Here is a 57,098-nt window from a genome sequence, read left to right as displayed (position 1 = left end):
GAGCGGAAGCACGAAGACCGCGATCACCAGGAAACCCACGTAGAGAAGCAGCGCGAAGAACCGCTGCCAGACGGGGTTTCGCGCGTCGGCCTGGCCGTGCGCTTCCACGATGGAATCGACGAACGTCGAGATCGCCGACGACCCGGCCCACAACGAGAGCAGAAAGCCCACGGACACGATCTCTCCGCTGCCCTGAGCGAGGACGTCCTTGACCGTCGGCGCGATGATCTGGTCCACGACGCTGCCGCTGAACAGGGTGTTGCTGAACGTGATGATCTTGGACTCGATGATCTCGACGGTGTTGGGTCCGAACCATCCGCCGACGAGTCCCAGACTGCCCAGCACACCGAGCAGCAGCGGCGGCAGTGACAGCGTCTGCCAGAACGCGGCCGTTGCAGCCTTGCTGAAGATCGAATCGTCCCACGCTTTGCTCAGAGTGCGCACAGTCACTTTCCACACCGCGTGTAGCGGTTTTCTCGCCGACAATCGTTCCGGTGGTGGAGTTCCGCCTGCAGACTCGCTCATGGTTCCTCCAGCATTCCTGACGAAAGGCGTCTTCGCCTAACAGCCGACTCGCCGTGTCGCATCCGACTCGCCGTGTCGCATCCGACTCGCCCCAGCGATGCGGGATCGGTCGGTGCGGAGCGATAGGCTCCTCGGCGGACACTGCAGGGCTACCGAGAGCGCGAGGAATTTACATCGATGCCAGGAACCGGCGGCCAGTGAGCGCTGACATGTTCGATCCGACACCACCATCGACCGAGCAGCCTGCCGCTCCCACGAGCGGGGGAGCACCGCTGCGCGCGTGGCAGCGACGGGCGCTGACGAAGTATCTCGTCGCCTCGCCCAAGGACTTTCTCGCGGTCGCAACGCCCGGCGCAGGCAAGACGACGTTCGCCCTTCGGGTGGCTGCCGAACTGCTGGCCCATCGCACCGTCGATCAGGTCACCGTCGTCGCGCCCACCGAGCACCTCAAGCACCAGTGGGCGGAGTCGGCGGCCAGGGTCGGCATCGCATTGGACTCGCGCTTCTCGAACTCGACCGGGCAGACCTCGAGCGACTATCACGGCGTGGTCGTGACGTACGCGCAGATCGCATCGCACCCGTTCAAGCATCGGGTGCGCACCGAATCGCGTAAGACTCTCGTGATTCTCGACGAGATTCACCACGGCGGCGACGCGAAGAGCTGGGGTGAAGGCATTCGCGAAGCGTTCGGAGACGCCACGCGACGGCTCGCACTGACCGGTACGCCGTTCCGCAGCGACGACAGTCCCATTCCGTTCGTCAACTACGAACCGGATCAGGACGGCCTGATGCGGTCCAAGGCCGATCACGCGTACGGCTACTCCGATGCTCTTGCGGACGGCGTCGTCCGCCCGGTCGTGTTTCTCGCGTACTCCGGAGAGGCGCGCTGGCGGGACAGTGCCGGTGAGGAGTACGCCGCCCGGCTCGGTGAGCCGCTCAATGCCGAACAGACCGCGAGGGCATGGCGCACCGCACTGGATCCGCAGGGCGACTGGATGCCGGCCGTGCTGTTGGCGGCGAACACGCGTCTCGCGCAACTGCGGGCAGGAGGCATGCCCGATGCAGGCGGTCTGGTGATCGCGACCGATCAGACGGTGGCGCGGGCCTACGCGAAGCTGATCGAGGTGATCACGGGGGAGACACCGGCGATCGTGCTGTCCGACGACCCCACGTCCTCGGCTCGCATCGCCGAGTTCGGCAAGAGCGATCAGCGTTGGATGGTCGCGGTTCGCATGGTGTCCGAGGGCGTCGACGTTCCGCGACTGGCCGTCGGTGTCTACGCGACGAGCGCGTCGACCCCGCTGTATTTCGCGCAGGCCATCGGCCGCTTCGTGCGGTCTCGGCGCAAGGGGGAGACCGCGAGCGTCTTTCTGCCGTCGGTACCGGTGCTGTTGGATCTCGCGTCGCAGCTCGAGGCGCAGCGCGATCACATTCTCGGAAAACCGCACCGGGAGAAAGACGGTTTCGACGACGAGCTGTTGGCCGACGCCAACAAGCAGAAGGACGAACTGGGCGAGGAAGAGAAGGCGTACACCTCGCTGGGTGCGGATGCGGAACTGGATCAGGTGATCTACGACGGCTCCTCGTTCGGTACCGCGACGTTCTCGGGCAGCGACGAGGAAGCCGACTATCTCGGTCTGCCCGGCTTGCTCGACGCGAAGCAGATGCGCGACCTGTTGCGTCAGCGTCAGCAAGAGCAGATCGACAAGCCCGCTGCGGGCCCTGCGGTGCCGGCTCCTGCCGTCGTCAACGACAGGGCCACCAGTGCGGGCCAGTTGGCCGGCCTGCGGCGTGAATTGAACAGTTTGGTCGCGGTGTACCACCACCGCACCGGGAAGCCGCACGGGGTGATTCACGGCGATCTGCGTCGTATCTGCGGCGGCCCGCCGACGGCGATGGCGTCGGCCGATCAGTTGGGCGAGCGAATCGCGCAGTTGCGGAAGATGTAGGGCCACGGGCGGAACCGGGCACGAAAAAGACGGACGGTTTGATGACCGTCCGTCTTCTTCGTGTTCGTCGATCGTGGCGAACCTGTTTCCCCCGACACAAAAGGTGGGTTACACCGTGGAGTCCGATTCGGTCATCACCGTTGCGTTCACTTCACGCAAACGGGCTTCGTGCTCGGTGGCGTGGTGACCGCAGAAGAGAAGTTCTCCACCGGTCGAGAGCACGACACGCGCGCGAGCCCCTGCACCGCACCGGTCGCACCGGTCCGCTGCTGTCAATTGTGGGCTGGTCAATGTTCCGGGCATGACTCCTCCGTACTGGCTTGCGGGTTGTCCCGTTCGCCTGGGGCCGGTCCGCCGCGTCGGTATGGCGCGGTTCGTTCACTCTGTCAGACGTATGGCGGTCACGCGTTGTTCCCGAGCGCGTTTCTTTGTGTTGTCACTAACACGAAACATGTCCCACGAGCAGGAACATCTCCCAGAGTGTTCGCTGAGAGCTGATACCGGTTCACGCGAGCCACGGCAGTAGGGTCGCCGATGTGTCTTCGACTTCCACTTCGCTCTCCGGCGCATCGAAGCTCGGTATTCCATCCCTGTTCGTCATCGGCGCGGTGTGTATGTACGTCGGCGCGGCGATCGGGGTGTTCCTGTTCGACGTCGTCGATCCGGCAGCGGTGGCGTGGCTGCGCGGCTTCGGTGCGGCGCTGGTTCTGGTGCTCTGGCGACGGCCGTGGCGGCGCAGGGCGGGCACCGGCGGTGCGTGGACCGTGCGTCGGGCGATCACGGCCGCCGCGTTCGGCGGTGCGACGATCGGCATGAACGCAATGTTCTACGAGGCGATCGCCCGGCTTCCCCTCGGCGCGGCGGTGGCCATCGAGTTTCTCGGGCCGATCGCGGTCGCTGCTGCCGGGTCGAGAAGGCCTGCCGATGTGTGCGCGTTGCTCCTGGTGGTGGCCGGTGTCGGGGCCATCGCTTCCGCGCAGTTCGAGGGCGGTGAGGTGGGGCTGGTCGGGATCGCGTTCGCGCTGGGCTCGGCGGCCCTGTGGGCTGCCTACATCGTGCTGGGCAAATCTGTTGCCGACGCAGGCCAGGGACTCGACGACATGGCTGCAGGGTTCGGAATCGCGTCCGTACTCCTGGCCGTGCCGTTGTTCGGACCGTTCGCGGCCGCGCACTCGAATGCGTTGGGAGACTGGCGGATCTGGGTTCTCGGATTGGGCGTCGGGCTGCTGTCGAGTGTGGTTCCCTACGTTCTCGATCAGTACGTCCTGGTGCGAGTGGGCCGGGCGCGCTTCGCATTGTTGCTGGCGCTGCTTCCGGCGACGGCGACGGTGGTCGGTGCCGTGGTGCTGACCCAGATTCCGACGGCTCTCGAGGCTCTGGGAATCGTGGCTGTCATCGCTGCCGTCGTCGTCGGTGGCCTGCCGGCCCGCAGAGATCGTGGCGTTGCCGACATTCCACCGCCCTGAGCCGCACTCGACACTGCAGAATGGAACGGTGACCAGCAAGCAGGACGACCTCGTTCACATCTGCACGGCAGGGGAGTGGCTCGCGATGCGCGGTCGGGCCGAATACACCCCGGACTCGTACGATTCCGTCGGGTTCGTGCACCTGTCCACACCCGAACAAGTGCACCTGCCGGCGAATCGGCTCTTCTCCGGGCGCACGGATCTGGTTCTGCTGCGCATAGATACAGCTCGTCTGACGGCACCCGTTCGGTGGGAACCGGGGGTACCGACAGATCCGGAGTCGATGGTTTTCCCGCACCTGTACGGACCGCTACCGATCGCGGCCGTGACCGCGGTCGTCGACTATCGGCCGGGGCCGGACGGAACGTTCGGGGTGCCGCAGGTGTGACGGCATCCACGCCGCAAAAGAACAACGACCGCTGATCACTGTGATCGGCGGTCGTTGTTCGAGATGGAGCGAACGAATCAGTCCAGGTAGTCGCGCAGTACCTGAGAACGCGACGGATGACGCAGCTTGGACATGGTCTTGGACTCGATCTGACGAATCCGCTCGCGGGTCACTCCGTAGACCTGGCCGATCTCGTCGAGCGTGCGGGGCTGTCCGTCGGTGAGACCGAAGCGCAGGCGTACCACCCCTGCTTCGCGCTCGGACAGAGTCTCGAGGACCGACTGCAACTGATCCTGCAGCAGGGTGAACGACACGGCATCCACGGCCACGACGGCCTCGGAGTCCTCGATGAAGTCACCGAGCTGGCTGTCGCCCTCGTCGCCGATGGTCTGGTCGAGGGAGATGGGCTCACGCGCGTACTGCTGGATCTCCAGCACCTTCTCCGGCGTGATGTCCATTTCCTTGGCGAGCTCCTCCGGGGTGGGCTCGCGGCCCAGATCTTGGAGGAGCTCACGCTGGATGCGTCCGAGCTTGTTGATGACCTCGACCATGTGCACCGGGATGCGGATGGTGCGGGCCTGATCGGCCATGGCCCGGGTGATCGCCTGCCGGATCCACCACGTGGCGTAGGTGGAGAACTTGTAGCCCTTGGTGTAGTCGAACTTCTCGACCGCGCGGATCAGACCCAGGTTGCCTTCCTGGATGAGGTCCAGGAAGGCCATGCCGCGACCGGTGTAGCGCTTGGCCAGCGAGACGACGAGTCGAAGGTTCGCCTCGAGGAGGTGGTTCTTGGCGCGGTTGCCGTCACGGCAGATCCACGTCATGTCGCGACGCTGCGCAACGGGAAGCTTCTCGCCCTTCTCCGCGGACTCTCGCATCTTCTCGACCGCGAACAGGCCTGCCTCGATGCGCTTGGCCAGCTCGACTTCCTCTTCGGCGTTGAGGAGTGCGACCTTGCCGATCTGCTTGAGGTAGGCACGCACGGAGTCGGCGGACGCGGTGAGCTCGGCGTCCTTGCGGGCCTGACGCAGCGCCTCGGATTCCTCTTCGTCCCAGACGAAGTCGCCGGACGCCTTGTCCTCGGCAGTCGGCTCGGCGGTGGCGTCTTCCTCGGTGTCGTCACCGGCGGCGACCACCTCGACGACATCGTTGGCGGCAGCGGCGAGGTCGCCCTCGGAGATGTCGATGTCCTCGATCCCGGGAGTGCTCTCGTCGGCGTCGTCGGAAGCCGGAGCAGCTGCTGTCTTCTTCGCTGCGGCCTTCTTCGCCGGGGCCTTCTTGGCTGCGGCACGCTTGGCCGGTGCCTTCTTTGCCGGTGCCTTCGCAGCGGGTGCCTTGACAGCAGGTGCAGGTGTCGCAGACTCGGTTTCGGAATCTACGGTCTGACGGATATCGGTGGCTGCCACGTACGCCCTTTCGTGACGAAGTCGTGCGGCGTCACGCCAGAGTTGTTTCCGGCGGAGAGGTCTTCGGATTCGGCCGGCTGCGTACCGGCACACACCATTGTAACGACCTCTCAGGAGTTTGTTACCGACCCTCGCCCTACGCAGGTGGCAACCCGCGTGTCAGTCCAGCGATCCGGCGGACGTACCGGTCTCGGCGGACGGTACGGCGGAGTCCGCTGCGAGTGCGGCACCGACGATCCCGGCAGTGTTCAGCAGGGTTGCCGGAACCACGGGTGTGCGATTGGTCAGGTGCGGAATCCACTTCTCGCTCTTGCGGCTGATGCCGCCGCCGGCGATGAAAAGATCCGGCCACAGCAGCGCCTCGAACGTCTCGAGAACCTTCGAGACCTCCTTGGCCCACTCCTTGTAGGACAGGCCCTGGTTCTCCTTCACCGACGACGCCGCACGATGCTCGGCCTCCCTGCCGTCGATCTCCATGTGGCCGAATTCGGTGTTGGGAAGCAGAACGCCGTTGTGCAGCACGGCCGAACCGATCCCGGTGCCGAACGTCAACAGCACGACGACGCCGTCCCTGCCCTTGCCGCCGCCGTACTTGTCCTCGGCCACTCCGGCTGCATCCGCGTCGTTGAGCACGGTGACGTTCTCGGTGCCGATGGCTTTCGCGAACAGCGCGCGGGCGTCGGTGTCGATCCAGGACTTGTCGATGTTGGCGGCCGAGCGAGCGACACCGTTGGTCACCACTGCAGGCAGGGTGACGCCCACCGGGCCGGTCCACTCGAAGTGCGCGACGATCTCGGCCACGGTGCGCGCGACGGCATCGGGGGTCGACGGTTGCGGCGTCTCGATCTTGTAGCGGTCGCCGACGAGCTCACCGGTGCTCAAGTCCACGATTCCGCCCTTGATGCCGCTGCCGCCGACGTCGACGCCGAACCCGTGGCGCGCCGCCGCAGCGGTGGTGTTGTCCGAACCTGCCTGTGTCATGTGGATGCCGCTCCTGGCGTGATCGAATCCGTGTGATGCCGTCGGTTCCGAACAATAGTGTGTTTCGGCGTTCGTGGGACGGTGACGTCACCGGCGGTCGCTGCGGTGGTGCTCGAACGTCGGTGTGTGTTGCGATGTACGTGTGCCGAAACCAGACCGATCGCAGACCGACACCGCCAGTACACAATTGCCGGAAGAGCAGGTGGCAGCAGAGGGATCGAACACCCGCGAGGTGGACGTGCTGCGCGAGGTCGCCGTACGGGTCGCGACGCGAGCCGCCGAGCACGTCAGGCGACGCCGCCCGGAGGTCTTCGGCGGCGAACCGATCGAAGGTGACGGCGCGGTGCAGTCGAAGAGCACGCCGACCGATCCGGTGACGATCGTGGACACCGAAACCGAGAGCGTCCTCCGCGAGCTGCTGGCGCGGCTTCGGCCGCAGGATGCCATTCTCGGTGAGGAGGAAGGCAGCGAGAACGACTCGCTCGACGGCGTGCGGTGGGTGCTCGACCCGATCGACGGAACCGTGAATTTCATGTACGGAATTCCGGCGTACGCGGTGTCGGTCGCGGTTCAGATCGACGGTGTCAGTGTTGCGGGGGCCGTGGTCGACGTCGCCCGCGAGCTCGTCTACTCGGCCGCTCTTGGGCGCGGGGCGACGGTGGAGCGAGCCGACGGTACCCAGGAGCAGCTGCACTGTTCGGGTGTCACCGATGTGTCGATGACGTTGTTGGCCACCGGATTCGGCTACGGATCCGGTCGTCGCGCGGTGCAGGGCGCGATCATTTCCGAACTGCTGCCTCAGGTGCGTGACATCCGCCGGATCGGTTCGGCTGCGCTCGATCTGTGCATGGTCGCGTCCGGAGTTGTCGACGCACACTTCGAGCACGGGCTCAGTCCGTGGGATTGGGCGGCGGGTGGGCTGATCGCAGCCGAGGCTGGCGCGACGGTCAGGCTGCCTGCTGCCGACAGCACCAGCGCTCAGGGTGCGGTGACGGTGGCCGCTGCCCCAGGGGTCTCGAACGCCTTCCTGGCGGTACTGCGCAGCGCGGGTGCACTCGATCCGATACCCGGCTGACGCGCCGCCGGTCGGTCAGCAGCGCGATTCGCGTGCTGCCGAGAGCAGATCGGCGTCGAGTGGCGCAGGGGCGGCACCGGGTGCGGTACCGGCGAGCGTGCGCAACACTTCCTCGGCGTCGTCGTTGGGCTGGATCTCGCTGAAGTAGGTACCGAGAGCCAGATCGACCGAGTCGTCGGCGCGGGCATCCTGAATCAGTTCGGCGCACGGCGCGACCAGTGACACGGCACTGGCCGCCGCCAGGCCGGCCGGGCCGAACCGAATCTGGCCCTGGCACTGCATGTTCTGATCGACGTAGACCGGATCGTTGCCGACCTGGACGTCCGGTGCGCTGGCGAAACCGTAATCGATGAGCTGGGCGGCGACGAGAGCTGCCTGTCCGCGCTCACCGTTCGCGTTGAAGACGCGCACTTTCGATGCGGACAGGGCCGCAGGCTCGACGTCGAGCAGTGTCGTCGGGTCCACTTCTTCGCCGAGAGGTGCCGGCTGCGTCCCGTCCGTCGCGGCGGTGGTGGTGGGCACGTTGCATTCGGCCGTTGCGGAGGCGGCTTCGGAGGTGGTGAACACCTTGACCCACACGAGCACTCCGAGCAGGGCCAGCACGGCGAAGACCGCGATCATCGGAAACGCGCGGCGTCGACGGAACGGACGACCTCGACCGTCGACCGAATGGCCTTCGGTGATCAGAGAAACCACGGTGATCTTCGCCTTTCCGTCGGCAGTTGCCGAGACCGGTCCACAGAGTCGGTTCACACCGACGCGGTGCCTACTGTAGATGCCCGCGGTCGGTGGGGGCGGCACACTCGGCCGGCACCTACTCCGATCCCGTGCGCGACGCCCGATTCGGAGCCTGAAACCGGGGGCGAGAAGTGTTCTGCGATGCAAGGAATGAAGCCGCCCATCCCGGTGTTGTTGCGGCGTGCAGCCAGGTGAAGGACCAGTCGGCGATTCGGTTTCTGCTTTGCGACCGGCTTCGGCTATTGTCTGGCGGCCGCGGTGCTTCAAGAATCGGACACCGGTGCACGATCGATCAGGTGAGCGAGGTCTCGATCGGGTTTCAACCGGCGAGTTCTGGGAACTACCCGGTGTAGTTTCGGGCACCGCGCGACGACGAACGGTTTGAACAGATACGAACATCGGTGGGAGCGAGCAAGCGCCCTCTTCACAGCCGACGGCCACAAGCCGACCACATCGGCAGCTTTCACCACACACACGCACGAAGATGAGGGGTACGAAGACAATGGCAACCGACTACGACGCACCGAGAAGAACAGAATCCGACGATGTGTCGGAGGACTCGCTGGAAGAACTGAAGGCCCGACGCAACGAGGCTCAGTCCGCCGTGGTGGACGTGGACGAATCCGACACCGCGGAGTCGTTCGAGCTTCCGGGTGCAGATCTGTCCGGCGAGGAGCTGTCGGTTCGGGTCGTTCCCAAGCAGGCCGACGAGTTCACCTGCTCGAGCTGCTTCCTGGTCCATCACCGCAGCCGGCTGGCCAGCGACGCCAACGGTGTACTGATGTGCCGCGACTGCGCGGCGTGACCTTTTCCACACAGACCTGATCCAGCGGGTCAGGTCTGTGTCGACGGTTCCGACCGTCGATCGACGGGTGAATCAGCGCGCTTCGACGCCGTGCGCGGTCAGGACTGCCAGCAGCTCTTCGGGGCGCTTGGTACTGACTAGCCAGTAGGGCGTCGGATCGTCCGGGTCGTCGAGGACCACGATCACCATCTGCTTCACCCAGGTGCGGTGCTGCACGAAGGCCAGTGGATCGAGTTGCCTTCCCAGCGCCGCACTTTTTGCTGTCGCGGGAACGATCGCGGCCTTCGATGCCACATCGAGTGGCAGATGAGCAGACCCGACGCGTAACTCGGTGCCGGTCGCTCCGGTGCCCACCTCGACGCGCAGCCTGCTGAAGGCGAACAACGCCCACGCGATCAGTGGGAGCAACACGACATAGGGCAGCCAGGCCCTGATGCCCGGCGCACCCATGTGGATCTCCGCAGCCAGCAAGACCGCCACGGCCGCACCCGCCGCCCACCACCAGATCGGCACCCAGAGTCGCTCCGAGTACAGCACGGAGTTCGCGGGTGCTGAGGAACCCGTGTGGGGAGTGGAGTCGCCGGACTCCGACGCGTGTTCGGCCTGTCGATCTGCAGTCACGAGTCCCAGGGTAGTCGCCACACCGAGACGGAAGCCGGCCAGCGTAGTCTCGTACGACGTGAGCGACGAAGTCACCGAGTCCGGCAGCGAACCATCCGTCGATCGACCCACCATCCCGTGCCTGCCTTCCGATCCGGTGTCCGAGGTCCTGGTACGCCGACTCGATCCCGAGCTTCCAGTGCCGACGCGTGCGCACGACGGTGATGCGGGCGTGGATCTGCGAATCACGGCTCCGGTGACCATCGCACCGGGCGAACGCGTCCTGGTGGGGACCGGAATCGCGATCGCTCTCCCGTTGGGAACCGTCGGGCTGGTGCATCCGCGATCGGGGTTGGCGGCGAAGTCGGGCCTGTCGGTGGTCAACACCCCGGGCACCATCGATGCCGGCTACCGCGGGGAGATCAAGGTCTGTCTGATCAACCACGACCTGCACACTCCGATCGAACTCGAGCGCGGCGACCGCGTCGCCCAACTGATCGTGCAGCGAGTCGAGTTGGTGACGTTCGTCGAGGTGGACGAGTTGGACGACACCGTTCGAGGGGCCGGTGGTCACGGTTCGACCGGCGGCCATGCGAGTCTGAAGCAGTGAGTTCCGCCACGACGTTCACCGGTGGCAGGCACAGTGGAAGCAACCGAGAAGAAGAGAGCTGAACATGTTCGGACGGCGTAAGAAGAACGACGCCGGCAGTGCCTCCGCGCCCGGTGCGGAGCCATTCGTCGACAGCGTCGAAGACGAAGACGACGGTGTCGAGGCCGCGGACACGACCGCAGACGGGCCCCAGGATCTCGAGGACCTCGACGACGATCGCGAGACCGTCGCCAAGACGCGACTCGACCTCGGCTCGGTGCTGATTCCGCTGCCGGAGGGCGGTCAACTCCAGGTCGAGATGTCGCAGGCCGGTAGCCCGCAGGCAGTGCACATCGTGACGCAGTTCGGGCGCATCACCATCGCTGCCTACGCGGCACCCAAATCGCCCGGTCAGTGGCGCGAAGTGGCAGCCGATCTGGCGTCGTCTCTGCGCAACGACAAGGCCGAGACGACAGTCGAGACGGGTCCGTGGGGACGCGAACTCCTCGGTGTCACGGCCAACGCCGACCTGCGCTTCATCGGAGTCGACGGCTATCGCTGGATGGTCCGCTGCGTGCTGGCGGGTCCGTCGGGTGCGGTGGGCGAGGGCCAACCGCTCGTGCGGCTGGCGCACACGATCCTTCGGCAGACCGTGGTGGATCGGGGTACCGAGCCGCATCCCGTTCGGACCCCGTTGCCGGTGGTGTTGCCGCAGGTACTGGCCGAGCAACTTGCTGCAGCCGCGCAGCAGCAGGCGGCAGCTCAGCAGAACGCTGCGCAACAGGCCGCGCAGCCCCAGGCCGCGGTACCCACCGCAGAACCTGTTGTGCCGCAGCAGGATTCGACGCCGCAGCCGACCGCCGCCGAGCGTGACCGCGCGCCGCGTCGGGGCGCGTCGGGATCGGCGATTCAGCAGCTGGGCGGCTGAGCCTGCGGACCGTCGAGACCGTCGACCGCCGCTCGGCCGAGGCATCCCGGGTCGCGTCCGATGTCGTCCAGGGTCACGGTACGCAGCGCGCAGTTCGGTAGCGCCCGCGCCCACTGTCGAGCCACCTCGATCGGATGGACCGCGTCGTCCACTGCTCCCACGACGACGGCAGGCAGCTCCAGCCGAGCGAGCTCGTGGAGTTCGGGGCTGCGGTGCCGAGCCGCCTCGTCCAGCGCGTCCGGAAGCGCGGGCCACTGGGCAGCCCATGACCTCCGCAGCGTGCGCGCGAGCCACGGCGGGCTCGACGCGGCCATTGCCGCGGTGACGGTGTCGAGCCCCTGTTCACGCAGGGATCGAGCGGTGAACTCCGCGCTCAGGGCCGCGGGGGAGCCGGCCGGGTCTCCGGTCCACGCCGGGAGCGCGAGTGCAACAGCCGCAGTGTTCGATGCGTTGGCCGCGGCCCAGCGAACCGCTACCGCGGCCCCGAGGGATATCCCCGCGATCACGACGCGTCCGTGTCGGTGCGCGGCGTCGTCGAGGGCGGTCAGGTAGCTCTCGACCACCGCGGCCGGGTCGGGTTCGACCGCGATGGTGGTCAATCCCACACTCTCGAATGCGGCCGAGAACGCGTCGGCGGCGAACCGGGCATCGGACCCCGTTCCCGGTAGAACGATCGCATTGCGGGTGTCGAATCGGCTGTGCACGACACGATTGTGCACGCCTTCCGACACCTCCGTAGCGGCGGTTGGTCAGCGTGACACTTGGGGTCTACAGTGGCGAAGTACCCACCCTGACGAGGGAACGACCCCCACCGCTGGAGCGCACAATGGCACCCGCTGCCGCAGGATACTTTCGCCGCCTGACGCGGAAGTTGACAGAGGACATCGATCAACTCGATGCCGAGGAGATGGCCGAAACCTCCGAAGCCTCCGGGGCTCGGCGAGCGTGCGACTGCTTGCGAGGCGAGGAAGTGACCATGCTCGGTCGGTTGCGCAGCGTCGAAGCCTGTTCGAAGGCGGCCAATGCGAACATCGAAGCCGAGTTCTTCGACGGCACCGACACGGTGACGCTGCTCTGGATCGGGCGCCGCAAGATCGCCGGTATCGAACCCGGCAAGACTCTGCTCGTGCGCGGACGTGTCGGCGAACGCGACGGACGCAAGATCGTCTACAACCCCTATTACGAACTGCGCGACGACAGCTGATCGTCGCCGGTATGGCACTCTCGTTGTCGTGACCAACAGTGACGATTCCGTGCCGCCCACGCCGACATCGAACACGCCGGAACTCACAACCGACGCGTCGAACACGGACCGCGTCGAGAAGGTGGCTCCCACCGTCCTCGAACAGCTCGGCGGTCTGAGCGGGCTCGTCTACTCCACCTTGCCCGTCGTCGTCTTCGTTCCTGTGAACAGCTACGTCAACCTGTCGGTCGCCCTCTGGTCCGCTCTGGGAGTTGCCGCCGCGGTGTTGGTGTGGCGGTTGGTTCGTCGCAGCCCCATTCAACCCGCCATCTCGGGATTCTTCGGAGTCGGGATCTGCGCGTTCATCGCATACCGGACGGGAGATGCCAAGGGCTACTTCCTGTTCGGCATCTACACTTCGCTCGCCTACGGTGCGGCTTTCGTGTTGTCGGTGCTCGCGCGCTGGCCGTTGGTCGGCATCATCTGGGGATACCTCAACGGCAAGGGAACGTCGTGGCGTGGCCACCGGCCGGCTGTGCGCTACTACGACGTGGCCACCATCGCCTGGGCATCGGTGTTCGGCGCTCGATACATCGTTCAGTCGCAGCTCTACGACTCCGACCAGACGGGCTGGCTCGCCGTTGCCCGCATCGGCATGGGCTGGCCGCTGACAGGGGTGGCGCTGTTGGTCACGCTCTGGGCCGTGCGTGCTGCCGATCGCGCGCTCGACGCTGCGTCGAGCGCGGACCGCAGTCGGGATCGGCTGTCGTCAGATCAGGCCGACAGCGGAGCGTAGTTCGTTCTCCACCTCTTTGGCCGCGACGAACAGCAGCTCGTCGCCGCCCTCGAGCGGATCGTCGTGCTGTGGAACGATCACTCGACCGCCGCGCAGAATCGTCACCAACGCTGCGTCCCTGGGCAATTGGAGCTTGCGGACCGGCTTGCCGGCCAGGGGGGTGTTCTCCGGCAGCGTGATCTCGACGAGGTTCGCCTGACCCTTGCGGAACGTCATCAGGTGGACGAGGTCGCCTACCGACACGGCTTCCTCGACCAGGGACGCGAGCATTCGCGGCGTCGAGACTGCGACGTCGACGCCCCAGGCGGCATCGAACAGCCATTCGTTGCGTGGATCGTTGACCCGGGCCACCACGCGATTGACGCCGAACTCGGTCTTGGCCAGCAGGCTGAGCACCAGGTTCGCCTTGTCGTCACCGGTGGCAGCGATCACCACGTCGTAATTCTCGAGGTGGGCGGCTTCGAGCAGACTCAACTCGCACGCGTCGGCCAGCACCCATTCCGCTTCCGGGATGGCGGCCTGATCGACGTGGTCGAGTTTGCGTTCGAGGAGCATCACATCGTGTTCGCTGCGGATCAACTCGCGTGCTATGGATCGGCCGACTGCGCCGGCTCCGGCGATAGCGACTTTCATGGCTTCCCGTTCGGGTCGATGGGGGAGGTGGGGAATGTGCGCGCGTGCATCAGTCGTCCGAGGGCGGCGGATTGCCCGCCAGTGCAATGGCTTCGGCGACGGTTCCCGAGACAGCGGCGACGTACACCTCGTCACCGGCTTGGATCACGGTTCGTTTGTCCGGTAGCAGTCCGCTGCCGAAACGGATGACGAACGCGGCCCGCGAGTTGGTGGCTTCCTCGAGTACCGAGAGCTTCTTGCCGATCCAGGCGTCGTGGAAGTCGAGCAGGACGACGGCGACGCTGCCCGACGGATCGCGCCACTTGGTGGTGGGGTCGTCGCGCAGCAGGTTGTGCAGAAAACGATCGGTGGCCCAGGGGACGGTGGCGACGGTCGGGATGCCGAGGCGTTCGTAGACGGCGGCGCGCTTGGCGTCGTAGATCCTCGCGACCACTTTGTCGACGCCGAACGTCTCTCGTGCGACGCGGGCGGAGATGATGTTGGAGTTGTCGCCGGACGACACGGCCGCGAAGGCCTCGGCCTTCTCGATTCCCGCGCTCACCAACACATCTCGGTCGAACCCCATGCCGACGACGCGATGGCCGGCGAAGTCGGGGTCCAGACGCAGAAAGGCTGTTTCGTCGCGGTCGATGATCGCTACCTCGTGTCCGATGCGTTCGAGCGCCCCGGCCAGCGATGCGCCGACGCGGCCACATCCCATCACAACTACGTACAACGCCCAGCTCCGTCCCGATCTCGATGGTCGACCACTGCCGACCGACACTGCCATGACCGGCAGGCGTGCACCAACGTATCGGGGGATCGGCCACCGTACGGATCGAGGGTGCGCTCCGACGCAGTTTCGGGCGCGTGGTTGAGACGACCGTAGGAGGACGGCCTACGCTTCTGTGCGTGTCCAAGGTCTCGACTGCCGCCAAGCGGCTAGTGCTCGGTAAGCCGTTCCGCAGCGACAAGCTCGGTCATACGTTGCTTCCCAAGCGGATCGCGTTGCCGGTGTTCGCCTCGGACGCCATGTCGTCGGTTGCGTATGCACCCGAGGAGATCTTTCTGGTGCTGTCTGTCGCGGGCATCTCGGCAGTCGCGTTCACCCCGTGGATCGGTCTCGCCGTCTGCGTGGTGATGGCCGTCGTCGTGGCCAGCTACCGACAGAACGTGCATGCCTATCCCTCCGGTGGTGGCGACTACGAGGTCGCGACCACCAACCTTGGCCCCGCAGCCGGATTGACGGTCGGCAGCGCACTGCTGGTCGACTACGTGTTGACCGTGGCCGTGTCCATCTCGGCGGCCGCGTCGAACATCGGGTCTGCGGTGCCGTTCGTGGCCCAGCACAAGGTGCTGTTCGCTGTCGTGGCCATCGTCCTGGTCACCTCCGTCAATCTTCGTGGCATCCGGGAGTCCGGAACTGCGTTCGCCATCCCGACGTACGCCTTCATGGGTGGCATGGTCCTGATGCTGGGGTGGGGCTTGTTCCGGGTCTACGTTCTCGGCGACGACATCCATGCCGAATCGGCAGCCTTCGATCTGCGGGCCGAGGATTCGCACCTGTACGGCATCGCGTTCGCATTCCTCATCGCGCGAGCGTTCTCGTCCGGTTGTGCGGCACTGACCGGGGTGGAGGCGATCAGCAACGGGGTACCGGCATTCGAGAAGCCGAAGTCGCGCAATGCCGCGACGACGCTGCTGCTGCTCGGAGTCATCGGGATCACACTGCTGATGGGCATCATCCTGCTCGCGCAGAAGATCGGCATCAAATACGCGATGGATCCCGAATACCAACTCGTCGGAGCGCCGGAGGGCTACCAACAGAAGACGCTCATCGCTCAGTTGGCGGAGGCGGTCTTCAGCGGATTCCCCATCGGGTTCTTCTTCATCACCACCGTCACGGCCCTCATCCTCGTTCTTGCGGCCAACACTGCGTTCAACGGATTCCCGGTGCTCGGTTCGGTGCTGGCACAGGATCGGTATCTGCCGCGCCAGCTGCACACTCGCGGTGACCGCTTGGCCTTCAGCAACGGCATCCTCTTTCTGTCCGGTGCCGCGATCGCCTTCGTCGTCGTGTTCGGCGCCGAGGTCACCAAACTCATTCAGCTCTACATCGTCGGTGTGTTCGTCTCGTTTACCCTCAGTCAGACCGGCATGGTTCGGCACTGGACGCGGCTGTTGGCCACCGAGACCGATCCCGAGCAACGCCGGCGCATGCAGCGCTCGCGGGTGGTCAACGGGGTCGGTCTCGGCATGACCGGAACGGTGCTGGTCATCGTGTTGATCACCAAGTTCGCCGCCGGTGCGTGGATCGCGATCGTGGCGATGGTGGCGATCTTCGTCCTGATGCGCATGATCAGAAAGCACTACGACACCGTGGCCCGTGAACTCGAGAACGAGGAATGGGACGGAGTGCTGCCCAGCCGGACGCACTCGATCGTGTTGGTCTCGAAGCTGCACATGCCGACCCTGCGCGCGTTGGCGTACGCCAGGGCGACCAGGCCCGACACACTCGAGGCGGTGACCGTCAACGTCGACGAAGCCGACACGCGCGCGCTGGTCAGGGAGTGGGAGGCGAGTGACGTCACGGTGCCGCTCAAGGTCGTCGAGTCGCCGTACCGAGAGGTCACCAAACCGGTTCTCGATTACGTCAAGCGAGTTCGCCGCGATTCGCCTCGGGACGTCGTCACGGTCTTCATTCCCGAGTACGTGGTCGGTCACTGGTGGGAGCAGGTTCTGCACAATCAGAGCGCGCTGCGACTGAAATCCCGACTGCTGTTCCAGCCTGGCGTGATGGTCACCAGCGTGCCGTGGCAGCTTCGGTCGTCCGAGAAGGCCAAGCGTGAGGTGCTCGGCAATGCGCCCGGTGCGTCGCGTCGCGGCTACGAGCCTCCGGCCGGCAAGTGAGCGAGAGTTGGTTCGGGCTCCTGCTCGAGGTCGAATTGGGCGCGCCAGGGCACGGCGGGTTCTGTGTGGCCCGCCACGACGGCCGGGTGATGTTCGTGCGTCACGGATTGCCCGGTGAACGGGTCCTGGCCAAGGTGACCGAGGACCGGGGCGGATCGTTCTGTCGCGCCGATGCCGTGGAGATTCTGTCTGCCTCTCCGGACCGGGTGGACGCGCGCTGTCCCATCTCCGGACCCGGCGGCTCGGGCTGTTGCGATTACTCCCACGCGAGTGCCGATGCCGGACGGCGACTGAAGTCCTTCGTCGTCGCCGAACAACTTCGCCGCGTCGCCGGAATCGAGCGTGAGGTGCACGTCGAGGAACTACCGGGGTCCGGCGACGGCACCGGGTGGCGAACCCGTGTGCGACTCGCCGTCGATTCCGGCGGACGGCCCGGCTATCACCGCTATCGCAGTAGCTCGATCGTCACCGAACTGACGTGTCCGCAAATGGATTCCGCGGCCTTCGAGGGTCTGGCGGATCAGCAATGGCGGCCGGGTGCCGAGCTGCAGGTGGTGCTCGACGGGGAAGGTGAGCGGCACGTGGTGGAGATCGCGCCCGCGCAGCTCTCGCCCACCGGACGCCGATCGCCGGGGCGTCGTGGCGCGGCCGCGCGTCGGGCTGCGTCGTCGCGGTCCCGGCCGGAGAAGGCCGTGATCGGATCGGGTCGGGTCACCGAACAAGTCTCGAACAGGGCGTGGACCCTCGACGCCACCGGATTCTGGCAGGCCCACCGCGGCGCGCCGCAGGTGTACACCGATGTGGTGGGCGACTGGGCGGACGCCACAGCCGGTGACGGTGCGTGGGATCTGTACGGCGGTGTCGGTGTGTTCGCCGCCGCGCTGGCCGATCGGGTGGGTCCGAGCGGCCGAGTCACCAGCGTCGAATTCTCCCGTCGCGCCGCCGAGGACGGCCGTTCGGCGCTGCAGGATCTACCGCAGGTCTCGTTCGTGCCGGGTCGGGTCGAGCGGTCGTTCGAGACGTTGACCGAGCCGGTAGCGGTTGCGGTGCTCGATCCACCTCGGGCGGGTGCCGGACGGGACGTGATCGACGCCCTCGCCGTCAGGTCTCCGCGTTCGGTGGTGCACATCGGATGTGATCCGGCCTCGTTCGCACGGGATGTGAGCTTGTATCGAGCTGCGGGATACGAACTGGTCGACATGCGCGCGTTCGACGCCTTTCCTTCGACCAGCCACGTCGAATGCATCGGCCGTTTCGTTCGTCGGTGAGGGCGGCGACCGATCAGGTCCGGTACGCAACTTCGGCGACTGGGGCGAAGGTGTGCGTGGGAACGGTCACGATGCGCTGGGCGCCGCATGTGCACCCCTGATATCCGACGAGTCCCTCGCTCGTGTCGTGGGTGGAGTGGGTGGTCCAGGTGTGTGTGGTGTGTTCGGTGTGCATGCGTCCATCGTGATGTAATGGTCTTGTGCACATCAACCCTTACGGCGAATATGCGGTGAAACTCGGTATCGACCTGCTCAATTCACCGCCCACGTCGGCAACCGAACTGGGCAACCGCTGCGTCGACGCCGGCCTCGTACCGGACTGGACAGCAACCGACGCCGATCTTCTCGACACCCTCGAGTTCCTGCGTGACTGGGCCCGTGTGGTGGATGCAACCACCGAGAACGACCGGGCCGACGAGCTCAATACGCTGTTGGCACAGGCGTCGGCGTACCCGCGGCTGACCAACCATGCCGACGACGGCTGGCACATGCACTATCGCGATCCCAACATCGGACTCGGCGGCGTCATCAGGGCCTTGGTCAGCGTCGGCACAGCGTTGCATCTGACCGGACGCGGAATGTCTCGCCTCGATCGCTGCGCCGCCGCCGACTGCACGCTCGCGTTCGCCGACACCTCGAGGACAGGCAGGCAACGCTACTGCGGAACGGTGTGCTCCAATCGCGACGCGGTCCGCAGGCATCGAGCACGCGCAGCCTCGTGATCGAGGCGATGCGCACCGTGTGCGCTAGGACTTTCGGTTGTACAAGCGCATCGTGATGGGCCCGAACACCGCCAGCAACACCGCGCACAGCATCAGCGTCACCCCCAGCCGACCGGTGTCCACATCGCCCTGCATCAGTCCGCGCAGTGACGTGACGAGGAAGCTGACCGGGTTGACGTCGACGAATGCGCGCAGCCAACCGGGCATCGTGCTGGGGTCGACGAAGATGTTGCTCGCGAAGGTGAGCGGAAACAGGATGAACATCGACACGCCCATCACCGCGGCCTCGGTGCGCACGATCATCGCGATCATGGTCCAGATCCAGGACAGGCAGAACGAGAACACCAGCAGCAGGGCGATGGACGCCACGACGCCGAGGACACCACCTTGCGGCCTGAAGCCGAGGACCAACCCGAGGATCAGCACGATCACCGACGCCAGCGTGTAGCGAACGACGTCACCGAGAAGTGCACCGACCACGGGCGACGGACGCCAGATGGGCAGCGAACGGAATCGATCGAACACGCCCTTCTCGATGTCCTTGTTCATGGTCACGCCGGTGTACATCGTGATCATCACCACGGTCTGCACGAGGATGCCGGGGAGCAGGAACTGGATGTACGCCTCGGTCGACCCGGCCAGCGCGCCACCGAACAGGTAGGTGAAGAGCAACGTGAACATGATGGGAAAGGCCGTCACGTCGAACAATTGCTCGGGTACGTGCTTGATCTTGAGCAGCGCACGCCACCCGAAGCTCAACGACGTCGACAACGACGACGGACGCGGCGGACGAGGCCCGGCGGCACCGAGCACGTCGATGATGGTCGACGCCTGTGGCGTCGACTGCTGAGCTTCGGTCGTCATGACGCAACCTCCCGGTCGGATTCGACCGTGGTGCCGGCCTGATAGGTCGTTCCTGCAGGCTCCACTCCCGCCCCTCGGGTCGTTCCTGCAGGCTCCACTCCCGCCCCATGCCCGGTGAGGGCGAGAAACACCTCGTCCAAGCTCGGTTGCCCCAGCGTGAACGACGCGATGGGAATGCCTGCAGTGTCGAGTGCAGGCAGCACGGGCGCGGCCTGTGCCGGATTGTCCAACCGTGCGGTCACGGTGAACGGATCCGGGTCCTCGGTGACGTTGTCGCCGAGCAGATCTCGCAGGATCCGTGCAGCGGCCGTTCGCTGGGACGTTTCGAGAACTCGCAGGTGCAGTGAATTCGATCCCACCGATGCCTTCAGCTCGCCCGTCGTCCCTTCGGCGATGACCTTGCCTCGATCGATGACTGCGACACGCCCGGCCAGTTGATCGGCCTCGTCCAGATACTGTGTCGTCAGTAACACCGTCGTTCCGCCTGCGACCAACGCACGGACGATCTCCCACACGTGGTTTCGGCTGCGAGGGTCGAGTCCCGTGGTGGGCTCGTCGAGGAAGATCAGTTCGGGAGTGACGATGATGCTGGCGGCGATGTCGATGCGACGGCGCATGCCGCCGGAGTAGGTCTTGACCTGCCGCGGTCCGGCATCGGCGATGTCGAACGCCGTCAGCAACTGCTCGGCTCGTGATCGGACGGCAGGCCGTGAGTAGCCGAGCAGTCGAGCGAGCAGCACCAGATTCTCCGTACCGGTGAGATCCTCGTCCAGGGAAGCGAATTGTCCTGTCAGAGCTACCTTCTGCCGTACGGCCTCCGGTTCGTTCGCGACGTCGTGGCCCAGGACCCGGGCGTTGCCTCCGTCGATCGGAAGCAGGGTGGCCAGCATCCGGATGGTCGTCGTCTTGCCTGCGCCGTTGGGCCCGAGCACGCCGTAGACACCACCGGACGGGATGGACAGGTCGACTCCGTCGACAGCGATGTTCGTGCCGAAACGTTTGACCAGACCGTGTGTCTCGATCGCCGCCATGTCTCTCGTTCCCTCCGGTGGGCCGGTCGCCCGATTCCCCGCGATTGTCCGATTCTCCACCAAGGATGAAGCGCGGTCCACAACTCCGCAAACGAATTTCGGTTCCGAACCATCCTCCGGTCGGTTTGTTCCGAATATGTACTGCGGCGGGAAAACGCGGAGGTTTCGATATGAGAGCGATATGACCACTAGTGTCGTGATCGATGAACTCGATCATGAACCCGTCTGTTGGGACGACCTTCCGATGAGCGCGCCGTTGTCGGATGCGTCCGGATCGTCGGATGCCGGCCGTGACCGGCCGACGTCCGATGCCTCGGAGAACTACGCGGCAGAGGATGCGGTGTGCGCTGTTCCCAGTCCACAGCTCAAGAACCTGCGTGCCGACGAAACGGATCGTCTCCGTCGGTTGATGGCGTCGGTCGCACAGGGCGATCGGGCGGCGTTCGCCGAGTTGTACGACGCGACGTCGTCGCGGGTGTACGGCATGGTGCTGCGGGTGCTTCGCGACCCGGGGTACAGCGAGGAGACCGCACAGGAGGTCTTCCTTCAGATCTGGCGTGCGGCACCGAACTACGACCCGAACCAGGGCAGTCCACTGGCCTGGATCATGACGCTGGCGCACCGTCGCGCCGTCGATCGCGTTCGGAGCGAGCAGTCGGGTACCGACCGTGAGGCCGCGTACGGCGCAGTCAGTCACACACCGGAGCACGACGAGGTACTCGAGACGGTGACGCAGCGGCTCGAATCCGAGGCCGTGGTTGCCTGTCTCGATACTTTGACCGATACGCAGAGCGAGTCGGTCCGAATGGCTTATTACAGCGGTTACACCTATCGCGAAGTTGCGGAGCGGCTCGGGGTCGCGGTTCCTACCATCAAGTCGCGCATACGAGACGGATTGATCAAATTGAAGACATGCCTGGGGGTGATCCCGCAATGAACGAATCGTCACGACAACGACTGCTCGACGACGCGGTGGTCTATGCCCTGCACGCGACCACCGAAGCCGAACGACGCGACATCGAGACCGAACGGCTGCGCGTCGACGAGACCGCACGCGCCCAGTTCGACGTCCTCGTGGGCGAGATCCACGAGACGCTGGCCTTGGCAGCGGCGGCCGACGCCGCTCCTGCACCCGAGCGCCTCCGGCAACGGGTGCTCGATCAGGTCGCCGTCAGCGATCAGGAGCCCACGGTCCACAAGCTGCCACCGAACGTCACGCCACTGCACCGGCATCGGCGGGAACGCTCGAAGGCCTGGCGGTACTCGATGGTCTCGGCTGCGGCCGCGGTGGTCGTCGCCGTCGGCGGCGTAGTGGTGGTCAGCCAGACCATGGGCAACGATGCGCAGCCGACTCAGGCGGATCAGATCGTGGCCGCGCCCGATTCACGACAGGTGACGGCGGAGTTCCCCGGTGGCGGCTCGGCGACCGTGGCGTACTCGCTGTCCCAGAACGCGGTAGTCGTCGATCTCGACGGAGTCCCGCAGCCACCACCCGGCCGCGTCTACCAAATGTGGTTCGTGGACGGTTCACCTCGCTCTGCCGGCGTGGTGACCGAGGATCAGCTCACCTCCGAGGACGGCACGGTGGTCGACGGTCTCGGGTCGTCGACGAACTTCGCGTTCTCGCTCGAACCCGCGGGCGGGTCTGCGCAGCCCACCGAGGTGCTCACGATGCTGACGCTGGGTGCCTGAGAACAGCACACGCACAGTCGCCTCGGGCGGTTCTACGTTCGGTCAGAGGCCGATGTCGAACCGCCCGAGCGTTCTGATCACCGCTGCCATCTGGCCGTAGGCTCCGGTGGCGAGATTTTCCAGCAGCGCCAACTTGACCTCCGGTGCGTCGCGTGTGAGAGCCCGGAAGTGCGCCGCCGACACCACCACGAGATCGACCGGTGTGTCGGCGACCATGTCGAGCAGGAACGGTACCGACATCAGCAGAGGCATCTCACCGAAGCTCATCCCGGGGGAGAGTGTGGTGATGCGGTGCTTGCCACCGTCGGCGGCGACGGCCGTGGACGTCACCTCACCACGCAGCATCAGGAACAGGCCCGCAGCCGCATCTCCCTGGCGAACGATCACATCTCCGCGCGCGTAGTGCCGCTTCTCCAGATACGGAGTCACCGCGTCGAACTGCGCGGCGGACAGCCCGGCCAGCAACGGATGCTCGGCCGTGGTGACCACGGTCGGTTGTCGCACACCCGCGCAATGACGATCGAGCAATAGATTCTCGGCCCACTGGATGGCCGCACCCAGGCTCGAGTAGGTTCGGCCCGCGGGGTCCGCCGGGTCGAGACTCGACGTCGTGTGACCCATGATCGCCCTGGGATCCACCAGACCCACCACACAGCCGTGCTCCGCGAGATCCTGACGTAGATCCTCGAACATCGTCCGGGCGATGTCACTGACCTCGTCGACGCCGCGCACATCGATGACGAGGGCATCGAGTTCCCGATCGAGGTCGCCGATCTCACGGACGGCAGTCTCGGCACCGGAGAACAGTAGATCCCCGTGCAGTTCGTACACGCGGGCGCGATCGCCCACGGCAGCCAAGGTGGCCTGTTCCACGTCCGATCGCCGTTTGCGTGAGGGTGCCTCGGTGACCACGTATCGGCGCCGGATCGAGGATTTCGCCGCTCGGGTGACGTGCAGGAAGTGCAGTTCGAGTCGTGTCGAGAGTTCTCGGCAGGCGGCGACTCCACGCACGCTGTTCCCGTGCGAGTCGAGCCGCGGGGAGTAGACGGCGATGCCCATCTGCCCCGGAAGTACCGCCAGGATCCCGCCTCCCACCCCACTCTTGGCCGGCAGGCCGACCCTCGCGACCCAGTCGCCTGCGCCGTCGTACATCCCACACGTGGTCATGACCGACAGCACTCGTTCGACCAGTGCAGGTGCCAATGCGCGTTCACGCGTGCGTGGATTGACGCCGTTGTTGGCCATCGTTGCCGCCATCATGGCGAGGTCCGCGGCGGTGACGTCGATCGAGCACTGGCGGAAGTACAGATCGACAGCGGCGTCGGGATCGTGGTCGATGATGTCGAACGAACGGAGCATGTACCCGATTGCGCGGTTGCGATTGCCGGTGCGGGCCTCCGACCGGTAGACGGCGTCGTTGAACGTCAGAGACCGTCCCGCATACCGCGAGTACGAGGCTCGAATGCGCTCGAATCGATCCTCGGCACTTCGCCCGACGATCAGCGACGCCGACGTGATGGCACCTGCGTTGATCATCGGGTTGCGTGGTCGCTCGGTGACGGGGTCGAGACTGATCTCGTTGAACGGTTCACCGGACGGCTCGACGTCGATCTTGCGCGCCACGGCGTCCAGGCCCCGGTCGGCCAACGCCAACGCGTAGGTGAACGGCTTGGAGATCGATTGGATCGTGAAGGGGAGTCGAGTGTCGCCGACCTCGTAGACGTAACCGTCCGTGGTCGTCAGCGCGATACCGAACCCGTCCGGCGCGACGGCAGCGAGCTCGGGAATGTAGTCCGCCACCTGCCCGGACGTATCGTCGCGGCACAGTTCGTGAACTCGGCGCAGGATGGCATCGACCACGTTGCTCATAGGCCACACTGTATGTGTGATGTCCGTTTCGTCACTGCCCAGGTTAGGGGCGGCTGACCCAGGGCATCTCCACGTTCGACGGTACTGTCGGCGTCACGATGCTGGGCGGAGCAGCAGTGCTCGATAACTCCGTAGACTTAAATTTCCATTGTGTTTTCCGGCCGGAGGGAGCGATCTCGTTGGGTGTCCTAGCTCGAATTCAGACGCCCGAGGACTTGCGCGACCTCGGCAGTGCGGAGCTGGCCGAACTGGCCCGCGAGATCCGTGCGTTCCTCGTCGAGAAGGTGTCCGCTACCGGCGGCCACCTCGGTCCCAATCTCGGCGTGGTGGAACTGACAGTGGCGATTCATCGCATCTTCGACTCCCCGCGCGATCCCGTCATCTTCGACACCGGTCATCAGGCATACGTGCACAAGATGCTGACCGGGCGCACCGGTCTGTTCGACACGCTCCGTAAGCAGGGCGGCCTGTCGGGCTACCCGTCACGGGTCGAGAGCGAACACGACTGGGTCGAGTCCTCGCACGCGTCGGCCTCTCTCTCCTACGCCGACGGCCTGGCCAAAGCGTTCGCTCTGAAGGGCGAGACCGACCGGCACGTCGTCGCCGTGGTCGGCGACGGTGCGCTCACCGGCGGAATGTGTTGGGAGGCCCTCAACAACATCGCCGCAGGCCGCGACCGATCCCTGGTGATCGTCGTCAACGACAACGGTCGCTCCTATGCCCCGACCATCGGGGGCCTGGCCGATCATCTGGCGGCTCTACGGCTCCAGCCCGGGTACGAGAAGGTGCTGGACAACGGTCGTCGTATCGTTCGTCGCATTCCGATCGTCGGGCCCACGGCCTACGCGATGTTGCACGGCATGAAGGCCGGGGTGAAGGACGCCATCAGCCCGCAGGTGATGTTCACCGATCTCGGTATCAAATACCTGGGGCCTGTCGACGGCCACGACCAGCACGCGATGGAATCGGCATTGCGCCGAGCCAAGGCATACGGCGGTCCGGTCATCGTCCACGCGGTGACGCGCAAAGGCATGGGCTACGTTCACGCCGAGAACGACGTCGCAGACCAGATGCACGCCACCGGGATCATCGATCCGTTGACCGGACTGGCGCGATCCAAGTCGGCACCGGACTGGACCTCGGTGTTCTCGGCGGCATTGATCGAGCAGGGTGAGCAGAACGAGGACGTCGTGGCGATCACCGCAGCGATGGCCGCGCCCACCGGTCTCGCCGCGTTCGGAGTGCGGTTCCCCGACCGATTGTTCGACGTCGGAATCGCCGAGCAGCACGCGATGACGTCGGCTGCCGGGCTGGCGCTGGGCGGCATGCATCCGGTGGTCGCGATCTACTCCACCTTCCTCAATCGAGCGTTCGACCAGCTGCTGATGGACGTGGCGCTGCTCGGACTGCCGGTCACCGTGGTACTGGACCGCGCCGGTGTCACCGGGGCCGACGGTGCCAGCCACAACGGCATGTGGGACATGTCTCTGCTCGGCATCGTCCCCGGCATGAAGGTGGCGGCACCGCGCGATGCCGAGACTCTGCGAGAAGAGTTGGCCGAGGCGATCGCCACGTCCGACGGACCCACTGCCCTGCGCTTTCCGAAGGGCGCAGTGACCGAGACCGTACCGGCAGTACGCAGACTGGACGGAATCGTCGACGTACTGAGCGAGCCGTCGGGTGCCACGGGCGATGTGCTGATCGTGGCCGTCGGAGTGTTCGGTCCGCTGGCCGTGCACGCCGCGGACAAACTCCGACAGGACGGCATCTCGGCGGCCGTCGTCGACCCCAGATGGGTGCTGCCCATCCCGCAGGCGCTGCTGAAATTGGCGGAGGACTACCGGATGGTGGTCACCCTCGAAGACAGTGGCCTGCACGGTGGTATCGGTTCGACTCTGTCCGCGGCTCTTCGCGCGGCAGGTGTCGACACCCCGTGTCGCGATCTCGGTGTGCCACAACGATTCCTGGACCATGCATCGCGCGAGCAGCTTCACCACGAACTCGGTCTCAACTGCGAGGACGTCGTGCAGCGGGTTTCGCACTGGGTCAAGAGCCTCTGACGCCGGCTTCTCGCCGGACGTCGACGCCGTAGAACGCGCGGCGTCCGGTCACCGCGCGGCGTCCGGTCACCGCGCCCGCGACTGCCATCGGTACCGTCATCACGAGTCAGAAGAGCACCGACGGTTCCCACCGTTGCGTTGCCGAGTGACGATAATTTTCTTTGCGAATATGTGACCTGTGTGACTGGTGTGTCGTTGCTGGACAAACCGGGACGACTGGCATGTTTTGTCCATGACCCTCGTCTTCGACGGTAGAACCGACGTCTCGGACAGCCGAATCGATCCGGCTCTCGGCGACGGTGACTCCGACTGGGCTGCCGTCGAACCCGTGGATTGCACTCCTGCTCTGGATTCCCGGAACGACGGGGTGGAGCGACGGCATTCGCGGTGGTTCGTGGCGATGTCGGCAGTGATCGGTGTGGTGGCATTCGCTGCTCACGATCGTTTGCTGTCGTTCGACTCGTTGTACGGATTGTTCGGCAACGGTGTCGACGCTCTCGTCTACCGGCACGGCGGCGCAACCGTGCTCAGTGGCGAAGGGCTGTACTCGTTCTCGTTGTTCGGCACGCTGCCGTTCACGTATCCGCCGTTCGCCGCGGTGCTGTTCGCGCCTCTGGGCTTGCTGTCCGATACCGCCACCGGATTGCTGGTGAACATATCCAACGTCGTGTTGCTCTACGGAGTGGTCCATCTCAGCTGGCGTCGACTCGGTTACGAGAACAGCACGCGGACCAAGGTGGTGAGTGTGGCTCTTGCAGTGGGCTGCTCGTGGCTCGAGCCGGTGCGCATGTCGCTGTGGTTGGGCCAGATCAATCTGCTGTTGCTCGCCTTGGTGCTGTGGGATCTCGGTCGGCCCGAGGGCAGTAGGTTCCGAGGGTTCGGTGTCGGAATTGCGGCCGGTCTGAAGCTGACCCCGGGCCTGTTCGTCGTCATGTCGATCGTGCAGAAGCAGTGGCGAACGGCATGGACCGCGGCCGTCACCGGTCTTGTCACGGTGCTGATCGGGTTCGTGGTCGTGTTTTCCGACGCTTGGCGCTATTGGACCTCCGCGATCCTCGCCTCGGACCGAGTGGGGTCGACCACGTCTCCCGCGAATCAGTCGGTTCGGGGGATGGTGGCGCGGGCGTGGGGAACCGAGCATCCGCCTGTGTTCGTGTGGTTGCCGGTGGCGGTGGTTGTCCTTGCCGCAGGCATGTGGGTGTCGTATCGAGCTCACCGGGCGGGTAGAACACTGCTGGCGATGACGCTGTGCGGTATCACGGCCCCGATGGTCTCGCCGTTCTCCTGGGGCCATCACTGGGTGTGGTGCGTTCCGCTGCTGGTGATCGGACTCGACGCGTGTTCGCGGTCGAGCACACGACACCGCATCCTCCGCGTTCTCGGAGTACTCGCCGCCACAGCGCCTTTCGTGGCCTGGTATCGCACTCAGGGCGATGTGGTGGTGATCGGCACGTTCATGCAGTCCGTATCGCCGATTCTCGACGGAGGACTGCGGAACGCGTATTGCGTTGTCTACGTGATCGTTCTGACGGTAGCGGCGACAGGATTGCGCAAGGACTCGACGATCCGTTACAACCCGGCGGCCAATTCTTCGATCTGAACGCGATCTATCAGATGGGCCAGGGCGAAGGGGTCGTGTGCGAACATCCGCTCCACACTTGCTTTGTCGGTGCCTTCGACGATCATCGTGGCACCACTGTGATCGGCGAGCGGGCTCGACGATCGGAGGATCTTGCGGCGCTCGAGTTCTCGCAACCAGGCGCGGTGATCGGTGCGGTGATCGTCACGGCCCGAGGAGGTCTCGGGGGTGTACGCGTATTCGACGACGAACATCGGCATGTCAGGTCTCCATGTCCTCGAGCTCCATTCCTTTGGTTTCCTTGATCTTGTACTTGACGAAGAAGAAGGACACGATCGCGAAGAACGCAAAGAACGAATAGATGAATCCGAGTCCGATGGTGTCGGACAACGGCGGAAACGCGAGTGTGATGGCGAAGTTGGCAATCCAGTTCGCGGCAGTACTGATACCGAGTGCGACTGCTCGCATTCGGTTGGGGAACATCTCTCCTAGCATCACCCACATGATCGGGCCCCAGGTTGCGGCGAAGAACACGACGAAAAGGTTGGCACCGACGAGAGCCACAGGGCCCCAGGGCGACGGCAATTCGAGTTGGTCCCCGCTACCCACTGCCTGGCTGAACGAGACGGCCGCGAGTACGAGGCCGACGAACATTCCGATCGAGCCGATCATGAGCAGATTTCGTCGGCCGAATCGGTCGACGAACAAGATGGCGACGAATGTCATCGTGACATTGATGACCGAAGTGATGACCGACGTGACGAACGATTGATTCTCGCTGAAGCCGACGGACTTCCACAGAGTCGTCGAATAGTAAAAGATCGCGTTGATTCCGACGAACTGCTGCAGGATCGCCATGGTGATACCGACCCAGACGATCGGGTGCAGCCCGAACTTCGGTCCACGGATATCGGCGAAGGATGATTTCGATTCCCGACGCAAGGTCAGTCGGATCTGTTTCACCCTCTCGTTCGGGTTCACCTCCCCGGTGATGTCTCCCAGAATGCGGGCCGCTTCCTCGTCGAGATGTTTTCCGACGAGGTATCGGGGCGACTCGGGAATCAGCGTGGCGAGAAAGCCGTAGACGAGTGCCGGTGCGACGCCGACGAGGAACATCCATCGCCAGGCCTCGAGTCCGAACCACAGGTCGTTCGACGGCCCACCTGCCGCGTTCTGCAGCACCGCGTCCGACAGCAGAGCAGCGAAGATTCCGATGGTGATGGCCAGCTGCTGCAGCGAGGCCAATCCACCTCGATAGCGGGCCGGGGCGATCTCCGAGATGTATGCGGGCGCGATCACCGATGCGATGCCGATGCCGAGGCCGCCGAGTACACGCCAGAGCATGAGATCCGGGACGCTGAACGCGAATCCGGATCCCACCGACGAGATGGTGAACAGTGCGGAACCGAGCAGCATCACCTTCTTTCGGCCCCAGCTGTCGGCGAGTCGGCCGGCGAACCAGGCACCGACCGCGCAACCGAGAAGTGCGATGGCCACCGCGAAGCCGGTGACGAACGACGACAGTGCGAAGTTCTCCTGGATGGAGTCCACCGCGCCGTTGACGACGGACGAATCGAACCCGAACAGGAAGCCGCCGACAGCGGCGGCAATCGTGACTCCGATGACTTTGGCAGTGTGCCGATCGGTGGATTGCGTCATCACGTGACCCAGCTTTCGAGGTGAACCAGCATCCTTGGTGGTCGATCGCCATCATCGTCCTCGCACCGACGGAATGGGAGCGAAATCGACTCGATATTCGTGGCTTACAGGAATCGGCTCACCGAAAAAGGTGAATTGTCCGATATTCCGTCTGTCGAACTCGAAGTTGTGGACGGAAAACTGCCGAAAGTCGTCCACAGCTTCGAGTTCGGCGGCAGATGGCTAGCGCGCCTGGGCGGCCGACCATTGATCGAAGGTCTGGAGACCGTGATCCGACTCGGTCGTGGTGACCAGCGTTCCGTCTCGCATCGCGCGACCGTACGCGCCGGGAATCGGGACCTCGAGCACCAGGCCGCGAGCACCGATGGCCCGTGCGTAGCGCCTAACCATCTCGGCCATGCGTTCCTCACGTGGTCCACCGAGATCGGCGACCCGACCTGCCGGGGACCGCTCCGCGAGGTCGATCAGTCGTTCGGCGACCTCGCGGGCCGCGATCGGTTGCGAGACCATCTTCGGGATGATGCTCACCGGACCGAACGACGCCTGCGCGCGGATCTGGCCGGCGAACTCGTGGAACTGAGTGGCTCGAAGAATTGTCCAGGGCACTGCTCCAGCACGAACGAGGCTCTCCTGCTCCACCTTTCCGGCGTAGTAGCCGTGCGGTGCCTCGTCTATTCCGACGATCGACAGCGCCAGGTGATGGCCGACACAGGCCGCGCTCTCCGCCTCGAGCAGGTTTCGCGTGACGGCGGCGAAGAACGCCGTCGACTCTTTCGCCGAGACCGTCCGCGTCGACGCGACGTCCACGACCGCCTCGACTCCGGACAGGGCGTCGGACAGTCCTGCCCCGGTGACGAGATCCACACCCGCAGATCGCGACAGAACGACCACGTCGTGGCCGCGTTCACGCGCAACCTCGACCACGTGCACTCCGACTGTTCCGGTTCCCCCGGCTACGGCTAGCTTCATCGCGTATCCACCTGTTTCTCGAGAGTTGATCGGACCGCGTGTGGCGGGCCTCTACTCTCTGACGACACAGCCGCGACGAATGTATGGCGTGCATCAGACCCAACGCCGGAGTTTGTCCGGATTGAGCACGATCCAGACGCTCGAGACCACGTCGTCGGCGACGTCGAACCCGATGACGCCGAACACCGCGCTGCCGCGCCGCATCACGATGCCCGACAGGCCGTTGACGGGTTCGATGGACCACTCGAGGTCGGTCGATTTGGCGGTGATGCCGCGAACGAACCGAGCGACTCGATCGGATCCGAGGACGGCGTTGCGGGCCGCGGAGACGTGACCGCCTCCGTCGCTGACGAGGGCGACGTCGGGCGCGAGCACCGAGACGAGGGATGCGAGATCTCCGCCCGCCGAGGCCGAGGCGAAAGCCCGCACGAGGCGGTCGTGGTCGATGGGGTCGGCGACGGAGCGGTGACGGGAATGCACGTGAGCTCGTGCGGCAGAGGCGAGTTGGCGGCAGGCGGCCGGTGATCGATCCAGGACGGTGGCGATCTCGTCGAACGGGACGGCGAACGCGTCGTGCAGTACGAAGGCGACTCGCTGCGCCGGACCGAGTGACTCGAGCACGACGAGCAGCGCGAGGGTCACCGAATCTCGTTGCACTACTCGGTCGGCCGGGTCCATCGTGGTCGCGTCGCGGGAATCGACGCCGGGGACAGGTTCCGGCAACCACTGACCGACGTAGTTCTCGCGTCGAGCGCGAGCGGAACTCAGTACGTCGAGGCAGATGCGGCCTACCACTCGGGTGAGCCACGCCGCTGGGACGTCGATGGCGTCGCGTTCGGCGTCGGTGAGTCGGTACCAGCGAACGAGAGCCTCGGAGGCGGCGTCTTCGGCGTCGCTGTAGGAACCCAGCATGCGGTAGCCGATTCCGATCAACCGACTGCGTTCGCTGTTCATCGGATCAGACCTTATCTCGACACGAAAAAGCCGAGTTCGAGGTTGTGGACGAAAATGCGGAGAAATCCGTCCATAACCTCGAACTCGGCGGGCAGTGCTAGACGCTGGCGACGCCCGGTGCGAGGAAGCGCTGACCGGTGGCGGCCTCGGAAGCCCCACTACGGTCCAGGTACGGAGTGATGCCGCCGTTCCAGAAGCCGAATCCGCCGCCGAGGAGCAGGCAGAGGTCGATGTCCTCGGCTGCAGCCACGACGCCCTCGTCGAGCATGATCTTGATCTCGTCGGCGATCGCGTTGCGGGTGCGCTCGAGCACCTGCTCGGCGGTCGACGGCGAATCGCCCTGCGGCCACAGTGCGGCGACCTCGGGATCGACGACCTGGCCCTCGGGTCCGTAGGTCCACACACCCGGCTTCTTCGCCTCGACGAGAGCGCGGAACCCGGCGGAGTCCTTGAACCGCTCCGGGTATGCCTCGGCCAGGGTTTCGGCGGTGTGCAGAGCGACGGCCGGTCCGACGAGTGCCAGCAACGTCAGCGGACTCATCGGCATGCCGAGTTCGCCCACAGCGCCGTCGGCGACATCGAACGGGGTGCCCTCGTCGATGGCGCTGATGATCTCGTTCGACGCGCGAGTGACGAGACGGTTGAAGACGAATCCGGGGAGATCCGCCGACAGTACGGCCGACTTCTTGAGGGTCTTGGCCGTCGCGAATGCCGTTGCGAGAGTGGCATCGTCGGTCTTCTCACCCTTGACGACCTCGAGCAGTGGCAGGACTGCGACGGGGTTGAAGAAGTGGAAGCCCACCACGCGCTCGGGGTGCTTCAGGTCTGCCGCCATCTTGGTGATCGACAGCGAGGACGTGTTGGTCGCGAGTATCGTGTCGGCAGAGACGAATTCCTCGACTTCGGCGAACACCTTCTTCTTCACGTCCAGGTTCTCGAACACGGCCTCGATGACGAAATCCGTGTTCGCGAACGCGGACTTGTCGATCGAGCCGGACACCAACGCCTTCAACCGATTTGCGGCATCGGGGGACAGGCGCTTCTTGCCGAGCAGCTTGTCGATCTCGCCGTGGACGTAGCCGACGCCCTTGTCGATGCGCTCCTGATCGATGTCGGTGAGGATCACCGGCACCTTCAGCTGCCGAACGAACAGCAGTGCGAGCTGGCTGGCCATCAGGCCGGCACCGACGATTCCGACGCCGGAGATCTTGCGCGCCAGCGATTTGTCGGGTGCACCGGCGGGACGCTTGGCGCGCTTCTGCACCAAGTCGAAGGCATACAGCCCGGCCCGGAGCTCGTCCTTGACCAACAACGTGGACAGGGCCTCGTCCTCGGCCGCGAAGGCCTTGTCGAGTGAAGCAGAGTCGGTGATGTCGGTGCTCTTGGCGAGTTCGAGCAGCTCCACCGCGGCGACGGGGCCGGGGGCGAAGTTGTTGGTCTTGCCCGCGACGATGCCCTTGGCGCGGGCGATGGCGTCGTCCCAGGCCTGCCCGCGGTCGATCTCGGGACGGGCAGGGGTGATTTCGCCCTTGACGACCTGAGCAGCCCACGCGAGGGACTGCTCGAGGAAGTCGGCTCCGCCGAAGAGGGCGTCGGCGATGCCGAGGTCGAGTGCCTGCTGCGGCTTGAGGACGCGGTTCTGGTTCAGTGCGTTCTCGATGACGACGGTGACCGCGTTCGAGGCTCCGATGATGTTGGGCAGCAACTGAGTTCCACCCCATCCCGGTACCAGGCCGAGGAAGGCCTCGGGAAGACCGAGTGCGGCAGCGTTCTCCGCGACGGTCCGATAGTGCGAGTGCAGTCCCACTTCGAGGCCACCACCGAGTGCGGCACCGTTGATGAAGGCGAACGTCGGAACGGTCGACTCGCGCAGGCGTCGGAAGACCTTGTGACCGAGCTGTCCGATCTGCAGCGCCTCGTCCTTGGTCTTGATGTTCGGCACACCGTTGAGGTCGGCACCGACGGCGAAGATGAACGGCTTACCGGTGACGGCGATGGCCACCGGGTTCGCTGCGAATGCCTCGTCGAGGGCGGCGTCGAACTTGGCCAGTCCACCGGGACCGAAGGTCGACGGCTTGGTGTGATCGAAGCCGTTGTCCAAGGTCACCAGGGCGATGGAGCCGTCGAGCCCCGGTACGGAGACAAGCTTCGTGAACGCGTTCGTGACTACCTCGTCGCTGAACGCTGTGGTGATGTCGCTCATGCCTTCGCTCCTGAATAGTCAGCGTGGTTGGGGTTCTCCCAGATGACGGTGCCGCCCATGCCGAGACCGATGCACATGGTCGTCAAGCCGTAGCGGACGTCGGGCTGCTGAGCGAACTGGCGGCTCAGCTGCGTCATCAGGCGAACACCCGAGGATGCGAGGGGGTGGCCACACGCGATGGCGCCGCCCCACTGGTTGACGCGCGGATCGTCGTCGGCGATGCCGTAGTGCTCGAGGAACGCGAGGACCTGGATGGCGAAGGCCTCGTTGATCTCGAACAGGCCGATGTCGTCGATGCTCAATCCGGTTCGGCCGAGCAACTTCTCGGTCGCGGGGACCGGTCCGATGCCCATGACGGCGGGATCGACGCCGGCGAAGCTGAAGCCGACCATGCGCATACCGATGTTCAGGCCGAGTTCGTGCGCGGTGTCCTCGCCGGCGAGGATCGCGGCGGTGGCACCGTCGTTCAGTCCTGCGGCGTTGCCTGCGGTGACGCGACCGGCGGGACGGAACGGCGTCTTGAGCTTGGCGAGGTCTTCGACGGTGGTTCCGGGGCGAGGCGGCTCGTCCTCGGTGGCCAGGCCCCATCCTGCGGCGGACTTGGTGGCGACGGGCACGAGAGTGTCGGCGATGAAGCCGGCCTTCTTGGCCGCGTCGTACTTGTTCTGGCTGGCGACGGCGTACGCGTCGGTGCGGTCCTTGGTGATGCTCGGGAACCGGTCGTGCAGATTCTCGGCGGTGTTGCCCATCACCAGCGCGCTGGGATCGACGAGCTTGTCGGCGAGGAAACGCGGGTTGGGGTCGACGCCCTCACCCATCGGGTGGCGGCCCATGTGCTCGACGCCACCTGCGATCACGACGTCGTACTGGCCGAAGCCGATGCCCGACCCGGTGGTGGTCACCGAGGTCATCGCGCCCGCGCACATGCGGTCGATCGCGAAGCCGGGGACGCTGCGGGGGAGTCCGGCGAGCAGCGCGGACGTACGGCCGATGGTCAGACCCTGGTCACCGGTCTGCGTGGTCGCGGCGATCGCGACCTCGTCGATGCGCTCGGGAGGGAGATTGGGGTTCTTGCGAAGGAGTTCGCGGATTGCCTTGACGACGAGGTCGTCTGCGCGAGTGTCGGCGTACATGCCCTTGGGGCCTGCTTTGCCGAACGGGGTACGGATGCCGTCGACGAAGACAACATTCCTCTGTGAGCTGGTGGACGCGGGTACAGACACGCTTTTCGATCCTCCCGACAGATGCGGACGACTCGCCCGGGTGCCCGGACGCGACCCCTACTGTAGCGGGTATTACCCGTCGGTAACTTGAGAAGGGTGCAGTGCCTTCGTCAGTACCGGCACCACCAGCGTTCGCTGCCAGGGCCGGGCCCCGCCGTCGGCCAGTCGGGCCTCGATCAGCTCGGCAGGGTCGACGTCGGGATCGACCGGACTCTGCCAATCCCACACCAGGCGGCGCAGCAGATCCGGCATCAACAGATTCTCGACCGGCACCGACACCGATTCGCTGAGCTCGGTCATCGCCGCTCGTACGTCGGCTAGTCGCGCTGCTGCATCGGGATCGCGGCGAGCCCACCGATTGACCGGGGGTGGACCGTCGAAAGACGCTGCCATCGAGGGCAGTTCGGATGTCGGGAGCGCCCGCGCACGGGTCAGGGCCGAGGCCCACAATCGGGACGATCTGCGCTGACGGGGACCGCCGAAGACCGGTAGCTGCTCGAGCTCTCGCGCGGATTTCGGGTCCGCCGTTGCGGCCGCCACGATGGCCGAGTCGGGCAACACCCGGCTCGGTGCCACGTCACGCTTGGCCGCCAGTTCGTCTCGTGTGCTCCACAATTCGCGAACGGCAGCAAGAGTGCGGGGAGATTTGATCGCATGGATTCCCGATGTCCGACGCCATCTGTCGGTCTTGGGTTTGGGTGGCCCGAGGGTGAGGATGTGGGCGAATTCCTGTGCGGCCCATTCGGTTTTGCCCTGCTGTTCGAGCTCTTCGGCCATTGCGTCGCGCAGTTCGAGCAGAACCTCGACGTCGAGTGCTGCGTAGTTGAGCCAGGTGTCGGGTAGCGGCCGGGTGGACCAATCGGCCGCTCCGTGGCCTTTCTGCAAGGCCAGTCCGAGGGTGCGTTCGACGATGGCTCCGAGCCCCACTCGATCGAATCCGGCGAGGCGGCCTGCGAGTTCGGTGTCGTAGAGCGTGGCGGGTACCAAGCCGAGTTCGGCGAGTCCCGGCAGGTCCTGATCTGCGGAGTGCAGTACCCACTCGAGCGGGTTGATCACCTCGGCGAGCGGAGCGAGGTCGCCGGTGACCGGGATCGGATCGAGCAGAACCGTGCCTGCGCCGCGGCGGCGGAACTGCAGGAGGTAGGCGCGCTGGGAGTAGCGGAAGCCCGACGCACGTTCGGCGTCGACGGCGAGGGGGCCGTGACCCGATGCGAGAAGCGCGGCAGCCGCGCGCACGGCGTCCGGCGTGTCGACCACGTCGGGTACGCCGTCAGCCGGGGCCAGTAGCGGAACGGCGACAGGCTCGTTTGCCTCGTCGTCCGGCGTGGTCTCGGGAGAACTCTCGGCTGACATGAGATGTGACTCTAAGCCCTGCGGGTGGAAGGACCGCCCACTATGTCCGGCTGGAACTGCGCTGGCCGAGGGTGGTGATGCCCGCGGGCGGCAAACCGGCGGCGTAGGCGAGCACCTCGCAGAACGCCTCGACGTGCGTCGAGAGGTCCTCGGACGTGGCCGTCCACGAGGCGCGTAGTTCGAGCTGGTGGGCCTTGGGTGGCCCGGCGATGTCGCCGTAGCGCACCGAGCTGGTCGAGGTGACCGTACCGCCGAGTGCGTTGAGCGGCTCCGAGCGCGACTCCAGCGCGTCGACCAGCCAACTCCAGCCGACCTCGGGGAGCAGAGGATCGTCGGCGAGGGATTCGTCCACGTCCGCTTGGATGTACGCGACCAATCGGAGGGTGCCGTTCCAGGCCTCGGCACCGTCGGGGTCGTACAGCAGGATCAGGCGGCCGAAGGCGTCGCCGTCGCTCTGTTCGTCGATCCGGTCGGATTCCGGATGCTTGACCTCGGCCCCGATCGCGTAACTGTAGGGGGCGAGACGCTGCGGCGGCCGGATCGGACCGATTTCGATCGCCGGGTGTACCTGAGCCCGATGCATCGCGTCGATGGCGGCGCGGAACGGCGCAGGTTCGGCGGTGGATTGGGGTTCGGTCACGTCACCGGACGTTAGACGCGTCACGTTGCCTGGACGCGGAGGCGCGCCGGGCCGTGATGCAACCGAAGTCGGTGTGTCGCCCTTGGTGGCAGGAGCTTTCCTCGCGCGTGGCAGCATGGAACATGATGAACGCCGAACCGCACGCCACAGCCCCCGCCCGTCGAGAACTCCCGGACGCGCCGTTCCTGGCCGCGATCGCAGGTCGAGCTCCCTCGCGTCGGCCGGTGTGGTTCATGCGCCAGGCCGGTAGATCGCTCCCGGAGTACCGCAAGATTCGCGCCGGCATCGGCATGTTGGACTCGTGCTTCCGACCCGATCTCGTGGCCGAGATTACTCTGCAACCTGTCCGTCGGCACGACGTGGACGCGGCAATTCTCTTCTCGGACATCGTCGTTCCGCTCAAGGCTGCCGGTATCGATCTCGACATCGTCGCAGGCACCGGACCGGTCGTCGCGCAGCCGGTGCGGTCGGCTGCCGATGTGGCCGCACTGCCGATCCTGACTTCGGATCAGGTGGAGCCGGTGGCCGACGCGGTGCGGATCCTCACCCGTGAGCTCGCCGGTACACCGCTCATCGGTTTCGCAGGCGCACCGTTCACCCTCGCGTCGTATCTGGTCGAGGGCGGCCCGAGTCGTAATCACGAGAAGACCAAGGCGCTCATGCGGTCCGATCCGGCGACCTGGCACGCCCTGCTCGACGCACTGGCCACCACGACGATCACCTTCCTGCAGGCTCAGCTCGCCGCAGGCGTCGACGCAGTGCAGGTGTTCGACTCCTGGGCGGGTGCGCTGTCCCTCGCCGACTACCGCGAGTACGTGCTGCCGCACTCGACGCGCGTGTTCGACGCCGTGTCCTCGGCCGGTGTACCCAAGATCCACTTCGGCGTCGGAACCGGCGAACTGCTCGGGGCGATGGGTGAAGCCGGTGCCGACGTCGTCGGTGTCGACTGGCGAATCCCACTCGACGACGCCGTGCATCGCGTAGGCGGCGGCAAGGTGCTGCAGGGAAATCTCGACCCGGCGGTGCTGTTCGCCGGCTGGGATGCGGTCGAGGCAGAGGCTCGACGCATCACCGCCGAGGCGGATCGCGCGCTGGCGGCCGGTGCCCGCGGACATGTGTTCAACCTGGGCCACGGAGTGCTCCCCGACACCGATCCGGAGATTCTGACCCGGGTGGTCTCGCTGGTGCATTCGTTGTGACGGTTCGGCGGTACGCCGTGGTCGGCGGCGGAATCTCCGGCCTCGTCGCGGCGTATCGCCTTCGACAGTCCTGCGGGCCGGGTGCCGAGATCACTGTCGTCGAGGCGTCGTCGCGTCTCGGCGGCACGCTGCGCACCACCGCGGTCGGCGCGGACTCGCTCGACGTCGGTGCGGAGGCTTTCATCGGTCGACGTCCCGAAGTGCCGGCACTGCTGGCCGAGCTCGGTCTGTCGGATCAGCTGGTCTACCCGGCGCCGGTCCGTCCGCTCGTCTATTCCGGCGGTCGAACTCACGCGCTCCCGGTCGGCACTCTGATGGGCATCCCGTCGTCCGCCGATTCGGTACGGGATCTGGTGGACCCCGAGGACCTGCACCTCATCGAGACCGAGACCTCTCGGCCCTTCGCCTGGACCGCGGGTTCGGACGTCGGTGTGGCCGATCTCGTGGGCACCAGGTTCGGCTCCCAGGTGGTCAGCCGTTCGGTCGATCCGCTGCTCGGCGGCGTGTACTCCGGTTCGTCGAGCTCGATCGGCATCCGTGCGGCACTGCCCACGTTGGCTGCCGCGTTGGACGGTGGAGCAGCCAACCTGACCGAGGCAGTGCTGGCAGCGCTGCCCACCCCGTCGCCGGGGCCAGTGTTCGGCGGGCTGCGCGACGGTTACGCGGTGTTGCTCGATGCCCTCGTCGCTGCGACCGATGCCCGGACGGTGGTCGGTGCAGGCGTCGGTGAGATCCGCCGCGAGTCCGGCGGATGGTTCGTCGAAGGAGTCGGACGCGTCGACGGCGTGGTGCTGGCGGTCCCTGCGCCGATTCTCGGCCGGCTCATCGCCGAGGTGGTGCCCGCGGCGTCGCAGGCCGCGCGGAACATCGATCTCGCATCCTCGGTCGTCGTCGCGCTCGCTTTTCCCAAGACGACCGAACTTCCGCAGAATTCGGGAATCCTGGTGGCCACCGACGCGGGCTTGGACGTGAAGGCATTCACCCTGTCGAGCCGCAAGTGGCCGCACCTGGCCGAGCGTGACGCGGTACTGCTGCGGGCCTCGCTCGGCCGCTTCGGTGACACGACGGCGTCGGACCGATCCGACGCGGAGTCGATCCAGATCGCACTCGCGGATCTCGCGACGGTGGCGAACATCGATGCGCAGCCGATCGCTGCGACCGTGCAGCGCTGGCCGGGAGGCCTACCGCAGTACGCGCCGGGGCACCTCGATCGCGTCGCCGCCATCGAGGCAGGAGTCGCCGACTTACCCGGTCTCGAGGTCACCGGTGCCTGGCAGCGCGGTGTGGGGGTGCCCGCGTGTATTGCGTCCGCCACCACCGCTGCCGCCCGTCTGGTCGAAGTGGCACGATAGGGCCATGGCACGCCTCGATTACTCAGCGCTCAACTCGACTCTTCGCTACTTGATGTTCTCGGTCTACAAGGTCACGCCCGGTGTTCTCGGCGAGGATCGGGCCGCGGCCGCCAAGGAAGCGAAGGTGTTCTTCGAAAGTCGTGAAGACAAGGGTGTCGCGGTGCGCGGGGTGTACGACATCGCCGGTATGCGCGCCGACGCCGACTTCATGGTGTGGACGCACGCCGAGCGTATCGAGGACCTCCAGGCGACGTACTCCGATTTCCGTCGCACGACCGCGCTGGGCAAGGCGAGTACTCCGGTGTGGAGCAACACCGCGCTGCATCGCCCCGCCGAATTCAACAAGAGCCATGTCCCGGCCTTCATCGCCGGCGAGGATCCGGGCGCGTACATCTGCGTCTACCCGTTCGTCCGTTCGATCGATTGGTACCTGCTGCCCGACGACGAGCGTCGCACGATGCTCGCCGATCACGGCAAGGCCGCACGCGACTACAAGGACGTGCGGGCGAACACCGTGCCGTCGTTCGCACTCGGCGACTACGAGTGGATCCTGGCCTTCGAAGCTCCCGAACTCGATCGCATCGTGGACCTGATGCGCGACCTGCGGGCCACCGAGGCGAGGCGACACGTGCGCGAGGAGACCCCGTTCTTCACCGGCCCTCGGGTCGAGGTGGACGCGCTCGTCGAATCCCTGCCGTGACGACGACAGGCGCACCCGCGATCGAGGCCGTTCTGTTCGACTTCTCGGGCACGTTGTTCAGGCTCGAGGAGCACCCCTCGTGGTTCGACGGGATCCACGACGCCGACGGCACCCCCGTCGACGGTGCGGGAGCCGCGGAACTGATGCGCCGTATGACGGCACCGGTGGGGGAGACGGTCGAGTTCGACGATGCGACGCGTCATGCGTGGCGAAACCGAGACCTCGATCCGGCCCTGCACCGGCAGGCCTATCTGCATGTGCTCGCGCAGTCCGGTGTCACCGATCCGGCGCACGCACAATCCGTCTACGGTCGCGTGATCGACGCAGATTCTTGGACGCCGTACCCGGATACAGAAGCAGTGCTGAAAAAGCTCGCTGCCGAATCGATTCGGACCGGGGTCCTGAGCAACATCGCATTCGACATCCGTCCCGCGTTCGTCGATCGCGGTCTCGACAGGTTCGTCGACGAATTCGTGCTCTCGTTCGAGGTCGGTCACGTCAAGCCGCAGCCCGAGATCTTCCGGCACGCAGTGACGGCGTTGGGTGTGGACCCCGCGGTGACGCTGATGGTGGGCGACAGTGACGAGGCCGACGGTGCGGCACGAGAGATCGGATGCCACTTCGCTCTCGTCGATCCGGTGCCGACGTCGCAGCGCCCCGATGCACTACTGAAGGCGCTGCGCGAGTTCGGAATTCGATGACCGGGGTGGTTCGATGACTGGCGTGGCCGGCGTCCAGCACATGGGCCACTGGGGAATGTTTCGCGCCGAGTCGGACGGACGTGACGTCACCGCAATCCATCCCCAGGTGACCGACAGCAACCCTTCTCCGGTGTTGGGCAACCTCGTCGGGTCGGTGACCCATCGATCGCGCGTCACCTCCCCGGCGGTGCGCCGGGGCTGGCTCGAGCACGGGCCGGGGCCGACCGACACCCGTGGCAGTGACGAGTTCGTCGACGTCTCGTGGGACGAGCTCACCGATCTGCTGGCAGCCGAATTACGCAGGGTCGTCGACGCATTCGGCAACAAGGCCATCTACGGCGGGTCGTACGGGTGGGCGAGTGCCGGACGCTTCCATCACGCGCAGAGTCAGGTGCATCGCTTTCTCAACTGCATCGGCGGTTACACGCGATCGGTCCACAGCTACTCACTGGGAGCGACCGGGGTCATCATGCCGCACGTCCTCGGTGCGCATTGGAAGATGTTCTCGCGCTCCACCTCCTGGAACGTGATCGCCGCCCACACCGAGTTGTTGGTGGCGTTCGGCGGAGTTCCGGTGAAGAACACCGGCATCAATCACGGCGGTACGTCGGATCATCCGACCGTCGATTCGCTCGACGCGATGCGCGCCCGCGGTGGGCAGATCGTCACCGTGAGTCCGCTCCGCAACGACATGAACGGCGACGCGCGCTGGATCGCCCCGCGGCCCGGTACCGACGTGGCGATGATGCTGGCTCTGGCTCACGTGCTCGCCGACGAAAAGCTGCACGACACAAAGTTTCTGGAGAAGTACTGCCAGGGCTACCCCGAGTTCGAGCGATATCTGCTCGGCATCACGGACGGAATTCCCAAGACACCGCAGTGGGCGTCGGCGATCTGCGGCGTCGAGGCCGCCCTGATCGCGGAACTTGCCCGGGAGATGGCGTCGAAACGCACGATGGTGACGGTCACCTGGTCACTGCAGAGGACGCGACACGGTGAGCAGGCCCCGTGGATGGGCGTGACACTCGCGGCGATGCTGGGCCGGATCGGCGTTCCGGGTGGGGGATTCGGGCACGGCTACGGGTCGATGAACGAGCCGGGTCTGGCACCGGTTCCGTATCCGTTGCCGACCTTGCCGCAGGGTGTCAATCCCGTTCCCGACCTGATTCCGGTCGCCGCGGTCTCGGACATGCTGCTGAATCCCGGTGCCGAATTCGACTACGACGGTAGGCGATTGACCTATCCCGATATCAAGATCGTCTATTGGGCCGGCGGAAATCCGTTCCACCACCACCAGGATCTGGGGCGGCTGCGTCGCGCTCTCGGTAGGCCCGACACCGTCGTTGTGCACGACCCGTATTGGACACCGATGGCCAAGCACGCCGACGTCGTCGTCCCGTCGACGACGTCGTTGGAACGATCGGATCTGAGCTGCACACGCAACGATCCCTTGCTCGTCGCGATGGAGCCGGCCGCCCCGCGGTACGCGGACTCCCGCGACGACTACGACACGTTCGCGGAGTTGGCTACGAAACTCGGTGTGGGGCAACAGTTCACCGAGGGGCGTAGCTCGCAACAGTGGCTCGAGCATCTGTACGAGCAGTGGCGCGGATATCTGCGCGCCGGGGGCGTCGATACTCCGGAGTACGACAATTTCCGTCGCGAGGGTTCGTTTCGGATGAAGACCGAGGACGATCTGACGTTCTTCGAGGATTTTCGACGCGACCCGGTGGGCAACGCGCTGCGCACCCCCAGTGGAAAGATCGAGATCTTCTCGGCGACCGTGGCGGGGTTCGACTACGAGGACTGCCGTGGGCATCCGATGTGGTTCGAGCCGCAGGAATGGCTCGGTGGACCCCGGGCGCAGCAGTTCCCGTTGCATCTGATCGCCAACCAGCCGCGCACCAGGCTGCACAGTCAGCTCGATCACGGTGCGGTGAGCCGTAACTCGAAGATCGAGGGTAGAGAGCCGATAAGAATGCACTCGTCGGCGGCCGGGTCCAGGGGAGTGTCGGACGGCGACGTCGTACGGGTGTTCAACGACCGTGGCTCGTGCTTGGCCGGTGTGGTTGTCGACGACGCGATGCTGAAATCGGTCGTGCAGTTGTCCACCGGGGCCTGGTACGACCCACTGGATCCGGCAGATCCCGATTCGATGTGCGTACACGGCAGCGTGAACGTGCTCACCGCGGACGAGGGCTCGTCGGCGCTCGCGCGCGGCTGCACCGGCCAGCACGTACTGGTGGAGATCGAACGCTACGACGAGCCGTTGCCGCCGATCACCGCGTTCGATCCACCTGCTCGGTCCGAGGTCAGAACACGACCCGAGAGATGATCTCGGCGACCAGCGCCGGCTTGTCCTCGCCCTCGATCTGCAACGTTCCTGCCGTCACCATCTGTAGCGCCCCGCCCGATACCTCTTCGACGGAGACAAGGGTGGTCTGCAGGCGCACGTGAGCACCCACCTTCACCGGGTTGATGAAGCGAACCTTGTTGGAGCCGTAGTTGATTCCGAGCTTGGTGTTCTCGATGGTGTAGATCTGCCAGTTGAGCATCGATACCAGGGACAGGCTCAGAAATCCGTGGGCGATGGGTGCGCCGAACGGGCTCTCCTTCTTCGCCCGCTCGACGTCGACGTGGATCCACTGGTGATCGCCCGTGGCGTCGGCGAAGGTGTTGACCCGTTCCTGGGTGATCTGCAGCCAGTCACTGGTGCCGAGGTCTTCCCCGACGGCTGCTTTGATCTGCTCTGGTGAGGTGAAAGTGCGCATACTCACAGTATGCACCGTCGTAGTATGACGCTCGAAGGTGAGCGAGCGCGGCGCGCGATGTTCGGCTTCGTTGTCGGTCTGCTGAATTCAGGCCGTACAGCGCGTCGCGAAGGGAAAAGCGGCAATCAGATTGTCCTGGATTTCCGTCAGATTCGGGACCGGTCGATACTCGCTCCGAAGCTGCGCGATCTTGTCGTGATCGCGCGCGAGGTCCGACGAATGCTGAACCGCTTCTCGGCCGAAAACTGAGTAGTAGTCGTCGAATTTGTATCCGTTGCCGCCGATATCCTGCGTCAGCTCTATCCACGCATTGGGGATGCCGAAGGAGTCAGCGACGATCAAGCCGTGCAGACTCGTCGACATCACGAAGTCACATGCGGTGATGTCGGCGATGACCTTGGCCGGCTTTCGGGACGGGTCGATCAACGACACGTTCTTTTCTCGCGCAAGCGCAAGCACTACGGGATCCTTCTTGTGCACCCAGTGGTAGACGAGACCGATTCGTCCAGGTACCCGCGGGGAGCGTGAATAGACCCTGTTCGCCAACAGCCCGGGGTCCCCGACCGCGACCTTGCGCTCGGACTTGATGCGATTCGATGACAGATGCCCGCGCACAGCGTAGAAGTCGAAGTCGGGGCAGCTGAAGTCTTTTTCGTGGGCAGTCTCGCTGAGCATGAATCCCGAACCCCAGACCTTGAGATCCTTCCGCGCCTGCATGAGCTGGACCATTTCGAGAGTGGAACCTGCTCCGATCATGTCGCTTCGCTTCGCACGACGCCAGGAACATTTCTGCCCGAACAGTGATTTCACCAGTTCGGGCGTCAATTCGTCGCCGAAATTGGGTCTGACGCCGGTGAGTTTTACCTGACGCCACCAGAATGTTTTGATCGAAGTGGCCATGACGGCAAATTTACCTTATGCATAGGTAATCAAAGGTAAATTTACCGGTCTGGGCTCCATTTCGACGAATCTGTAGCTCGTGGCGCGTTCAGCGCGGCGACATCCGAGTGTCCTGTCCGATCAGGATGCAGGCTTGAGTGTCAACGAGATCGAGTTGATGCAGTACCGCTGATCGGTCGGGGTGGGGTAACCCTCGCCCTCGAAGACGTGCCCGAGGTGGCTGTGGCAGCTGCGGCAGACGACCTCGACGCGGCGCATTCCCAGTGTGGTGTCTTCCTTCAGGATGACGGCGTCGCTGTCGGCCGGGTCGAAGAAGGACGGCCAGCCGCAGTGCGACTCGAACTTCTCGGTGCTGCGGAACAATTCGGCTCCGCAGGCGCGGCACTCGTAGATACCTTCGGTGGTGGTGTCGGTGTATTCGCCTACGCCGGGGCGTTCGGTGCCTGCCTGCCGCAGCACCGCATACTCCTCGGGGGTCAGCTTCTCGCGCCACTGTGCGTCGGTGAGCTGGACGGCCGGGGCGGAATTGTTGTCGGTTGCTGAACTCATGCTCACACGCTAATACGATTTGTCGGGCTATGCCGTTTTCGCAGGTGGAGCGCTCGGCAGCAAGTAGCTCGGTTCGATTCCGTCGTCGAGTCGTCCTTCGCTTCGGGCGGCGAAATAGCGTCCGACGAGCACGCCGAAGATGACGACGATGAGCAGGGCCCAGCCGAAAGTGGTGCGCAGGTAGTCCAATGCGCGACCGGTTTCGATCCAGCGACCCGACAGCCATCGGTCGTAGTTCATGAACCCGTAGATCGCGAGCCAGGCGGGCCAGTTGCGCAGCAGTGAGTTCTTCAGCACGACGGTCATCAGAAGCGGGAACAGCATCATGGAGTAGTACATCTGACCCAGCGAGCCCAACAGCCAGTGTGCGGTGAGGATCAAGCCCGAGGTGGTCGCGAAGAAGAACAGGCGGTCCTCGCGGCAGTATCGGTAGAGCAGCCACAGTGAGATCAGAACCATGATTCCCAGGACCGCTCGGATGCCGAGGGTGAGGAGTTCGGGAACACCGTAGTAGCGGCCGTTACCGACGACAGCGCTGTTGAAGTAGTCGCGGGTCTGCAGCAGATACGGCAGTGTCCGGTCGATGAAGTTCATCGGATCCACCGACAGCGGCCAGGCGATGGCCATCATCACGACGGGGATGGCGATCGAGGTGATGAAGACCTTCCACTGACGCGTCATCAGCGGAAGCAACAGCAGTGGGGCGAGCATCGGCTTGATCGCCAGAGTCAGACCCATGGCGACACCGGCCGAGAGGTCCTTGCGCTGGAGGAGGAACCCGAGGAAGGCGACCTCGCCGAGGAGTACGAAGCCGTTGAAGTTGGTGAACACCAACGTGTTGGTCACCGTCTCGCTGACGAAGGCGGCCAGCAGCAGCGCAGGGGCCGCGACCGAATCGAGCCGGAATCCGAAGATGCGCAACAGGATGTACAGGGCCAGCAGTATCGCGACCGTGCTGGCGATGATGAACAGCCAGCGGGATCGCTCGGGGTCGATGACTGCGATGGGGGAGAGCAGCATCGTCGCGCTCGGTTGATACAGGTAGTGCGGATCGACCGAGTCGAAGTTCGCCGTGTACACCGGCTGGCGGTTGAGGAATGCCAGGGCGGCGCTGTACACCGGGTTGAAATCGTTGGTGATGTCTCCGTTCACGGCTTTGATCACCACGCGCTGGATGACGGTCATGATGGCGATCGGCCACAGGGCGTACTTGATAACCTCGGCGGTCGTCCGCCCTGACCGCGGCTCCAGAAAGCTAAGTGACACCCGGGAACGGTACCCGAGGCGGTGACCGTACCGGCGAAGGACACCCCGCGATGCGTACCCGACTCAGGCGGGGCAGACGGTGCCGTCGGTCGGAAGCGCGGTGTCTCGTGCGTAGTTCACCGCGGCGCCCTGCAGACACTGAGATCCGCCCAGACTCGGATGCCCGCTGCCCTGCCACGCGGCCGAGGCGACGGCCGCACCGGTTGCCCCGACCAACCCGGTGATCGAGGACAACCCGCCGTTGCCGACGATGGGGTCGCCTGCGTTGGCCAGCACCAACACCGGGACGTCCAGGGAGGTGGGCAGCGGAGTCGACGGCGCAGTCGGCCAGGACGAGCACAGTAGTGCTGTCAGAGCAGCGTCGGTGCCGTAGATCGGATAGCGGTCGTTCCACTGAGACGACAGGTCGCGAACGCCCTGCGGCGACGGCCACTGTTGGCCGTCCGTGCACCGGGACACGAACTGACCGTCGGTGCCGTAGGCGTTCCGCCCCCGCTCGGCGAGCGCGGCCAGCGCGCTGGTGTCGGACCCGGCGGCCGAGGACAGGGCGGTGGAGAGCCCGGTGGCGCGGGACGACGCGTCGCCTGCGGTGGATGCCAGGGCGAAGGTGATGCCGTCGAGAATCTCGTGCGTGGACAGCGGCGAGAATTCGCCACCGGCGGCGCGTAGGAGCAGCTGGGCGACGGCCGCCGTCGGATCGCTGCCGAGGGAGCAGTTCAGCGCGACGCATCGCTGCGCGAACGCCGCGAAGGCTGCTTCCTTGCCCTGTGTCCGTTGTTCGGCCAACGTGATCTGATCGGCGCCGACTCCGGTCGGTGAATCGAGGATCAAACGCGAGATGTTGGCCGGAAACTTCGCTGCGTAGGCCAACGCGGTGAGCGCGCCGTTGCCCGATCCGATCAGACCTATCTGTTCCACACCCCAGAGTTGCCGCAGGCGGTCCAGATCGTCCGCCGCATAGGTGGTTCCGAACGCGAGTTCCTGCGGTTGCAAGGTGTCGGTGCATTCGATCGTGGCGTCACGACCGGCGTCGACGGCGCGGTCGACCGTGTCGGCATCGGATCTGGTGAACTGCCCCAGCGCGTCGACCTCGGTTTTGGTCTCTGCGTCGATGCAGTCCACGGCAGTGGATCGGCCGATGCCGCGTCGATCCACCGCGACGATGGGATGAGCCTCGAGCAGCGTCGCGAGCGGACCGGCGGCCATCGTGGCCAACGTGGCCGTCGAGGACCGATCCGAACCGGACGTCAGCACCAGAGGTCCCGCGTCGGTGGGCGTTCTGTCGAGCCGCGCTCGCAACGCGCCGACGGCGAACGTGCCGAACATCTGTCCACTCGCATCGACGTCGGCTTCGTATTCTGCGCATTCGAGTGTCAGGCCGGGAGTGGTGGCGGTGAGCCCGAACGCCCCGAGTGTGGCTGCGGTGCAGTCGGCCCAGGCCAGATCGGTGGCCGGAACGGCAAGTGCGACCGGTTCCGGTGGCGCCTCTGCCGAGGACTCGGCGGGCTGACCGGGGGAGCGTTGTTCCACCGCGACGTCGGGTCGGATCGACGGGCCGGCACCACAGGCCGCGCACATCGTGGCGAGGACGAGGACCGCGGCGAGCAACGTTGATTTCTGCGTCACCGTGCGAGGCTATCGACTTTTCGATCGATGCCGGGCCGCGCACTGTTCATGGCCGACGCACCCAGCGCGTGAGCAGCGTTCCGTCGGCGTCGCCCAGAACGTGTACCCGGTGCATCGGCGCGTCGGCGGCGTCGGATGCGTGGGCGATACGGCCCGCCTCTCCGGCGACCAGCATCGGCGAGATCGTCAGACACAGATCGTCCGCCGCCCCGTCGGACACGAGCTGTCCGAACAGTCCCGGTCCGCCCTCGCACAGGACGCGGCGAAATCCGAGTTCGCTCAGAGTCGCGACGATGTCGCCGGTCGAGACAGAATCGCCGGTCACCTCGATCACCGTCGCTCCCGCTGCCCGAAGCGCGGCTACCTTCGAGCCGTCCGCCGCCGCCGAGGTCAGCACCACCGGCTGCACTTCGGTGTCGGTGACCAATCGAGAATCCGCGTCGATCGAACCGGAGGCGGTGACCACGACGATCGTCGGAACCGGTGCCAGCCCGGCCGCCACCCGACGTGCCTTCGCTTCGCTGGACAGCGAGACGCCGCCGTAGTTCTCGGCCCGCGCGGTTCCGGCACCGACCAGGACGGCGTCGCACAGTTCTCGCAGGATGCCGAACAGGCGGGCGTCGGCGGGGGTTCCCAGGCCCGCCGACTTACCGTTCGCGGTCACCGATCCGTCGATGCTGGCGACGAAGTTCGTGCGAATCCACGGTCTGTCCACGTCGGTGGGATACGCGTGCAGGGCGCGGACGGCATCGTCGTCGAGTGTCGATCCGACGCTGGGCACGGACTCGGGTGCCTGCTCCGATGTGAAGTAGGTCCCAATATGGAGAAGCTGCATGAGAGAGATCAGACCACGTCGTTACGCTCGGCAAATGCCCGCACGCCTTGTCGACCGAAATCCCGTGGTTCCATCCGATCAGCTGATCGCGCAGATGGTCCCGCCGGCGATGTTCGACGACGTCAGTTTCTCCTCGTACATTCCCGACCCCAAGGAGCCGACGCAGGCTGCTGCGGTTGCGAAGGCCGAGGAGTTCGCGAGCAAGGTGCAGAAGATCCGCGGCAAGGGCAAGCGCGGTCTCTTCGGTAAGAAGACCCCGGCCATCGGTGCGGGCCTGTACCTCGACGGCGGCTTCGGTGTCGGCAAGACTCACTTGCTCGCCTCGATCTATCACAGCGTTCCCGAGCCCAAGGCGTTCGGCACGTTCGTCGAACTCACCCACGTGGTCGGTGCTCTCGGCTTCAACAAGGCGCTCGAGGAACTCTCGAGCCACAGCGTGTTGTGCATCGACGAGTTCGAGCTCGACGATCCCGGCGACACGATGTTGGTCTCGCGGTTGCTCTCCGAGCTCTCGCAGCGCGGGGTATCCATCGTCGCGACGTCCAACACCTTGCCCGGGCAGCTCGGTGAGGGTCGCTTCGCCGCCGAGGACTTCATGCGGGAGATCAAGAAACTCGGCTCCATTTTCGAGTCCATCCGGGTCGACGGCCCCGACTACCGCCACCGCGATCTGCCTCCGGCTCCCGACCCCACCTCGGAGTCCGAGCTGATCGACCGCGCCGACACCGTCGAGGGTGCAACCCTGGACGATTTCGACGAGCTGCTGGCGCATCTGAGCACGTTGCACCCCTCCCGCTACGGCAAGTTGCTCGACGGCATTCCGGCAGTGTTCCTCAAGAACGTGCACCCGGCATCGGATCAAGCCATCGCTCTGCGCCTGGTGGTCCTCGCCGACCGCCTGTACGACGCGGGCATCCCGGTGACGGCCTCGGGCGGCAAGCTCGACGAGATCTTCACCGAGGAGATGCTGGCCGGCGGCTACCGAAAGAAGTACCTGCGCGCCACCTCGCGTCTGCTGGCACTGTCCCGTTTCGCTGCAGTCGGCTGAGCGGTCGTCACAGCCTCACCTGCATGACGTAATCGTCGTGCGTCTGAACGCCGACGACGAACGTCTTGGTACCCACGATCTCGAATCCGTGTTTGGCGTAGAATTTCTGCGCCCGCACGTTCTGCTGGTTCACGCCCAACCATGCTGTCGCACAACCGGAGTGGCGTGCATGGTCGAGTGACGACGACATCAATCGCCCCGCGGCGCCGCTGCCGTGCTGGGTCGGCTGCACGTAGAGCTTGCTGACTTCCATGGTCGGCTCGGGCGAGAGTGTCGCGCGAATTCCGGGGTCCGCGGGCGGCCCGGACACGAGCATCGCGTAGCCCACGACGTCGGCATCGGCTGTCTCATCGATCAGCACCGTTCTGGCCGCGTCGTCGATGTAGTTCTCGAAGTGCTCGGCCGACAACACGTTCGAGACGAACTGCGCGATGTCCTCGGGCCGGGTTCCCGGCGGGCAGGCGAGGGGAAAGGTCGACGCGGCCACTTCGGCGACGCGACGTGCATCGGCACGTGCTGCCACGCGCACGGTCACAGCAGGTCGACCGCGTTCTTGGCATCGCGCAACGACAGCCCGGTTCGGTCGCGCAGCAGTTTGATGGCCGAGATCGCTTTACCCTCGGATTTCAGTGACTGCAATCGCGGGATCAGATCGTCCCAGGGTGTCGGACCGGCTTGTGCCGCGTCGACGATGGTGGCGGAGGACGGAAACGGCTCGCCGCGCTGGACGCTCTCGATCGCGTTCTTCGCGTCGGCGAGTCCGGCACCCGTTCGTTCACGAAAGACCTTGATGGCCTGAACCTTCTTGTTCGCGGCCAGTAGCGAATGAATGTCTGCGCGGGCGCTCTCGTCGAGACCGATGAGCCTGATGTTGCGCGAGGTCTCCGGGGACGAGCCCGGCTTCTTGCGGGCCAACAGCCACGCCGCGAGCACTGCAGCGTCGACGAGGACCAACGCCACGATGAACCATCCCCAGGTCGGCATGCCTTAGTAGACCACTTCAGCGCGACGGGTCGAAGAGCGGGACGACAACCGACGAATCGGACGTCGGGGCACCGAACAACGAGGCGGCTCCGGCAAGGGTTTTCGTCGCTGCGTCGTACTTCATCGGAGCAAGGTCGTGGCCCGCGCCCTCGATGTCGACGAGCAGAGTGGGAGCCGGGACGAGCGCGAGCGCAGCGCTCAATTCGGTCGTGGTGCCGAAAGGGTCCTTCGTGCCGTGCACCACCACCGTCGGTGTTCGAAGTTCGGGAAGGTGTTGTGTACGAGCCTTGTCCGGCTTGCCCGGCGGGTGCAGGGGATAGGAGGTCAGGACGAGTCCGTCGACGAGACCCGGTCGCTCGGCCGCGATCATGGAGCCCTGCCTGCCACCGTAGGAATGCCCACCGAATGCGATGAATCCAGAGGTCTCGGCGCGGAGGCGGTCGACGGCCGACGCGATTCCGAGCCGATCCTCGGCCGCTCTCGACGGGTGCGGCGGTCCCTTGGGTTTGCGTACTCGAAAAGGAAGGTCGAAACGCAGGACCGTGAATCCGGCTGCCGCCCATACCGACGCGATGCGCCGCAGCAGAGGCGACTCGCAGTTGCCGCCCGCACCGTGCGTGAGAGCGAGGCCGCCCCGTGCGGGTATGGAAGGTGTGTGCAGAAAGGCGACGCCCCCGCCGAGATCGATGTCGGCGGGGGCGTCGGGACCATCGAGTTCAGGCATCGTTCGAGGACGTTACCTTTTCCTGGGTGTCGGCGTGATCGGTGTCAGCAGAGCCGTCGGAGTCGGTGGAGTCCCGGTCATCGGCGTCCACCATCTCGCCGTTGTCGTCGACCATGTCCGCGAAGGCGGTCCCGGCGACGGTGCCGTTGGTTCCCGGCAGTGCGACGGTGGGCCGGGCGCCGGGTCGATAGCGATCGTCGAGGCCCTCCACGGACTTCTTCGCCTCTTCCAGGGTGGCGTCGTCGACTGTGGGTTCGCTCTGAGCATCGTCCGACACGTGAGTGTCCTTCCATCGAAGTGTGTGCGTCATCTCCACTGTGCACTTCTATGGCGTGAATCACCACAATTGATTCGTGAAGCACAAAAAAGACCCCCTCGAAAGGGGGCCTGATCTGTCTTGCTGTGGTGCGCGATACTGGGATTGAACCAGTGACCTCTTCCGTGTCAGGGAAGCGCTCTCCCGCTGAGCTAATCGCGCGTGTCCTCGCAACGGTCTTGCGACCGATGCACTAGCGAGGTGGAGACGGGAATCGAACCCGTGTGCACGGCTTTGCAGGCCGTTGCCTCACCACTCGGCCACTCCACCATGGGTCGAGACCCTCGAGCGGATGACGGGATTCGAACCCGCGACCCTCACCTTGGCAAGGTGATGCGCTACCACTGCGCCACATCCGCATACCCCGGAGGCGCTCACTGCTGGGCAGTTGTTGTCTCCGTGGTGCGGGGAAAACATTAACCCAACGGGAGTGAAACTCACAAATCTCGTGGTCAGCCCCGGAATTGGCACGATCGACGCTGTGAAAGATGTGAAAGCAGAGGCGATGGGAGCTCTGCGAAGGCGGTCCGTGGACGAATTCGGTGATCGGGCAGGCGATTCGGTTCGTCGCGGCACCTCGTGTTAATGTTTTGCCTCGTTCGGTCCCGTGGCTCAGTGGGAGAGCGTCCGCTTCACACGCGGAAGGTCGCTGGTTCGATCCCAGCCGGGACCACAGAAAAGAAGGCCCGCACCGCCCGTCGGTGCGGGCCTTCTTGCGTTCGAGGCCGGTAGCCTGAGCCGGTGAGCACCGAAGAATCGAAGCCTCAGGCCGTCGCCGACCAGGGTCCGATGGACACAGCCAAGGTGAAGCACCGTCGCTTCCGGGCGCGCATCGCCGAGAACAAGTCCCTCGATCTCGCATACCGAATCACGGTCGGTGTCGTCGGAACAGTGGTGTTGGTGCTGGGTGTACTCGCCATTCCCTACCCGGGGCCCGGCTGGTTGATCGTGTTCGCGGGCCTGGGCATCCTGGCGTCGGAATTCGCCTGGGCCAAGAGTGCGCTGCGGTTCGTCCGCAAGAGATACGACGCATTCATGGCGTGGTTCTCGAAGCAATCGATGTTCGTCAAGGGTCTCGGAGTTCTGTTCACCACGGTCGTCGTGCTGGCCACGCTGTGGCTGCTCGGCACGTTCGCGTTGGTCGGGGGCTGGATCGGACTCGAGTGGACGTGGCTCGAGAGCCCGATCTGACGTCACCCGTCGCGCTGAGGCCAATCGAGTGGACCGTTGCCGATAGGCTGTCGGAGGCCTTCCTGGCCAGAAGAATCGATCGAGGAGTACATCGCTGTGAGCATGCCCGTTGTCGCCGCCGTTTCGCCCGCCCGCATCATGGTGCCGGCCGGAACGACGGCAGGTACGGCGCTCCGCGAGACCGGCCTGCCCAACAAGGGACCCGACGCAGTGGTCGTGGTACGCGATCCCGACGGCAAGCTCCGTGACCTGTCGTGGGCACCGGAAAGCGACACCGAGGTCGAGCCCGTTCCGGCGAACACCGAGGACGGACGAAGCGTCATCAGGCACTCGGCCGCGCACGTGTTGGCGCAGGCCGTTCAAGAGCTCTTTCCCGACGCCAAGTTGGGCATCGGACCGTTCATCAAGGACGGCTTCTACTACGACTTCGACGTGAAGCAGCCGTTCACTCCCGAGGATCTGACGGCACTCGAGAAGAAGATGAAGCAGATCGTCAAAGCCGGACAGCGTTTTTCGCGTCGGGTCTACGAGTCGGTGGAGCAGGCCCGCGAGGAGTTGGCCGGCGAGCCGTACAAGCTCGAGCTGATCGACGACAAGTCCGGTATCGACGATCCCGAGGTCATGGAGGTCGGTGGGGGAGAGCTGACCGCCTACGACAACCTCAATCCCCGGACCGGCGAGCGCATCTGGGGCGATCTGTGCCGCGGACCGCACATCCCCACCACCAAGTACGTGCCCGCGTTCAAGCTCACCCGTAGTTCGGCTGCGTACTGGCGCGGCAATCAGGACAACGCCGGACTGCAGCGCATCTACGGAACTGCGTGGGAATCCACCGAAGCGCTCGACGCGCATCTCGAACTGCTGGCCGAGGCGGAGCGTCGCGATCACCGCAAGCTCGGCTCCGAGCTGGACCTGTTCAGCTTTCCCGACGAACTGGGCTCCGGTCTGCCGGTGTTCCATCCCAAGGGTGGCATCATCCGGAACGAGCTGGAGAACTACTCGCGGCAGCGGCACATCGAAGAGGGCTACGAGTTCGTCAACACCCCGCACATCACCAAGGGCCATCTCTACGAGGTCTCGGGTCACCTCGACTGGTACCGGGACGGCATGTTCCCGGCGATGCACCTGGACGCCGAGCTCGACGAGAACGGTGACGTGCGCAAGCCCGGCCAGGACTACTACCTCAAGCCGATGAACTGCCCGATGCACAACCTGATCTTCCGTTCCCGCGGCCGCTCGTACCGAGAACTGCCGTTGCGTTTGTTCGAGTTCGGCTCGGTCTACCGCTACGAGAAGTCCGGCGTCATCCACGGTCTCACCCGCGTGCGCGGCATGACCCAGGACGACGCGCACATCTTCTGCACCCGCGAGCAGATGCGGGGCGAGCTCACCAGCACCCTCGAATTCGTTCTCGGGCTGCTCAAGGACTACGGCCTCGACGATTTCTATCTCGAACTCTCCACTCGCAACCCGGAGAAGTCGGTCGGCAGCGACGAAGTCTGGGAAGAGGCAACCAACACCCTCGCCGAGGTGGCGGCGGCGTCGGGCCTGAACCTGGTGCCCGATCCGGGTGGTGCCGCGTTCTACGGACCGAAGATCTCGGTGCAGGCCAAGGATGCGCTGGGGCGTACCTGGCAGATGTCGACCATTCAGCTCGACTTCAACCTCCCCGAGCGCTTCGAGCTCGAATACACCGGCTCGGGCGGAACCAAGGAACGCCCGGTGATGATCCACCGGGCTCTGTTCGGTTCCATCGAGCGCTTCTTCGGGGTGCTCACCGAGCATTACGCGGGCGCGTTCCCGGCCTGGCTCGCACCGGTTCAGGTCGTCGGCATCCCGGTTGCCGAGGTCTACCAGGATCACTTGTTCGCGGTGGTGAACGAACTGAAGAAGCGTGGTGTGCGCGCCGAGGTCGATGCCAGCGACGATCGGATGCAGAAGAAGATCTTCAACCAGACGGCGCAGAAGGTCCCCTTCATGCTTCTCGCCGGCGAACGCGACGTCGAAGCCGGAGCCGTGAGCTTCCGATTCCGGGACGGCACCCAGGTCAACGGCGTCCCGGTGGCGCAGGCGATCACGATCGTGACCGACTGGATCTCTCAGCGCAACAACGCATCACCGACCGCCGAGCTCGTGCAGACCGACCCCGCAGGAGTGAGCTGATCATGTCGGAACAGGACGAGTCGATCGTCGTCACCGGGGCCGGTGAGCCCGATCGGCTGCAGCGACTGTGGACACCGCACCGGATGTCCTACATCGCCGAGGCTCCGCAGGGCTCGGCGAAATCGAACGAGCCGTTCTCCGACATTCCCAAGATGAGCGACGAGGACGGACTCGTCGTCGCACGAGGCGAATCGGTGTACGCGGTACTCAACCTGTACCCCTACAACCCCGGCCACGCGATGATCGTGCCGTACCGCCGCGTCGCGGCACTGGAAGACCTCACACCTGCGGAGAGCGCCGAGTTGATGGCATTCACGCAGCAGATGATTCGCGTCATCAAGCGAGTGTCACGTCCGCACGGCTTCAATGTCGGACTCAATCTCGGTGCTGCCGCAGGCGGATCGCTGGCCGAGCACCTGCATCAGCACATCGTGCCCCGGTGGGGCGGCGACGCGAACTTCATCACCGTGATCAGCGGTGCGAAGGTGATGCCGCAGTTGCTCCGTGACACTCGGGCCCTGCTCGCGTCGGCCTGGAACGAATGAACCACAGGCGAGAGGAGCACGCGCCGTGCTGAGCATTTTCGGCCGTGCGCCGGTGTCGAAGGTGACCGCGCCGCTCGGGCGTGCCCTCAACAGCACCGGGCTGACCCCCAACTCCGTGACGATCATCGGCACCGTCGTCACCGTCACGGCCGCGGTCACGATGTACCCCGCCGGCTACCTGTGGTGGGGTTCGGTCGTCATCACCCTGTTCGTGTTGTTCGACATGCTCGACGGGGCCATGGCGCGGGCACGGGGCGGTGGCACCAAATACGGTGCCGTCCTCGACGCGACGTGCGATCGAGTGGCCGACGGCGCGATCTTCGGCGGCTTGGCCTGGTGGGCGGTGTACTCCGAGCAGGACAAACCACTGCTCCTTGCCACCCTGATCTGTCTGGTCACCTCCCAGGTGATCTCGTACGTCAAGGCACGCGCCGAGGCCAGCGGACTCTCGGCCGACGGGGGTTGGATCGAACGTCCCGATCGCCTGGTCATCGTGCTCGTCGGTGCCGGATTCACCGGCGTCGGACGGCATTTCGACATTCCGTGGTTGGACAGCGTGATCTATCCGGCGATGTGGATTCTCGCCGTGCTCAGTGTCGTGACCGTGTTCCAGCGCGTTCTCGCGGTCCGCGGATCCGAGGGTGCTCGCGACATCATCGTGCCTCCGGTGGCACCGGCATCCGGCGACGGCGACGTGGCCGCGTCGTGAATCTCTCCGACAGGGCGAGCGACGCGGGTTACGCGGCCGGTTGGCGACTCGTCCGTTCTCTACCCGAGCCGGTGGCGCGACGCCTGTTCGATCGCGGTGCCGACTTCGCAGCGACGCGAGGCGGTGGCCCGGATCAGTTGCGTCGCAATCTCGCTCAAGTCCTGGGGACCACTCCCGCCGAGGTGCCCGACGAGCTGATCCGCGACAGCGTTCGCTCCTACGCCCGGTACTGGCGCGAGGCGTTCCGGTTGCCGTCGATGGATCTGGCTGCGCAGGCCGCCGTCATCGATCGGTGTGTGAACGGCAAGGAACATCTCGAGGGTGCACTCGCCGCCGGTAAGGGAGTGGTGCTGGCGTTGCCGCACAGCGGCAATTGGGACATGGCCGGAATGTGGCTGGTGCGCACGCACGGTGGGCTCTCGACCGTCGCCGAACGGCTGAAGCCCGAATCTCTGTACCAGCGATTCGTCGCCTATCGGGAG

General features: G+C 65.3%; 57 protein-coding genes and 4 tRNA genes (2 of these 61 cut by a window edge). 28 read left to right on the top strand and 33 right to left on the bottom strand.

What is annotated here, in order from left to right; genetic code table 11:
• Positions 1–525: the 5' end (the start) of a YihY/virulence factor BrkB family protein gene (locus CH291_RS23115; protein WP_068050651.1), read on the bottom strand. The gene continues 588 nt to the left of window position 1, outside the view; only the first 525 of its 1,113 coding nucleotides appear in the window; the start codon lies at positions 523–525; the stop codon falls past the left edge of the window.
• A gap of 209 nt (positions 526–734) precedes the next feature.
• Between CH291_RS23115 and CH291_RS23110 the strand changes: the two genes are divergently transcribed.
• Positions 735–2,474 (top strand): DEAD/DEAH box helicase, encoded by a 1,740-nt coding sequence (locus CH291_RS23110; RefSeq protein ID WP_094688738.1) that lies wholly within the window; start codon positions 735–737, stop codon positions 2,472–2,474.
• A gap of 108 nt (positions 2,475–2,582) precedes the next feature.
• Here the strand turns inward: CH291_RS23110 and CH291_RS23105 are convergent, their stop codons facing one another.
• Positions 2,583–2,777 carry a DUF7455 domain-containing protein gene (locus CH291_RS23105; protein ID WP_027496884.1) on the bottom strand — a complete coding sequence of 65 codons (195 nt, stop codon included), beginning with the start codon at positions 2,775–2,777 and terminating at the stop codon, positions 2,583–2,585.
• A 233-nt stretch (positions 2,778–3,010) separates the two neighbouring features.
• Between CH291_RS23105 and CH291_RS23100 the strand changes: the two genes are divergently transcribed.
• Both CH291_RS23100 and CH291_RS23095 read left to right on the top strand, forming a co-directional pair.
• Entirely contained in the window at positions 3,011–3,940 is a 930-nt protein-coding gene (locus CH291_RS23100) for an EamA family transporter (RefSeq protein WP_068050649.1), read from the top strand.
• Between the two features lie 28 nt (positions 3,941–3,968).
• A complete protein-coding gene (locus CH291_RS23095) occupies positions 3,969–4,328 on the top strand; it encodes a DUF952 domain-containing protein (RefSeq protein ID WP_068050648.1) in 360 nt (119 codons plus the stop codon).
• A gap of 77 nt (positions 4,329–4,405) precedes the next feature.
• On the opposite strand, the gene CH291_RS23090 is transcribed toward CH291_RS23095, so the two are convergent.
• Together CH291_RS23090 and ppgK are read right to left on the bottom strand one after the other, a co-directional pair.
• Positions 4,406–5,734, bottom strand: a complete 1,329-nt coding sequence (locus tag CH291_RS23090) for an RNA polymerase sigma factor (protein WP_068050647.1) — start codon at positions 5,732–5,734, stop codon at positions 4,406–4,408.
• Between the two features lie 159 nt (positions 5,735–5,893).
• The gene (gene ppgK / locus CH291_RS23085; protein WP_094688737.1) at positions 5,894–6,715 is read right to left on the bottom strand and encodes a polyphosphate--glucose phosphotransferase; all 822 of its coding nucleotides are present in this window, start codon (positions 6,713–6,715) and stop codon (positions 5,894–5,896) included.
• 187 nt (positions 6,716–6,902) lie between these two features.
• On the opposite strand from ppgK, the gene CH291_RS23080 reads away from it, so the two are divergent.
• Entirely contained in the window at positions 6,903–7,790 is an 888-nt protein-coding gene (locus CH291_RS23080; RefSeq protein ID WP_373455163.1) for an inositol monophosphatase family protein, read from the top strand.
• Between the two features lie 15 nt (positions 7,791–7,805).
• Here CH291_RS23080 and cei read toward each other — a convergent pair whose 3' ends face one another.
• Positions 7,806–8,486, bottom strand: coding sequence for an envelope integrity protein Cei (gene cei, locus CH291_RS23075; protein ID WP_068050645.1), 681 nt, complete (start codon positions 8,484–8,486; stop codon positions 7,806–7,808).
• Between the two features lie 544 nt (positions 8,487–9,030).
• Between cei and CH291_RS23065 the strand changes: the two genes are divergently transcribed.
• Positions 9,031–9,333: a DUF4193 domain-containing protein gene (locus tag CH291_RS23065; protein ID WP_027496891.1), complete on the top strand. Its 303-nt coding sequence runs from the start codon at positions 9,031–9,033 to the stop codon at positions 9,331–9,333.
• A gap of 72 nt (positions 9,334–9,405) precedes the next feature.
• Here the strand turns inward: CH291_RS23065 and CH291_RS23060 are convergent, their stop codons facing one another.
• Positions 9,406–9,870 (bottom strand): DUF3093 domain-containing protein, encoded by a 465-nt coding sequence (locus CH291_RS23060; protein ID WP_068050644.1) that lies wholly within the window; start codon positions 9,868–9,870, stop codon positions 9,406–9,408.
• A 220-nt stretch (positions 9,871–10,090) separates the two neighbouring features.
• On the opposite strand from CH291_RS23060, the gene dut reads away from it, so the two are divergent.
• Together dut and CH291_RS23050 are read left to right on the top strand one after the other, a co-directional pair.
• Positions 10,091–10,543 carry a dUTP diphosphatase gene (gene dut, locus CH291_RS23055; protein ID WP_094642394.1) on the top strand — a complete coding sequence of 151 codons (453 nt, stop codon included), beginning with the start codon at positions 10,091–10,093 and terminating at the stop codon, positions 10,541–10,543.
• Between the two features lie 64 nt (positions 10,544–10,607).
• Entirely contained in the window at positions 10,608–11,450 is an 843-nt protein-coding gene (locus tag CH291_RS23050) for a DUF3710 domain-containing protein (RefSeq protein ID WP_094688736.1), read from the top strand.
• Here CH291_RS23050 and CH291_RS23045 read toward each other — a convergent pair.
• On the bottom strand, positions 11,432–12,154 hold the full coding sequence (locus CH291_RS23045) for an alpha/beta fold hydrolase (RefSeq protein ID WP_256980954.1): 723 nt from the start codon (positions 12,152–12,154) through the stop codon (positions 11,432–11,434). The genes CH291_RS23050 and CH291_RS23045 overlap by 19 nt on opposite strands.
• A gap of 122 nt (positions 12,155–12,276) precedes the next feature.
• On the opposite strand from CH291_RS23045, the gene CH291_RS23040 reads away from it, so the two are divergent.
• Both CH291_RS23040 and CH291_RS23035 read left to right on the top strand, forming a co-directional pair.
• Positions 12,277–12,654, top strand: a complete 378-nt coding sequence (locus tag CH291_RS23040; protein ID WP_068050637.1) for an OB-fold nucleic acid binding domain-containing protein — start codon at positions 12,277–12,279, stop codon at positions 12,652–12,654.
• A 121-nt stretch (positions 12,655–12,775) separates the two neighbouring features.
• Positions 12,776–13,429 carry a DUF3159 domain-containing protein gene (locus CH291_RS23035; protein WP_094688903.1) on the top strand — a complete coding sequence of 218 codons (654 nt, stop codon included), beginning with the start codon at positions 12,776–12,778 and terminating at the stop codon, positions 13,427–13,429.
• On the opposite strand, the gene CH291_RS23030 is transcribed toward CH291_RS23035, so the two are convergent.
• Entirely contained in the window at positions 13,403–14,062 is a 660-nt protein-coding gene (locus CH291_RS23030) for a potassium channel family protein (RefSeq protein WP_068050636.1), read from the bottom strand. The two genes, CH291_RS23035 and CH291_RS23030, sit on opposite strands and share 27 nt — an antisense overlap.
• A gap of 49 nt (positions 14,063–14,111) precedes the next feature.
• The gene (locus CH291_RS23025; RefSeq protein WP_037190085.1) at positions 14,112–14,777 is read right to left on the bottom strand and encodes a potassium channel family protein; all 666 of its coding nucleotides are present in this window, start codon (positions 14,775–14,777) and stop codon (positions 14,112–14,114) included.
• 176 nt (positions 14,778–14,953) lie between these two features.
• Here CH291_RS23025 and CH291_RS23020 point away from each other — a divergent pair, with 176 nt between their 5' ends.
• The 3 genes from CH291_RS23020 (at position 14,954) to CH291_RS23010 (ending at position 18,941) form a co-directional block, all read left to right on the top strand.
• A complete protein-coding gene (locus CH291_RS23020) occupies positions 14,954–16,951 on the top strand; it encodes an APC family permease (protein ID WP_068050635.1) in 1,998 nt (665 codons plus the stop codon).
• A complete protein-coding gene (locus tag CH291_RS23015; RefSeq protein ID WP_068050634.1) occupies positions 16,948–18,219 on the top strand; it encodes a class I SAM-dependent RNA methyltransferase in 1,272 nt (423 codons plus the stop codon). Before CH291_RS23020 ends, CH291_RS23015 begins: the two co-directional genes overlap by 4 nt.
• Before the next feature lie 200 nt (positions 18,220–18,419).
• A complete protein-coding gene (locus tag CH291_RS23010; RefSeq protein WP_179276637.1) occupies positions 18,420–18,941 on the top strand; it encodes a CGNR zinc finger domain-containing protein in 522 nt (173 codons plus the stop codon).
• 24 nt (positions 18,942–18,965) lie between these two features.
• On the opposite strand, the gene CH291_RS23005 is transcribed toward CH291_RS23010, so the two are convergent.
• Both CH291_RS23005 and CH291_RS23000 read right to left on the bottom strand, forming a co-directional pair.
• Positions 18,966–19,805 carry an ABC transporter permease gene (locus CH291_RS23005; protein WP_094688735.1) on the bottom strand — a complete coding sequence of 280 codons (840 nt, stop codon included), beginning with the start codon at positions 19,803–19,805 and terminating at the stop codon, positions 18,966–18,968.
• Positions 19,802–20,836, bottom strand: a complete 1,035-nt coding sequence (locus tag CH291_RS23000) for an ATP-binding cassette domain-containing protein (protein WP_094688734.1) — start codon at positions 20,834–20,836, stop codon at positions 19,802–19,804. Before CH291_RS23000 ends, CH291_RS23005 begins: the two co-directional genes overlap by 4 nt.
• A gap of 181 nt (positions 20,837–21,017) precedes the next feature.
• Between CH291_RS23000 and CH291_RS22995 the strand changes: the two genes are divergently transcribed.
• Positions 21,018–21,773 (top strand): sigma-70 family RNA polymerase sigma factor, encoded by a 756-nt coding sequence (locus CH291_RS22995; protein ID WP_094642013.1) that lies wholly within the window; start codon positions 21,018–21,020, stop codon positions 21,771–21,773.
• Complete coding sequence (locus CH291_RS22990; protein ID WP_094642011.1) at positions 21,770–22,528, top strand: anti-sigma factor; 759 nt, start codon at positions 21,770–21,772, stop codon at positions 22,526–22,528. The genes CH291_RS22995 and CH291_RS22990 overlap by 4 nt, the downstream gene beginning before the upstream one ends.
• 42 nt (positions 22,529–22,570) lie before the next feature.
• Here the strand turns inward: CH291_RS22990 and glsA are convergent, their stop codons facing one another.
• On the bottom strand, positions 22,571–24,397 hold the full coding sequence (gene glsA, locus CH291_RS22985) for a glutaminase A (RefSeq protein ID WP_094669058.1): 1,827 nt from the start codon (positions 24,395–24,397) through the stop codon (positions 22,571–22,573).
• A gap of 179 nt (positions 24,398–24,576) precedes the next feature.
• Between glsA and dxs the strand changes: the two genes are divergently transcribed.
• Positions 24,577–26,457 carry a 1-deoxy-D-xylulose-5-phosphate synthase gene (dxs, locus tag CH291_RS22980; RefSeq protein ID WP_094688733.1) on the top strand — a complete coding sequence of 627 codons (1,881 nt, stop codon included), beginning with the start codon at positions 24,577–24,579 and terminating at the stop codon, positions 26,455–26,457.
• Positions 26,458–26,689: 232 nt separating this feature from the next.
• Positions 26,690–28,057 carry a glycosyltransferase 87 family protein gene (locus tag CH291_RS22975; RefSeq protein WP_094688732.1) on the top strand — a complete coding sequence of 456 codons (1,368 nt, stop codon included), beginning with the start codon at positions 26,690–26,692 and terminating at the stop codon, positions 28,055–28,057.
• Here the strand turns inward: CH291_RS22975 and CH291_RS22970 are convergent.
• The 8 genes from CH291_RS22970 to CH291_RS22935 form a co-directional block, all read right to left on the bottom strand.
• Complete coding sequence (locus CH291_RS22970) at positions 28,027–28,296, bottom strand: YciI family protein (RefSeq protein WP_094688731.1); 270 nt, start codon at positions 28,294–28,296, stop codon at positions 28,027–28,029. The two genes, CH291_RS22975 and CH291_RS22970, sit on opposite strands and share 31 nt — an antisense overlap.
• 1 nt (position 28,297) lies before the next feature.
• Complete coding sequence (locus tag CH291_RS22965; RefSeq protein ID WP_094688730.1) at positions 28,298–29,695, bottom strand: sugar porter family MFS transporter; 1,398 nt, start codon at positions 29,693–29,695, stop codon at positions 28,298–28,300.
• Between the two features lie 222 nt (positions 29,696–29,917).
• The gene (locus tag CH291_RS22960; RefSeq protein ID WP_094688729.1) at positions 29,918–30,664 is read right to left on the bottom strand and encodes an SDR family oxidoreductase; all 747 of its coding nucleotides are present in this window, start codon (positions 30,662–30,664) and stop codon (positions 29,918–29,920) included.
• Between the two features lie 93 nt (positions 30,665–30,757).
• On the bottom strand, positions 30,758–31,618 hold the full coding sequence (gene sigJ, locus CH291_RS22955) for an RNA polymerase sigma factor SigJ (RefSeq protein ID WP_094688728.1): 861 nt from the start codon (positions 31,616–31,618) through the stop codon (positions 30,758–30,760).
• A gap of 97 nt (positions 31,619–31,715) precedes the next feature.
• The gene (locus tag CH291_RS22950) at positions 31,716–33,821 is read right to left on the bottom strand and encodes a 3-hydroxyacyl-CoA dehydrogenase NAD-binding domain-containing protein (protein ID WP_068050623.1); all 2,106 of its coding nucleotides are present in this window, start codon (positions 33,819–33,821) and stop codon (positions 31,716–31,718) included.
• Positions 33,818–35,044, bottom strand: a complete 1,227-nt coding sequence (locus CH291_RS22945; protein ID WP_068050622.1) for a thiolase family protein — start codon at positions 35,042–35,044, stop codon at positions 33,818–33,820. Before CH291_RS22945 ends, CH291_RS22950 begins: the two co-directional genes overlap by 4 nt.
• A gap of 72 nt (positions 35,045–35,116) precedes the next feature.
• Positions 35,117–36,397 carry an HRDC domain-containing protein gene (locus CH291_RS22940; protein ID WP_094688727.1) on the bottom strand — a complete coding sequence of 427 codons (1,281 nt, stop codon included), beginning with the start codon at positions 36,395–36,397 and terminating at the stop codon, positions 35,117–35,119.
• A 40-nt stretch (positions 36,398–36,437) separates the two neighbouring features.
• The gene (locus tag CH291_RS22935; protein WP_068050617.1) at positions 36,438–37,037 is read right to left on the bottom strand and encodes a DUF3000 domain-containing protein; all 600 of its coding nucleotides are present in this window, start codon (positions 37,035–37,037) and stop codon (positions 36,438–36,440) included.
• 125 nt (positions 37,038–37,162) lie between these two features.
• Between CH291_RS22935 and hemE the strand changes: the two genes are divergently transcribed.
• From hemE to CH291_RS22910, 5 genes are read left to right on the top strand one after another with little or no spacing between them, the layout of a single operon-like run.
• The gene (gene hemE, locus CH291_RS22930; protein WP_179276664.1) at positions 37,163–38,236 is read left to right on the top strand and encodes a uroporphyrinogen decarboxylase; all 1,074 of its coding nucleotides are present in this window, start codon (positions 37,163–37,165) and stop codon (positions 38,234–38,236) included.
• Positions 38,233–39,588: a protoporphyrinogen oxidase gene (locus tag CH291_RS22925; RefSeq protein ID WP_094688726.1), complete on the top strand. Its 1,356-nt coding sequence runs from the start codon at positions 38,233–38,235 to the stop codon at positions 39,586–39,588. Before hemE ends, CH291_RS22925 begins: the two co-directional genes overlap by 4 nt.
• A gap of 4 nt (positions 39,589–39,592) precedes the next feature.
• Positions 39,593–40,288 carry a hydrogen peroxide-dependent heme synthase gene (gene hemQ, locus CH291_RS22920; protein WP_068050615.1) on the top strand — a complete coding sequence of 232 codons (696 nt, stop codon included), beginning with the start codon at positions 39,593–39,595 and terminating at the stop codon, positions 40,286–40,288.
• Complete coding sequence (locus CH291_RS22915) at positions 40,285–40,989, top strand: HAD family hydrolase (protein WP_176460466.1); 705 nt, start codon at positions 40,285–40,287, stop codon at positions 40,987–40,989. The genes hemQ and CH291_RS22915 overlap by 4 nt, the downstream gene beginning before the upstream one ends.
• Positions 40,990–41,002: 13 nt before the next feature.
• Positions 41,003–43,324 carry a molybdopterin-dependent oxidoreductase gene (locus tag CH291_RS22910; protein WP_179276636.1) on the top strand — a complete coding sequence of 774 codons (2,322 nt, stop codon included), beginning with the start codon at positions 41,003–41,005 and terminating at the stop codon, positions 43,322–43,324.
• Here CH291_RS22910 and CH291_RS22905 read toward each other — a convergent pair.
• From CH291_RS22905 to CH291_RS22880, 6 genes are all read right to left on the bottom strand, one after another.
• Positions 43,302–43,760, bottom strand: a complete 459-nt coding sequence (locus CH291_RS22905; protein WP_045195371.1) for a MaoC family dehydratase — start codon at positions 43,758–43,760, stop codon at positions 43,302–43,304. The two genes, CH291_RS22910 and CH291_RS22905, sit on opposite strands and share 23 nt — an antisense overlap.
• Before the next feature lie 87 nt (positions 43,761–43,847).
• Positions 43,848–44,660: a polysaccharide pyruvyl transferase family protein gene (locus tag CH291_RS22900; RefSeq protein ID WP_094688725.1), complete on the bottom strand. Its 813-nt coding sequence runs from the start codon at positions 44,658–44,660 to the stop codon at positions 43,848–43,850.
• 120 nt (positions 44,661–44,780) lie between these two features.
• Complete coding sequence (gene msrB / locus CH291_RS22895) at positions 44,781–45,209, bottom strand: peptide-methionine (R)-S-oxide reductase MsrB (protein WP_068050608.1); 429 nt, start codon at positions 45,207–45,209, stop codon at positions 44,781–44,783.
• Between the two features lie 27 nt (positions 45,210–45,236).
• Positions 45,237–46,475 carry a glycosyltransferase family 87 protein gene (locus CH291_RS22890; RefSeq protein ID WP_068050607.1) on the bottom strand — a complete coding sequence of 413 codons (1,239 nt, stop codon included), beginning with the start codon at positions 46,473–46,475 and terminating at the stop codon, positions 45,237–45,239.
• 63 nt (positions 46,476–46,538) lie between these two features.
• The gene (locus tag CH291_RS22885) at positions 46,539–48,101 is read right to left on the bottom strand and encodes an alpha/beta hydrolase (RefSeq protein WP_094688724.1); all 1,563 of its coding nucleotides are present in this window, start codon (positions 48,099–48,101) and stop codon (positions 46,539–46,541) included.
• A gap of 46 nt (positions 48,102–48,147) precedes the next feature.
• A complete protein-coding gene (locus tag CH291_RS22880) occupies positions 48,148–48,936 on the bottom strand; it encodes a pyrimidine reductase family protein (protein ID WP_068050605.1) in 789 nt (262 codons plus the stop codon).
• A 34-nt stretch (positions 48,937–48,970) separates the two neighbouring features.
• Here CH291_RS22880 and zapE point away from each other — a divergent pair, with 34 nt between their 5' ends.
• Positions 48,971–49,984 carry a cell division protein ZapE gene (gene zapE, locus CH291_RS22875; RefSeq protein WP_068050604.1) on the top strand — a complete coding sequence of 338 codons (1,014 nt, stop codon included), beginning with the start codon at positions 48,971–48,973 and terminating at the stop codon, positions 49,982–49,984.
• A gap of 7 nt (positions 49,985–49,991) precedes the next feature.
• On the opposite strand, the gene CH291_RS22870 is transcribed toward zapE, so the two are convergent.
• The 7 genes from CH291_RS22870 to CH291_RS22840 all read right to left on the bottom strand — a co-directional run bounded on the left by CH291_RS22870 (position 49,992) and on the right by CH291_RS22840 (position 52,367).
• Complete coding sequence (locus CH291_RS22870; protein WP_068050603.1) at positions 49,992–50,519, bottom strand: GNAT family N-acetyltransferase; 528 nt, start codon at positions 50,517–50,519, stop codon at positions 49,992–49,994.
• Complete coding sequence (locus tag CH291_RS22865; protein WP_068050602.1) at positions 50,516–50,968, bottom strand: hypothetical protein; 453 nt, start codon at positions 50,966–50,968, stop codon at positions 50,516–50,518. The genes CH291_RS22870 and CH291_RS22865 overlap by 4 nt, the downstream gene beginning before the upstream one ends.
• Positions 50,969–50,984: 16 nt before the next feature.
• A complete protein-coding gene (locus tag CH291_RS22860; protein WP_094688723.1) occupies positions 50,985–51,692 on the bottom strand; it encodes an alpha/beta hydrolase family protein in 708 nt (235 codons plus the stop codon).
• Positions 51,685–51,969: a hypothetical protein gene (locus CH291_RS22855; protein ID WP_256980953.1), complete on the bottom strand. Its 285-nt coding sequence runs from the start codon at positions 51,967–51,969 to the stop codon at positions 51,685–51,687. The genes CH291_RS22860 and CH291_RS22855 overlap by 8 nt, the downstream gene beginning before the upstream one ends.
• A 126-nt stretch (positions 51,970–52,095) precedes the next feature.
• Positions 52,096–52,170, bottom strand: a tRNA-Val gene (locus CH291_RS22850).
• A gap of 37 nt (positions 52,171–52,207) precedes the next feature.
• Positions 52,208–52,278: transfer RNA gene (locus CH291_RS22845), tRNA-Cys, on the bottom strand.
• Positions 52,279–52,295: 17 nt separating this feature from the next.
• Positions 52,296–52,367: transfer RNA gene (locus CH291_RS22840), tRNA-Gly, on the bottom strand.
• A 242-nt stretch (positions 52,368–52,609) separates the two neighbouring features.
• On the opposite strand from CH291_RS22840, the gene CH291_RS22835 reads away from it, so the two are divergent.
• From CH291_RS22835 to CH291_RS22810, 6 genes are all read left to right on the top strand, one after another.
• A tRNA-Val gene (locus CH291_RS22835) sits at positions 52,610–52,681 on the top strand.
• Between the two features lie 116 nt (positions 52,682–52,797).
• Positions 52,798–53,199 (top strand): TIGR02611 family protein, encoded by a 402-nt coding sequence (locus CH291_RS22830; protein ID WP_068050610.1) that lies wholly within the window; start codon positions 52,798–52,800, stop codon positions 53,197–53,199.
• 102 nt (positions 53,200–53,301) lie between these two features.
• Positions 53,302–55,362 carry a threonine--tRNA ligase gene (gene thrS, locus CH291_RS22825; RefSeq protein ID WP_094688722.1) on the top strand — a complete coding sequence of 687 codons (2,061 nt, stop codon included), beginning with the start codon at positions 53,302–53,304 and terminating at the stop codon, positions 55,360–55,362.
• 2 nt (positions 55,363–55,364) lie between these two features.
• Entirely contained in the window at positions 55,365–55,907 is a 543-nt protein-coding gene (locus CH291_RS22820) for an HIT family protein (protein WP_032397953.1), read from the top strand.
• 25 nt (positions 55,908–55,932) lie between these two features.
• Positions 55,933–56,616 carry a phosphatidylinositol phosphate synthase gene (gene pgsA, locus CH291_RS22815; protein ID WP_094688721.1) on the top strand — a complete coding sequence of 228 codons (684 nt, stop codon included), beginning with the start codon at positions 55,933–55,935 and terminating at the stop codon, positions 56,614–56,616.
• Positions 56,613–57,098, top strand: the 5' portion of a protein-coding gene (locus tag CH291_RS22810; RefSeq protein ID WP_094688720.1) for a phosphatidylinositol mannoside acyltransferase. 420 nt of this gene lie beyond the right edge of the window; only the first 486 of its 906 coding nucleotides appear in the window; it begins with the start codon at positions 56,613–56,615; its stop codon lies beyond the right edge, outside the window. The genes pgsA and CH291_RS22810 overlap by 4 nt, the downstream gene beginning before the upstream one ends.

It is taken from the genome of Rhodococcus sp. 14-1411-2a, from assembly GCF_002259485.1.
Classification (GTDB): Bacteria; Actinomycetota; Actinomycetes; order Mycobacteriales; family Mycobacteriaceae; genus Rhodococcoides.
This window is presented reverse-complemented; position numbering and strand designations above follow the sequence as displayed.

Bases quoted from the DNA above. Each gene is read 5' to 3' on its own strand.
- CH291_RS23110 (WP_094688738.1), top strand. From the start codon at position 735: ATGTTCGATCCGACACCACCATCGACCGAGCAGCCTGCCGCTCCCACG.
- CH291_RS23105 (WP_027496884.1), bottom strand. From the start codon at position 2,777: ATGCCCGGAACATTGACCAGCCCACAATTGACAGCAGCGGACCGGTGC.
- ppgK (WP_094688737.1), bottom strand. From the start codon at position 6,715: ATGACACAGGCAGGTTCGGACAACACCACCGCTGCGGCGGCGCGCCAC.
- CH291_RS23065 (WP_027496891.1), top strand. From the start codon at position 9,031: ATGGCAACCGACTACGACGCACCGAGAAGAACAGAATCCGACGATGTG.
- CH291_RS23050 (WP_094688736.1), top strand. From the start codon at position 10,608: ATGTTCGGACGGCGTAAGAAGAACGACGCCGGCAGTGCCTCCGCGCCC.
- CH291_RS23040 (WP_068050637.1), top strand. From the start codon at position 12,277: ATGGCACCCGCTGCCGCAGGATACTTTCGCCGCCTGACGCGGAAGTTG.
- CH291_RS23030 (WP_068050636.1), bottom strand. From the start codon at position 14,062: ATGAAAGTCGCTATCGCCGGAGCCGGCGCAGTCGGCCGATCCATAGCA.
- CH291_RS23005 (WP_094688735.1), bottom strand. From the start codon at position 19,805: ATGACGACCGAAGCTCAGCAGTCGACGCCACAGGCGTCGACCATCATC.
- CH291_RS23000 (WP_094688734.1), bottom strand. From the start codon at position 20,836: ATGGCGGCGATCGAGACACACGGTCTGGTCAAACGTTTCGGCACGAAC.
- CH291_RS22995 (WP_094642013.1), top strand. From the start codon at position 21,018: ATGACCACTAGTGTCGTGATCGATGAACTCGATCATGAACCCGTCTGT.
- CH291_RS22990 (WP_094642011.1), top strand. From the start codon at position 21,770: ATGAACGAATCGTCACGACAACGACTGCTCGACGACGCGGTGGTCTAT.
- glsA (WP_094669058.1), bottom strand. From the start codon at position 24,397: ATGAGCAACGTGGTCGATGCCATCCTGCGCCGAGTTCACGAACTGTGC.
- CH291_RS22975 (WP_094688732.1), top strand. From the start codon at position 26,690: ATGACCCTCGTCTTCGACGGTAGAACCGACGTCTCGGACAGCCGAATC.
- CH291_RS22970 (WP_094688731.1), bottom strand. From the start codon at position 28,296: ATGCCGATGTTCGTCGTCGAATACGCGTACACCCCCGAGACCTCCTCG.
- CH291_RS22965 (WP_094688730.1), bottom strand. From the start codon at position 29,695: ATGACGCAATCCACCGATCGGCACACTGCCAAAGTCATCGGAGTCACG.
- CH291_RS22960 (WP_094688729.1), bottom strand. From the start codon at position 30,664: ATGAAGCTAGCCGTAGCCGGGGGAACCGGAACAGTCGGAGTGCACGTG.
- sigJ (WP_094688728.1), bottom strand. From the start codon at position 31,618: ATGAACAGCGAACGCAGTCGGTTGATCGGAATCGGCTACCGCATGCTG.
- CH291_RS22950 (WP_068050623.1), bottom strand. From the start codon at position 33,821: ATGAGCGACATCACCACAGCGTTCAGCGACGAGGTAGTCACGAACGCG.
- CH291_RS22940 (WP_094688727.1), bottom strand. From the start codon at position 36,397: ATGTCAGCCGAGAGTTCTCCCGAGACCACGCCGGACGACGAGGCAAAC.
- hemE (WP_179276664.1), top strand. From the start codon at position 37,163: ATGAACGCCGAACCGCACGCCACAGCCCCCGCCCGTCGAGAACTCCCG.
- hemQ (WP_068050615.1), top strand. From the start codon at position 39,593: ATGGCACGCCTCGATTACTCAGCGCTCAACTCGACTCTTCGCTACTTG.
- CH291_RS22910 (WP_179276636.1), top strand. From the start codon at position 41,003: ATGACTGGCGTGGCCGGCGTCCAGCACATGGGCCACTGGGGAATGTTT.
- CH291_RS22905 (WP_045195371.1), bottom strand. From the start codon at position 43,760: ATGCGCACTTTCACCTCACCAGAGCAGATCAAAGCAGCCGTCGGGGAA.
- CH291_RS22900 (WP_094688725.1), bottom strand. From the start codon at position 44,660: ATGGCCACTTCGATCAAAACATTCTGGTGGCGTCAGGTAAAACTCACC.
- msrB (WP_068050608.1), bottom strand. From the start codon at position 45,209: ATGAGTTCAGCAACCGACAACAATTCCGCCCCGGCCGTCCAGCTCACC.
- CH291_RS22880 (WP_068050605.1), bottom strand. From the start codon at position 48,936: ATGCAGCTTCTCCATATTGGGACCTACTTCACATCGGAGCAGGCACCC.
- zapE (WP_068050604.1), top strand. From the start codon at position 48,971: ATGCCCGCACGCCTTGTCGACCGAAATCCCGTGGTTCCATCCGATCAG.
- CH291_RS22865 (WP_068050602.1), bottom strand. From the start codon at position 50,968: ATGCCGACCTGGGGATGGTTCATCGTGGCGTTGGTCCTCGTCGACGCT.
- CH291_RS22860 (WP_094688723.1), bottom strand. From the start codon at position 51,692: ATGCCTGAACTCGATGGTCCCGACGCCCCCGCCGACATCGATCTCGGC.
- CH291_RS22830 (WP_068050610.1), top strand. From the start codon at position 52,798: ATGGACACAGCCAAGGTGAAGCACCGTCGCTTCCGGGCGCGCATCGCC.
- thrS (WP_094688722.1), top strand. From the start codon at position 53,302: ATGCCCGTTGTCGCCGCCGTTTCGCCCGCCCGCATCATGGTGCCGGCC.
- CH291_RS22820 (WP_032397953.1), top strand. From the start codon at position 55,365: ATGTCGGAACAGGACGAGTCGATCGTCGTCACCGGGGCCGGTGAGCCC.